This is a genomic window from Allobosea caraganae (assembly GCF_003351345.1).
GTDB lineage: Bacteria > Pseudomonadota > Alphaproteobacteria > Rhizobiales > Beijerinckiaceae > Allobosea > Allobosea caraganae.
Genome location: NZ_QQTO01000019.1, coordinates 114,544 through 170,406 on the forward strand (window position 1 = coordinate 114,544; position 55,863 = coordinate 170,406).

Annotated in this window: 53 protein-coding genes and 1 other RNA gene (1 of these 54 only partly in view); 34 read left to right on the forward strand and 20 right to left on the reverse strand. The window is 67.6% G+C overall.

Going from position 1 to position 55,863, the window contains the following annotated elements; translation table 11 throughout:
- The 3 genes from DWF00_RS08660 to DWF00_RS08670 all read right to left on the reverse strand — a co-directional run.
- On the reverse strand, positions 1-281 hold the beginning of the coding sequence (locus DWF00_RS08660) for an HlyD family secretion protein (protein ID WP_114827204.1). Its footprint begins 1,384 nt before the window's first position; the window shows 281 of its 1,665 coding nt (coding positions 1-281); it begins with the start codon at positions 279-281; its stop codon lies beyond the left edge, outside the window.
- Positions 282-393: 112 nt separating this feature from the next.
- Positions 394-1,182: a peptidoglycan recognition protein family protein gene (locus tag DWF00_RS08665; protein WP_114827205.1), complete on the reverse strand. Its 789-nt coding sequence runs from the start codon at positions 1,180-1,182 to the stop codon at positions 394-396.
- Positions 1,179-1,928 carry a J domain-containing protein gene (locus tag DWF00_RS08670; RefSeq protein WP_114827206.1) on the reverse strand — a complete coding sequence of 250 codons (750 nt, stop codon included), beginning with the start codon at positions 1,926-1,928 and terminating at the stop codon, positions 1,179-1,181. Before DWF00_RS08670 ends, DWF00_RS08665 begins: the two co-directional genes overlap by 4 nt.
- 619 nt (positions 1,929-2,547) lie before the next feature.
- On the opposite strand from DWF00_RS08670, the gene DWF00_RS29375 reads away from it, so the two are divergent.
- Both DWF00_RS29375 and rnpB read left to right on the forward strand, forming a co-directional pair.
- Positions 2,548-2,967 (forward strand): lytic transglycosylase domain-containing protein, encoded by a 420-nt coding sequence (locus DWF00_RS29375; RefSeq protein WP_181832455.1) that lies wholly within the window; start codon positions 2,548-2,550, stop codon positions 2,965-2,967.
- 53 nt (positions 2,968-3,020) lie between these two features.
- Positions 3,021-3,412: RNase P RNA component class A (gene rnpB, locus DWF00_RS08680), an RNA gene on the forward strand.
- A 212-nt stretch (positions 3,413-3,624) separates the two neighbouring features.
- Here the strand turns inward: rnpB and DWF00_RS08685 are convergent.
- Positions 3,625-4,047, reverse strand: coding sequence for an organic hydroperoxide resistance protein (locus DWF00_RS08685; RefSeq protein WP_114827208.1), 423 nt, complete (start codon positions 4,045-4,047; stop codon positions 3,625-3,627).
- Between the two features lie 189 nt (positions 4,048-4,236).
- Between DWF00_RS08685 and DWF00_RS08690 the strand changes: the two genes are divergently transcribed.
- The 14 genes from DWF00_RS08690 (at position 4,237) to murB (ending at position 19,747) form a co-directional block, all read left to right on the forward strand.
- Entirely contained in the window at positions 4,237-4,704 is a 468-nt protein-coding gene (locus tag DWF00_RS08690; RefSeq protein WP_114827209.1) for a MarR family winged helix-turn-helix transcriptional regulator, read from the forward strand.
- A 690-nt stretch (positions 4,705-5,394) separates the two neighbouring features.
- The gene (locus DWF00_RS08695) at positions 5,395-5,874 is read left to right on the forward strand and encodes a division/cell wall cluster transcriptional repressor MraZ (RefSeq protein ID WP_114827210.1); all 480 of its coding nucleotides are present in this window, start codon (positions 5,395-5,397) and stop codon (positions 5,872-5,874) included.
- Positions 5,871-6,914, forward strand: a complete 1,044-nt coding sequence (rsmH, locus tag DWF00_RS08700; RefSeq protein ID WP_114827211.1) for a 16S rRNA (cytosine(1402)-N(4))-methyltransferase RsmH — start codon at positions 5,871-5,873, stop codon at positions 6,912-6,914. Before DWF00_RS08695 ends, rsmH begins: the two co-directional genes overlap by 4 nt.
- A 6-nt stretch (positions 6,915-6,920) precedes the next feature.
- A complete protein-coding gene (gene ftsL, locus DWF00_RS08705) occupies positions 6,921-7,310 on the forward strand; it encodes a cell division protein FtsL (protein ID WP_114827212.1) in 390 nt (129 codons plus the stop codon).
- The gene (locus tag DWF00_RS08710) at positions 7,307-9,070 is read left to right on the forward strand and encodes a peptidoglycan D,D-transpeptidase FtsI family protein (protein ID WP_114827213.1); all 1,764 of its coding nucleotides are present in this window, start codon (positions 7,307-7,309) and stop codon (positions 9,068-9,070) included. Before ftsL ends, DWF00_RS08710 begins: the two co-directional genes overlap by 4 nt.
- A 24-nt stretch (positions 9,071-9,094) precedes the next feature.
- Positions 9,095-10,549, forward strand: a complete 1,455-nt coding sequence (locus DWF00_RS08715; protein ID WP_114827214.1) for a UDP-N-acetylmuramoyl-L-alanyl-D-glutamate--2,6-diaminopimelate ligase — start codon at positions 9,095-9,097, stop codon at positions 10,547-10,549.
- On the forward strand, positions 10,546-11,973 hold the full coding sequence (locus DWF00_RS08720; RefSeq protein ID WP_114827215.1) for a UDP-N-acetylmuramoylalanyl-D-glutamyl-2,6-diaminopimelate--D-alanyl-D-alanine ligase: 1,428 nt from the start codon (positions 10,546-10,548) through the stop codon (positions 11,971-11,973). Before DWF00_RS08715 ends, DWF00_RS08720 begins: the two co-directional genes overlap by 4 nt.
- Before the next feature lie 18 nt (positions 11,974-11,991).
- Entirely contained in the window at positions 11,992-13,074 is a 1,083-nt protein-coding gene (gene mraY / locus DWF00_RS08725) for a phospho-N-acetylmuramoyl-pentapeptide-transferase (protein WP_114827216.1), read from the forward strand.
- A gap of 2 nt (positions 13,075-13,076) precedes the next feature.
- Entirely contained in the window at positions 13,077-14,507 is a 1,431-nt protein-coding gene (murD, locus tag DWF00_RS08730) for a UDP-N-acetylmuramoyl-L-alanine--D-glutamate ligase (RefSeq protein WP_114827217.1), read from the forward strand.
- A 163-nt stretch (positions 14,508-14,670) separates the two neighbouring features.
- The gene (locus tag DWF00_RS08735; RefSeq protein WP_114827218.1) at positions 14,671-15,789 is read left to right on the forward strand and encodes an FtsW/RodA/SpoVE family cell cycle protein; all 1,119 of its coding nucleotides are present in this window, start codon (positions 14,671-14,673) and stop codon (positions 15,787-15,789) included.
- Between the two features lie 16 nt (positions 15,790-15,805).
- Positions 15,806-16,924 (forward strand): undecaprenyldiphospho-muramoylpentapeptide beta-N-acetylglucosaminyltransferase, encoded by a 1,119-nt coding sequence (murG, locus tag DWF00_RS08740; RefSeq protein WP_114827219.1) that lies wholly within the window; start codon positions 15,806-15,808, stop codon positions 16,922-16,924.
- Positions 16,921-18,324, forward strand: a complete 1,404-nt coding sequence (gene murC / locus DWF00_RS08745; protein WP_114827220.1) for a UDP-N-acetylmuramate--L-alanine ligase — start codon at positions 16,921-16,923, stop codon at positions 18,322-18,324. Before murG ends, murC begins: the two co-directional genes overlap by 4 nt.
- Before the next feature lie 61 nt (positions 18,325-18,385).
- The gene (locus DWF00_RS08750) at positions 18,386-18,808 is read left to right on the forward strand and encodes an endonuclease domain-containing protein (RefSeq protein ID WP_245973803.1); all 423 of its coding nucleotides are present in this window, start codon (positions 18,386-18,388) and stop codon (positions 18,806-18,808) included.
- A gap of 12 nt (positions 18,809-18,820) precedes the next feature.
- Positions 18,821-19,747: a UDP-N-acetylmuramate dehydrogenase gene (gene murB / locus DWF00_RS08755; protein ID WP_114827221.1), complete on the forward strand. Its 927-nt coding sequence runs from the start codon at positions 18,821-18,823 to the stop codon at positions 19,745-19,747.
- Between the two features lie 28 nt (positions 19,748-19,775).
- Here the strand turns inward: murB and DWF00_RS08760 are convergent, their stop codons facing one another.
- On the reverse strand, positions 19,776-21,110 hold the full coding sequence (locus DWF00_RS08760; RefSeq protein ID WP_147283617.1) for a linear amide C-N hydrolase: 1,335 nt from the start codon (positions 21,108-21,110) through the stop codon (positions 19,776-19,778).
- Between the two features lie 119 nt (positions 21,111-21,229).
- Between DWF00_RS08760 and DWF00_RS08765 the strand changes: the two genes are divergently transcribed.
- The 7 genes from DWF00_RS08765 to recN all read left to right on the forward strand — a co-directional run bounded on the left by DWF00_RS08765 (position 21,230) and on the right by recN (position 30,577).
- Positions 21,230-22,144, forward strand: a complete 915-nt coding sequence (locus DWF00_RS08765; RefSeq protein WP_114827223.1) for a D-alanine--D-alanine ligase — start codon at positions 21,230-21,232, stop codon at positions 22,142-22,144.
- The gene (locus DWF00_RS08770; protein WP_425453073.1) at positions 22,111-23,076 is read left to right on the forward strand and encodes a cell division protein FtsQ/DivIB; all 966 of its coding nucleotides are present in this window, start codon (positions 22,111-22,113) and stop codon (positions 23,074-23,076) included. Before DWF00_RS08765 ends, DWF00_RS08770 begins: the two co-directional genes overlap by 34 nt.
- Positions 23,073-24,398: a cell division protein FtsA gene (gene ftsA, locus DWF00_RS08775; RefSeq protein WP_114827225.1), complete on the forward strand. Its 1,326-nt coding sequence runs from the start codon at positions 23,073-23,075 to the stop codon at positions 24,396-24,398. Before DWF00_RS08770 ends, ftsA begins: the two co-directional genes overlap by 4 nt.
- A 107-nt stretch (positions 24,399-24,505) precedes the next feature.
- On the forward strand, positions 24,506-26,218 hold the full coding sequence (gene ftsZ, locus DWF00_RS08780; protein WP_114827226.1) for a cell division protein FtsZ: 1,713 nt from the start codon (positions 24,506-24,508) through the stop codon (positions 26,216-26,218).
- 440 nt (positions 26,219-26,658) lie between these two features.
- On the forward strand, positions 26,659-27,603 hold the full coding sequence (gene lpxC, locus DWF00_RS08785; RefSeq protein ID WP_114827227.1) for a UDP-3-O-acyl-N-acetylglucosamine deacetylase: 945 nt from the start codon (positions 26,659-26,661) through the stop codon (positions 27,601-27,603).
- A gap of 309 nt (positions 27,604-27,912) precedes the next feature.
- Entirely contained in the window at positions 27,913-28,833 is a 921-nt protein-coding gene (locus tag DWF00_RS08790) for an outer membrane protein assembly factor BamD (protein ID WP_425453074.1), read from the forward strand.
- 58 nt (positions 28,834-28,891) lie between these two features.
- On the forward strand, positions 28,892-30,577 hold the full coding sequence (gene recN / locus DWF00_RS08795; RefSeq protein ID WP_114827228.1) for a DNA repair protein RecN: 1,686 nt from the start codon (positions 28,892-28,894) through the stop codon (positions 30,575-30,577).
- Here recN and aidB read toward each other — a convergent pair.
- Positions 30,574-31,395: an AidB family quorum-quenching N-acyl homoserine lactonase gene (gene aidB / locus DWF00_RS08800; protein ID WP_114827229.1), complete on the reverse strand. Its 822-nt coding sequence runs from the start codon at positions 31,393-31,395 to the stop codon at positions 30,574-30,576. The genes recN and aidB overlap by 4 nt on opposite strands.
- 229 nt (positions 31,396-31,624) lie before the next feature.
- Between aidB and DWF00_RS08805 the strand changes: the two genes are divergently transcribed.
- On the forward strand, positions 31,625-33,667 hold the full coding sequence (locus DWF00_RS08805) for a DEAD/DEAH box helicase (protein ID WP_114827230.1): 2,043 nt from the start codon (positions 31,625-31,627) through the stop codon (positions 33,665-33,667).
- A 400-nt stretch (positions 33,668-34,067) separates the two neighbouring features.
- On the opposite strand, the gene DWF00_RS08810 is transcribed toward DWF00_RS08805, so the two are convergent.
- From DWF00_RS08810 to DWF00_RS08825, 4 genes are all read right to left on the reverse strand, one after another.
- On the reverse strand, positions 34,068-34,490 hold the full coding sequence (locus DWF00_RS08810) for a type II toxin-antitoxin system VapC family toxin (protein ID WP_114827231.1): 423 nt from the start codon (positions 34,488-34,490) through the stop codon (positions 34,068-34,070).
- The gene (locus DWF00_RS08815; protein ID WP_114827232.1) at positions 34,490-34,762 is read right to left on the reverse strand and encodes a type II toxin-antitoxin system VapB family antitoxin; all 273 of its coding nucleotides are present in this window, start codon (positions 34,760-34,762) and stop codon (positions 34,490-34,492) included. The genes DWF00_RS08810 and DWF00_RS08815 overlap by 1 nt, the downstream gene beginning before the upstream one ends.
- A 132-nt stretch (positions 34,763-34,894) precedes the next feature.
- The gene (locus tag DWF00_RS08820; protein WP_181832456.1) at positions 34,895-35,206 is read right to left on the reverse strand and encodes a hypothetical protein; all 312 of its coding nucleotides are present in this window, start codon (positions 35,204-35,206) and stop codon (positions 34,895-34,897) included.
- A 156-nt stretch (positions 35,207-35,362) separates the two neighbouring features.
- On the reverse strand, positions 35,363-36,184 hold the full coding sequence (locus DWF00_RS08825; protein ID WP_425453076.1) for a DUF2189 domain-containing protein: 822 nt from the start codon (positions 36,182-36,184) through the stop codon (positions 35,363-35,365).
- 212 nt (positions 36,185-36,396) lie between these two features.
- Here DWF00_RS08825 and ligA point away from each other — a divergent pair, with 212 nt between their 5' ends.
- Positions 36,397-38,544 carry an NAD-dependent DNA ligase LigA gene (gene ligA, locus DWF00_RS08830; RefSeq protein ID WP_114827234.1) on the forward strand — a complete coding sequence of 716 codons (2,148 nt, stop codon included), beginning with the start codon at positions 36,397-36,399 and terminating at the stop codon, positions 38,542-38,544.
- Here the strand turns inward: ligA and pepT are convergent.
- Positions 38,541-39,776: a peptidase T gene (pepT, locus tag DWF00_RS08835; protein WP_114827235.1), complete on the reverse strand. Its 1,236-nt coding sequence runs from the start codon at positions 39,774-39,776 to the stop codon at positions 38,541-38,543. The two genes, ligA and pepT, sit on opposite strands and share 4 nt — an antisense overlap.
- A 177-nt stretch (positions 39,777-39,953) precedes the next feature.
- Between pepT and DWF00_RS08840 the strand changes: the two genes are divergently transcribed.
- Positions 39,954-41,114 (forward strand): GGDEF domain-containing protein, encoded by a 1,161-nt coding sequence (locus DWF00_RS08840; protein WP_181832457.1) that lies wholly within the window; start codon positions 39,954-39,956, stop codon positions 41,112-41,114.
- Positions 41,115-41,123: 9 nt separating this feature from the next.
- On the opposite strand, the gene DWF00_RS08845 is transcribed toward DWF00_RS08840, so the two are convergent.
- Positions 41,124-42,131, reverse strand: a complete 1,008-nt coding sequence (locus DWF00_RS08845) for an AraC family transcriptional regulator (protein ID WP_114827237.1) — start codon at positions 42,129-42,131, stop codon at positions 41,124-41,126.
- A 72-nt stretch (positions 42,132-42,203) separates the two neighbouring features.
- On the opposite strand from DWF00_RS08845, the gene DWF00_RS08850 reads away from it, so the two are divergent.
- The 4 genes from DWF00_RS08850 to DWF00_RS08865 all read left to right on the forward strand — a co-directional run bounded on the left by DWF00_RS08850 (position 42,204) and on the right by DWF00_RS08865 (position 45,517).
- Positions 42,204-43,421 (forward strand): MFS transporter, encoded by a 1,218-nt coding sequence (locus DWF00_RS08850; protein ID WP_114827238.1) that lies wholly within the window; start codon positions 42,204-42,206, stop codon positions 43,419-43,421.
- 211 nt (positions 43,422-43,632) lie between these two features.
- Entirely contained in the window at positions 43,633-44,496 is an 864-nt protein-coding gene (locus tag DWF00_RS08855; RefSeq protein WP_181832458.1) for an AraC family transcriptional regulator, read from the forward strand.
- A gap of 8 nt (positions 44,497-44,504) precedes the next feature.
- Positions 44,505-45,221 (forward strand): AzlC family ABC transporter permease, encoded by a 717-nt coding sequence (locus DWF00_RS08860; RefSeq protein WP_114827240.1) that lies wholly within the window; start codon positions 44,505-44,507, stop codon positions 45,219-45,221.
- The gene (locus tag DWF00_RS08865; protein ID WP_114827241.1) at positions 45,218-45,517 is read left to right on the forward strand and encodes an AzlD family protein; all 300 of its coding nucleotides are present in this window, start codon (positions 45,218-45,220) and stop codon (positions 45,515-45,517) included. Before DWF00_RS08860 ends, DWF00_RS08865 begins: the two co-directional genes overlap by 4 nt.
- 12 nt (positions 45,518-45,529) lie before the next feature.
- Here the strand turns inward: DWF00_RS08865 and DWF00_RS08870 are convergent, their stop codons facing one another.
- From DWF00_RS08870 to DWF00_RS08880, 3 genes are all read right to left on the reverse strand, one after another.
- On the reverse strand, positions 45,530-45,937 hold the full coding sequence (locus DWF00_RS08870; RefSeq protein WP_114827242.1) for a type II toxin-antitoxin system VapC family toxin: 408 nt from the start codon (positions 45,935-45,937) through the stop codon (positions 45,530-45,532).
- Positions 45,938-45,945: 8 nt separating this feature from the next.
- A complete protein-coding gene (locus tag DWF00_RS08875; protein WP_114827243.1) occupies positions 45,946-46,218 on the reverse strand; it encodes an antitoxin in 273 nt (90 codons plus the stop codon).
- Positions 46,219-46,419: 201 nt separating this feature from the next.
- Entirely contained in the window at positions 46,420-48,264 is a 1,845-nt protein-coding gene (locus DWF00_RS08880) for an aminopeptidase P family protein (RefSeq protein ID WP_114827244.1), read from the reverse strand.
- Positions 48,265-48,563: 299 nt separating this feature from the next.
- Between DWF00_RS08880 and DWF00_RS08885 the strand changes: the two genes are divergently transcribed.
- A complete protein-coding gene (locus DWF00_RS08885; protein ID WP_114827245.1) occupies positions 48,564-48,779 on the forward strand; it encodes a hypothetical protein in 216 nt (71 codons plus the stop codon).
- A gap of 47 nt (positions 48,780-48,826) precedes the next feature.
- On the forward strand, positions 48,827-48,955 hold the full coding sequence (locus tag DWF00_RS29975; protein WP_281270135.1) for a hypothetical protein: 129 nt from the start codon (positions 48,827-48,829) through the stop codon (positions 48,953-48,955).
- 67 nt (positions 48,956-49,022) lie between these two features.
- Here the strand turns inward: DWF00_RS29975 and DWF00_RS08890 are convergent, their stop codons facing one another.
- The gene (locus tag DWF00_RS08890) at positions 49,023-49,970 is read right to left on the reverse strand and encodes a 50S ribosomal protein L11 methyltransferase (RefSeq protein ID WP_114827246.1); all 948 of its coding nucleotides are present in this window, start codon (positions 49,968-49,970) and stop codon (positions 49,023-49,025) included.
- A gap of 110 nt (positions 49,971-50,080) precedes the next feature.
- On the opposite strand from DWF00_RS08890, the gene DWF00_RS08895 reads away from it, so the two are divergent.
- Entirely contained in the window at positions 50,081-50,476 is a 396-nt protein-coding gene (locus tag DWF00_RS08895; protein ID WP_114827247.1) for a VOC family protein, read from the forward strand.
- An 11-nt stretch (positions 50,477-50,487) separates the two neighbouring features.
- On the opposite strand, the gene DWF00_RS08900 is transcribed toward DWF00_RS08895, so the two are convergent.
- The 4 genes from DWF00_RS08900 to DWF00_RS08915 form a co-directional block, all read right to left on the reverse strand.
- A complete protein-coding gene (locus DWF00_RS08900) occupies positions 50,488-50,922 on the reverse strand; it encodes a GNAT family N-acetyltransferase (protein ID WP_114827248.1) in 435 nt (144 codons plus the stop codon).
- Positions 50,923-51,050: 128 nt separating this feature from the next.
- On the reverse strand, positions 51,051-51,347 hold the full coding sequence (locus tag DWF00_RS08905; RefSeq protein ID WP_114827249.1) for a type II toxin-antitoxin system HicB family antitoxin: 297 nt from the start codon (positions 51,345-51,347) through the stop codon (positions 51,051-51,053).
- 1 nt (position 51,348) lies between these two features.
- Positions 51,349-51,543 (reverse strand): type II toxin-antitoxin system HicA family toxin, encoded by a 195-nt coding sequence (locus DWF00_RS08910; protein ID WP_114827250.1) that lies wholly within the window; start codon positions 51,541-51,543, stop codon positions 51,349-51,351.
- Between the two features lie 99 nt (positions 51,544-51,642).
- Complete coding sequence (locus tag DWF00_RS08915; protein ID WP_425453078.1) at positions 51,643-54,006, reverse strand: ATP-dependent helicase; 2,364 nt, start codon at positions 54,004-54,006, stop codon at positions 51,643-51,645.
- Positions 54,007-54,120: 114 nt separating this feature from the next.
- Here DWF00_RS08915 and DWF00_RS08920 point away from each other — a divergent pair, with 114 nt between their 5' ends.
- A complete protein-coding gene (locus tag DWF00_RS08920; protein WP_114827252.1) occupies positions 54,121-55,776 on the forward strand; it encodes an acyl-CoA dehydrogenase family protein in 1,656 nt (551 codons plus the stop codon).
- Positions 55,777-55,863 lie beyond the last annotated feature (87 nt).

Consider the following 55,863-nt stretch of genomic DNA (forward strand, 5'->3'; position numbering starts at 1 on the left):
TGGTCGCTGTTCAGGCGCGCCACGATCTGGCCGGCCTTCACCTGCGAGTTGTAGTCGGCGAGGATCTCGACGATCTGGCCCGAGAGCATCGAGCCGACCACGACGGTGGTGGTTGGGGTCAGGGTGCCGGTGGCGCGCACGGCGGCGGTGATCTGGCCGCGGTCGATCGGCGCGGTGCGATAGGCGACGTCGCTGGCCGCCCCGCCCGTCGGCCGCAAGGTCCAGTAGCCGGCTGCCACGGCGGCGATACCGAGCCCGGCTGCTATCACCCATTTGCGCAAGTTGAGCGTCCTCCCGCGACCTGATCCGGCACGCTGCGAAACATGCCAGAATCCGAGGGTATAGGCGAGTTAACTTACTGCAATGTGCCGGTTAGACGACACTTGGCCCGGCTTACGCCGTACGCGAGGCCTGGGTCAGCGCCAGCAGGTCGCGCAGCGTGGTGATCGTCGAGGCGTCGGCGACGCCGTCGACCTTGTCCTGCCGCCAATGGCGCTGGAAGGCGGCGACGACCGCCTCCAGCTTCTCGTCGAAGACGCCATCGACCGCGACGCCATAGCCGAGCATGGCGAACATCGCCTGCAGCGCCTCGACCGGCTGGCCGCTCTCGCCGCGGGCGAAGAAGCGGCCGCCGCGGATCGGCGCGGGCTCGCTCCAGATGCCGACGCCGCCCTCGGCAAAGTGCCGCCAGGGGAATTTCTCGCCGGGGTCGATCTTGCGGCCGGGCGCGATGTCGGAATGGGCCAGCACGCGCTCGGGCGGGATGCTCCAGCGCTCGCAGATGTCGCGGCAGAGGTTGAGCGTCGCCCCGATCTGCTCCGGCGGGAAGTCGGGCAGGCCGCCGGGATGGCCGGGATTGGCGATCTCGATGCCGATCGAGCAGGAGTTGATGTCGGTCTCGCCGGCCCAGTGCGAGGCGCCGGCATGCCAGGCGCGGCGCTCCTCCGGCACGAGCTGGAGCGTGTGGCCGTTCTCGAAGACGAAGTAGTGCGAGGAGACCTGCGCCACCGGGTTGCAGAGCCATTGCAGCGCCTCGCCGGCCTCGGACATGCCGGTATAGTGCAGGATCAGCATGTCCGGGCGCCGGCCGAGGCTGCCGTCGGCGAACTTGCGCTCGCCATGGTTGGGCGAGGGGAAGATCTTGGCGGCGAAGCGGCTGTCGGGCGCGAGTGTCAGGCTCATACGGGCTCCGGCAAGGCGCGCACGCCAAGGCCGCGCTCCTTCTCGATCAGGTCCCAGGCGGCGTTGATCGCGGCCAGGCGGCGGGTGGCGATCGCCACCGCCTCCTGGGGCAGGCCGCGGGCGATCTGCCGGTCGGGATGGGTCTCGATGACGAGGCGGCGGTAGAGCTGGCGCAGCTCGGCATCGCTCATCTCGCGGCTGGCGCCGAGGACGAGATAGGGATCGTCGGGACGGCGCATGTGGCGCGCCTCGATCCGGGCGAAATCGGCTTCTCCCGTGCCGAAGATCCGCGCGACGTCACGCAGATAGGCATGCTCGGCCTCATGGATCGCGCCATCGGCGGCGGCAATCAGGAAGAGGCCGTCGAGCACGTTCTCGAGCAGGGCGGGCTCGTCCTTGAAGGCGTCGGCGATCTGGGCGGCGTAGGCCTCGAAGCCGGCGCTGGTCTGTTTGGCGAGGTCGAAGAGCTGCTCGATCCGGCCCTGCTGCTCGGGCGGGACCTTGACGATGCGGTGGAAGGCCGCGACCTCGTCGCGGGTCACGACGCCGTCCGAGCGCGCCATCTTGGCGGAGAGCGCGACGAGGCCGGTGGTGAAGATCAGCTCGCGCGGCGCCGGGCCGAAGGGCGCGCCCTCGCGGTCGACGAGCATGTGGCCGGCGAGAGCGCCGATGAGGGCACCGAGCGGGCCGCCCAGCGCAAAGCCGATGCCGCCGCCGCCAAGCGCCCCCCAGAAAGACGAAACCATCGTTCAGGCGCCTCCCGGCCCGGCCTGTGAGAAAAATCCCGGCATTGGACGCAGCCGGAGCTGGCGCGGGTAGCCGTGAGGGCAATCATACTAGTCGGCTGGGGCTTGAGCGCCAATCATGCGGCGCCCCGGGCCATTCGCCGCAGTCCAACTGCCTCCCCGTGCCGAATCTCTGCGGCGGAGCTGTGGCGAACCTTGCCGAAGCGCCACCAGTGCGACGGGCAAATGCGTCGGCAATGCGGCGATGATTTGGCGTCGCTTCGGCGCGGCGCCAAGACTGGGGCGCCCAAATGGTTCTGGCGCTCAATACATGATAATTACATAGGTGTGAATCGAGGCTAAACAAAAATTTCAACGAAATAGAGCTTAGTTTTATTTGTGGGATGGTCAGATTATCAACACATTTTCCCATCAGTTCGGTTGCCCCATCCATTCGCATTCCGAAGATTGGGACCGGTCGATCATGATATATACACCCCGCGGTAGAGCCGCTGCGCTTGCGATTTGCCTAGCGTCGTTGCAGACGGCGTGCACTGCTGTGAATGGCGAAACGGGCGCTGCGACTCCGCTTTCGGGAGAGGACCAGAAGGTCGCCCAAGAGTCCGATACGGCCAAGGTCGTGGGCAAGTCCCACCGCCGTCAGGCCCTGGCCGCTCCGGCAGGTTCGGACGCCGTCCGCGCGATCATCGCGCGCTACGCTGCAAATGAGGGCGTGCCCTTCGCGCTCGCCGACGCGGTCGTCCGGGTCGAGAGCCGCTACAATCCCCGCGCCGCCCATGCCGGCAATTTCGGCCTGATGCAGATCCGCCATCAGACGGCGCGCGGCCTGGGCTATTCCGGCAGCCCCAGCGGCCTGCTCGATGCCGAGACCAATGCCCGCTTCGGCATGAAATATCTGGCGCAGGCCTACCGGCTCGCCGGCGGCGATACCTGCCGCGCCATCATGAAGTACCAGAGCGGCCATCTGGCCACGCGGATGAGCGGCGCAAATCGGACATATTGTGCCAAGGTGCGGACGATCTCCGCGCAGAACTCATAAGCCGGGAACCGTCGCTTGACGCGAGCAGTGCGCCGGGCCACTTAGCCGGGCTGCCAGTCGGCCGGACGGCCGCTCTCGTTCGCGGGGGAGGAAAGTCCGGGCTCCACGGAAACACGGTGCCGGATAACGTCCGGCGGGGGCGACCCCAGGGAAAGCGCCACAGAGATCGAACCGCCTCGTGCTTCGGCACGAGGTAAGGGTGAAAAGGTGCGGTAAGAGCGCACCGCGGACCCGGCAACGGGGACGGCATGGCAAGCCCCACCGGGAGCAAAACCGAATAGGGACGATGCTCCTCCCGCAAGGGAGGAGGGGCCGGTTTCCAGGCCCGGTCGTCCGGGTTGGTTGCTCGAGGCGCGCAGTAATGTGCGTCCCAGAGGAATGGCCGTCACGTCGGGGGAGCGATCTCCCGGCCATCCAGAACCCGGCTTACAGGCCGGCTGGCACTCCATCTCTAAAAGCGAAACGGGCCGGGAGCGATCTCCCGGCCCGTTTGCGTTCATGCGTATCGGCGAATTCGAACCCTCGCCGTCATCCCGGGCTTGTCCCGGGATCCATCGTAAGGCTCTGCGCTCTACGATGGATCCCGGAGTTCCGCTTCGCTGCGTCCGGGATGACGGCGAGGTTCCGCCGCTTACCAGGTCGCGCTGTCAGCATGCCTCAGGCGACGTTGAGGTCGACCTCGATGTTGCCGCGGGTCGCGTCCGAATACGGGCAGACGATATGGGCCTTCTGGACGAGGTCCTCGACCACGGCCTTGTCGACGCCGGGGACAGAGATGGTCAGCTTCACGGCGATGCCGAAGCCCTTGCCGTCATCGCGCGGGCCGATGCCGACATCGGCGCTGACGCGGGCGTCCTCCGGGATCTTCACCTTCTCCTTGCCGGCGACGACCTTGAGCGCGCCGAGGAAGCAGGCGGAATAGCCCATCGAGAAGAGCTGCTCGGGGTTGGTGCCCTCGCCGCCGCCACCGCCGAGCTCCTTCGGCGTGTTCAGCACGAGCTTGACGTTGCCGGTGTCGGTCGCGGCCTGGCCTTCGCGGCCGCCGGTGGCGGAACCATGCGCGGTGTAGAGGATCTTCATGATGCGCTCCTGGGGTTTTGCCGGCGGATCTTCATCGATCCGCCCGGCGTGGGGTGTTGTGAACTTGCGATCAGCATATAAGTAGTGCACAATCTAATTGTCAACGACATAATTTCTCGCAATGAACCGGTTGCGCCGCACGGGCGTTCGGGCGATGTGCGAAGGGTGGTCAGAATGCGAAACGAAGCGATGACAAGGCCGGATGGTTCCAAGGCGCCGTTGCCGAAGGCGGATGAGCAGCTCTGCTTCGCCATCTATTCGGCGGGGCACGCCTTCACGAAGCTCTACCGCTCGGTGCTGGCCGATCTCGGCCTGACCTATCCGCAATATCTGGTCATGATGGTGCTGTGGGAGTGTGACGGCATCACCGTGAAGGCGGTCGGCGAGCAGCTCATGCTCGATTCCGGCACGCTGACGCCGCTGCTGAAGCGCATGGAGGCGGCCGGGCTGATCCGCCGCGAGCGCGACCGCGAGGATGAGCGGCAGGTCCGGCTGTTCGTGACCGAGGCGGGGCAGACGCTCGGCGACAAGGCGCGGTTGGTGCCGGAGAAGATGGGCTGCGCGATCGGCGGCTCGCCGGAGGAGGCGAGGCGGATGGTCGGCGAGCTTCACGGGCTGCGCGACAAGCTGCTGAAGGCGGCCGACGGCCTGGCTTGAGGCCCTCAGCCCTCATCCTGAGAGGCTGGCTCGAACTGTAGCGTGCGGTTCCAGGGATGTCTCATCCGGCTCAAACGCGCCGTCATCCCGGACGCAGCGAAGCGGAGTCCCGGGATCCATCGTAGGGCTCCGGCGCTCTACGATGGATCCCGGGACTGCGCTGCGCTTGCCCGGGATGACGGCACCGTTGTGCTCGATTCTTAAACCCTTGGAAGCAGGTGTTCTTTATCGGGCAGCCTCTGAGGAGCCGCGAAGCGGCGTCTCGAAGGGCGATCCAGAGAGCAGTGGAGCATCCTTCGAGACGCGAGCTGAAGCTCGTTCCTCAGGATGAGGGCTGAGGGTTGTCCGAACGCTTTCTGGCTTCGAAATAAATTCTTTGCTCCGAGCCGCCTGACCGCACGCCCGCGGTCATCCGAAAAACGCGGCGGTTACGGATACTTAACCTTAACGGGATGTGATGCGGCTTGGCTCCGGCGTCACCGCGTCGGGGCACTCGATTTCGTTGACGCCCATAATAACCCATGCTATCCCAAATCATCCCGTCGAAGCCGGCAGGCGAAATGCAGGTCAGGGTCCGTGTGCCGCGCGGATCTTGGCCCGTGCCAGCGCTTTGCCTGCTTCGATGGGAGGCCCTGATCCCGCCCTTGCGGCCGTTGATCGGGGAGGGTGAGTGCAGGCCGGGAGGCGGCGTTGACGGACCGCTTCGTCTCGAACTTCACCAACCGGCTCGACGCCAAGGGCCGCGTCTCGATTCCCGCGAGCTTCCGCGCCGTCCTGCTCAAGGATGGCTACGAGGGGCTCTACGTTCACCCCGCGCTCGATCTGGAAACGCTGGATGCCGGCGGGCACGCGCTGCGGGCCACGATCGACGACATCCTGTCGCGCTTCTCGCCGTTCTCGGACGAGTGGGAATCCCTGTCGACGGCGCTGAACGGCACGTCCGAAGTGCTGAAGGTCGATCCGGAGGGCCGCATCATGCTGAGCGAGACGCTGAAGGCGCATGCCGGCATCGGCGACGCCGTGACCTTCGTCGGGCATGGCCACAAGTTTCAGATCTGGGAGCCCGCGCGCTTCCAGGCGCATCTGGAGGCGGCGCGCAGCCGGCTGCGCGACGTCAAGCGGGCCTTGGGCTCGCAAACCGTGATTTCGTCGGGAGCGGCGGGTACATGACGGGCCATGGCAGCCGGGAGACCGGCACCATTGGCGGACCGGCTCGTCATGTGCCGGTGCTCCTGACGGAAGCCCTCGACGCGCTCGCGCTGAAGCCGGGTGGCCGCTATCTCGACGGCACCTTCGGCGCCGGCGGCTATGCGCGCGCGCTGCTCGAACGCGAGCCCGAGGCGACCCTGCTCGCGCTGGACCGCGACCCGACGGCGGTTGCCGGCGGAGCCGACCTCGTCGCGGCGATGGACGGCCGCCTGACGATTTCGCAGGCCCGCTTCGGGGAGCTGGCCGAGGAGGCCGAGCGCTTCGAGATGGCGCCGCTCGACGGCGTCGTGCTCGATATCGGCGTGTCCTCGATGCAGATCGACGAGGCCGAGCGCGGCTTCTCCTTCCGCTTCGACGGGCCGCTCGACATGCGCATGGGACGGCATGGGCAAAGCGCCGCCGATCTCGTCAACGAGGCGGACGAGGGCGTGCTCGCCGACATCTTCTACCATTACGGCGAGGAGCGGCGCTCGCGCGCCGTGGCGCGGGCCGTGATCGAGGCCAGGCGCAAGGCGCCGCTTTCAACCACCAAGCAACTGGCCGAACTCGTCGCCAGCGTCGTCTGGGCCGAGCCCGGCGGCGCCCATCCGGCGACGCGGGTGTTCCAGGCGCTGCGCATCGCGGTCAATGACGAGCTCGGCGAGCTGGTCCAGGCGCTGCACGCTGCCGAGCGGGTGCTCAAGCCCGGCGGCCGGCTCGCGGTCGTGACCTTCCATTCGCTCGAGGACCGCATCGTCAAGCAGTTCCTGACGGCGCGCTCGGGCCGCGCCCCGGCCGGCTCGCGCCATGCCCCGGTGACGGCCGCCCCGGTCGCGACCTTCAAGCTGGTGACGAAGGGGCCGGTCGCGCCGTCCGAGGCGGAGATGCGGGAGAACCCGCGCGCCCGCTCAGCCAAGTTGCGTGCCGCCGAACGCACCGAAAGCCCGGCCCGCCCGCCGGAGCCCGATCTGGTCGCGCTCGCCGGCCTCCCGCAACCGCAGCCGCCGCGCCGGAGATCGTAGAGCCGCATGATCAAGCTCCTGCATGTCATCGCAATCGGCGCGCTGGTCTCCTCGGCGCTCTATGCCTACACGATCAAGTACGAGACGACGCTCGAGACCGAGCAGCTCCAGAAGCTGAAGGCCAAGGCGCAGCGCGAACGCGACGCCATCGCCGTGCTCAAGGCCGAGTGGCAGTTCCTCAACCGGCCCGACCGGCTGCAGACGCTGGCCGAGCGCCATCTCGACCTCCAGGCCTTCTCCGTGTCGCAGGTCGTGCGCGCCTCGGACCTGCCCAATCGCGGGCCGAAGGTCGACGAGATCGGCCGCAAGCTCGCCGATCTCGGGCTCGGCCTGCCGACCGAGACCCCGAAGGACCGCAAGGCGCAAGGCGTCACCACGCCGGGAGGCCGCCCATGAGCGCAACCACCGAGGCCACGACTGACGGCTACGGCGAGGCCAAGCCGAAGCGCGGCCGCCTGAGCTTCCTGCGCGACGTCTTCCGGATGAGCGGCGAGAAGAGCCAGCCGCGCGTCGGCCTGGTCATCCTCGGCTTCTCCGCGCTGTTCATCGCGATCACGACGCGGCTCGTCATGCTCGCAACCATGCCGGCCGAGCAGGTCGGCCTGCGCCGCGCGACCTCGGGCGAGATCTCGGCGGCACGGCCCGACATCGTCGACCGCAACGGCACCGTGCTGGCGACAGACGTGCGCACGGTCTCGGTCTTCGCCGAGCCGCGCAAGATCTTCGACAAGGACGAGGCGACGGAGCTGCTCACCGCCGTCCTGCCCGATCTCGACGCCAAGGATCTGCGCGACAAGCTCAATACCAAGAAGGGCTTCGTCTGGGTCAAGCGCGAGATCACGCCGCGCCAGCAGGCCGAGGTGCACCATCTCGGCATTCCCGGCGTCGGCTTCGTGCCCGAGAACAAGCGCGTCTATCCGAACGGGCCGGCGGCGGCGCATATCCTCGGCTTCGCCAATGTCGACAATGTCGGCATCGCCGGCATCGAGAAGTGGATCGACTCGCAAGGCTTGCAGGACCTCACCGGCGCCGGGCTCGCGACCGAGGCCTCGGACCTGAAGCCGGTCCAGCTCTCGATCGACCTGCGCGTGCAGCACCTGCTGCGCGACGAGCTGATGAAGGGCATGGAGCGCTTCCGCGCCATCGCGGCGGCCGGCGCGATCATGGACGTGACGACCGGCGAGATGATCGCCTCGGTCTCGCTGCCGGATTTCGACCCGAGCAACCCGGTCGACGCCCATGACAAGGACCGGATCAACCGGATCAATGTCGGCGTCTACGAGATGGGCTCGACCTTCAAGGCGCTGACCGTGGCGATGGCGCTCGACTCGGGCAAGGCGACCATCAACTCGTCGTACTCCACGGCCGGCGGCATGATGCGCTTCGGCCGCCAGGTCATCAAGGAATACCACGGCACCGGCCGGACCCTGACCGTGCCGGAGGTGTTCCTGCATTCGTCCAACATGGGCTCGATCAAGATGGCGCTGTCGGTCGGCGTCGAGGGCCACAAGGCCTTCCTGCGCAAGATGGGACAGCTCGACCGGATGCGCACCGAGCTGCCTGAGAGCGCCGAGCCGATCGTGCCCAAGCGCTGGGGCGAGATCAACACGGCGACCATCGCCTTCGGTCACGGCCTCGCGGTCGCGCCGATCCAGGCGATGGCGGCGGTCGGCGCGCTGGTCAATGGCGGCAACTTCATCACGCCGACCTTCATCAAGCGCTCGCAGGAAGAGGCGCAGCGCCTGGGCGTGCGGGTGATCAAGCCTGAGACCTCGGAGGCGCTGCGCTACATCATGCGCCTCAACGGCGAGAAGGGCTCGGCCCGCAAGGCCGACATCCCCGGCTATTTCGTCGGCGGCAAGACCGGCACGGCCGAGAAGGTCATCAACGGCCGCTACGCCAAGAACCGCAACTTCACGACCTTCACGGCGATCGCGCCCTCGGACAAGCCGAAATACCTCTTCCTCGCGATCTACGACGAGCCTAAAGGCTATGCCGAGAGCGGTGGCTACTCGACCGCCGCCTGGAATGCCGGCGTCACCACCGGCAAGCTGATCGAGCGCGCCGCGCCGATCCTCGGCCTGCCGCCGCGCTTCGAACCGCCGGTCGCGCCCTTCCCGCTGATGGCGAAGCTGGGTGCGTGGGGCACGCGCTGACTTTCACAAGGATCAGACGGGATCATGGACGGACGCGGTTTCAGCCTGGGCCAGCTCTTTCCCGGGGCGTTTCCGGACGACGCCTTGCGCCTGGTTGCCGGCGTCAGGGCCGATAGCCGCAAGGTCGTGGCGGGCGAGGTCTTCATCGCGCTAGCCGGCGCCAAGGCCAATGGCGCGCAGTTCATCGCGGACGCGGTGAGCCGCGGCGCCGCGGCCATCGTCTCCGGCGAGGCGCGGCCGGAGGGGCTGGATTCCTCGGTCGCCTTCGCCACGGTTCCCGAGCCGCGGCTGGCCCTGTCCCTGGCCGCATCGCGGATCTATCCGCGCCAGCCCGCGACCATCGTCGCGGTGACCGGGACCAGCGGCAAGTCCTCGGTTGCCGACTTCACCCGGCAGATCTTCGCAGGCCTCGGCCGCGAGGCGGCGAGCCTCGGCACGGTCGGCATCGTCACATCGAAGGGCGCCAAATACGGCTCGCTGACCACGCCGGATCCGCTGACGCTGCACGCCTCGCTCGACAGGCTGGCGGGAGACGGCATCACCCACCTGGCGATGGAGGCGTCCTCGCACGGGCTCGACCAGCACCGGCTCGACGGCGTCAGGCTGAGGGCGGGCGCCTTCCTCAATCTCGGGCGCGACCATCTCGACTATCATCCGACCATCGAGGACTACCTCGCCGCCAAGATGCGGCTCTGGGAGCTGCTGCCGGCCGGAATGCCGGTGGTGATCAACCGCGACGAGCCCTATGCGAAAGAGGCGGCCGAGGCGGCGGCGAAGAAGCACCCGCTGATCGGCATCGGCCGGGCCGGCGAGACGCTGACGCTGCTCTCGGTTACGCACGAAGGCTTCTCGCAGCGCCTGCGCGTCAGGGCCGAGGGCCGCGAGGTCGAGGTGCTGCTGCCGCTGGTCGGCGACTACATGGCCGGCAATGCGCTGGTCGCGGCCGGGCTGGCGATCGCGACGGGGGAGGATGCCACCGCTTCCCTCCAGGCGATCTCGGGTCTTCAGGGCGTGCCCGGGCGGCTCGAGCGGGTCGGCGAGGTCAATGGCGGGCTGATCGTCGTCGACTACGCGCATAAGCCGGACGCGCTTGCCGCGGTGCTCGGCGCGCTGCGGGCCTATGCGACGGGGAAGCTGATCTGCGTCTTCGGCTGCGGCGGCGACCGCGACAAGGGCAAGCGCCCGCTGATGGGCGCCATCGCCGCCGAGAAGGCCGACATCGCTATCGTCACCGACGACAATCCGCGCAGCGAGGACCCGGCCGCGATCCGGGCCGAGGTCATGGCGGCCTCGCCGAAGCTCACCGAGATCGGCGACAGGGCGGAGGCCATCCGCCATGCGGTCGCGATGATCCAGCCTGGGGATTTGCTGGTCGTGGCCGGAAAAGGCCATGAAACCGGCCAGATCATAGGCGACCGGACCTTGCCATTCTCCGATCATGAGGTGGTGCGGACGGCGATTGCGGAGATCGAAGGATGAGCGGCGCGCCCTTGTGGACCGGAGAGCAGCTTCTGCAGGCGATGGGCGCACGCCGCGTCGGCAGCCTGCCCGCCACGGTCTCCGGCATCTCGATCGACACGCGCACACTTGAGCCGGGCGATGCCTTCTTCGCGATCCAGGGCGAGGCGCGCGACGGGCATGAGTTCGTCGCCGGTGCCGTTGAGAAGGGCGCTGCGCTCGCCGTGGTCGACGAGGCGCATGCCTCGCGCTTCAATGGCGCAGGGTCCTATGCCGTGGTCGACGACGTGCTGCGCGCCATGGAGCGGGCCGGCGTCGCGCGCCGGGCCGAGCTGAAGGCGGGCGTCGTCGCCGTCACCGGCTCGGTCGGCAAGACCGGCACCAAGGAGGCGCTGCGCCTCGTGCTCTCGCGCCAGGGTGAGACCCATGCGCCGGTCGCTTCCTACAACAACCATTGGGGCGTGCCGCTGACGCTGTGCCGCACGCCGGCCTCGGTGCGCTACGGCGTCTACGAGATCGGCATGAACGCGCCCGGCGAGATTTTGCCCCTGGCGAAGCTGGTCACGCCGGACGTCGCGATCGTCACAACGGTGCAGCCGGTGCATCTGGCGGCGTTCGAGTCGGTCGACGGCATCGCCCGGGAGAAGGCGTCGATCTTCCAGGGCTTGAAGCCTGGCGGCGCCGCGATCGTCAATGCCGACGTCGCGCAGGCCGGCCTGTTGCGCAAGCTTGCCGAGGCGAGCCCGGCCGGGCGGGTCATCAGCTTCGGCGAGCATGCCGACGCCGATGTCAGGCTCGTCTCCTGCGCGCTCAAAGCCGACCTCTCGACGGTCGATGCGGTCGTGCTCGGTCAGCCGGTCGCCTATCGGCTCGGCAGCCCCGGCAAGCACATCGTGCTGAATTCGCTGGCGGTGCTGGCGGCGGTCGAGGCGCTCGGGGCCGATCTCGCGCTGGCGGCGCTGGCGCTCGGCGAGCTCAAGCCGCCAGTGGGACGCGGCGCGAGCCAGATGCTCAACGCGCCGGCCGGTACCTTCATCCTGATCGACGAGAGCTATAACGGCAATCCGGCCTCGATGCGCGCCGCGATCGAGAATCTCGGGCGCATGCCGGTCTCGGGCCGCGGTCGCCGCATCGCCGTGCTCGGCGACATGCTCGAGCTCGGCGAGACCGGGCCGGACCTGCACAAGGGGCTGGCCGGGGCGGTCGACGAGAACAATGTCGACCTCGTCTTTGCCTGTGGCCCGCTGATGCGCGGGCTCTACGACGCCTTGCCAGCACGGCACCGCGGCGCTTATGCCGCGCAGGCGAGCGGGCTGGAGCCGCTGGTGGTGGACGCGATCCGCGCCGGCGACGTGCTCACCGTCAAGGGCTCGCTCGGCTCCCGCATGGGGCCGATCGTCAAGGCCATCACGGCGCGCTTCCCCGCGGCCGCGACGGATGAATAAGGGAAGGAATCCCGTTCGATGCTAGTTTGGCTCGCCGATTTTGCCGGCGCCTTCCCGATCCTCAACGTCTTCCGCTACATCACCTTTCGGGCCGGCGGTGCCACCGCGACGGCCTTGCTGTTCGTGTTCTTCTTCGGGCCGGCGGCGATCTCCTGGCTGCGCCTGAAGCAGGGCAAGGGCCAGCCGATCCGCACGGACGGGCCGGAATCGCATCTCGCCAAGCGCGGCACGCCGACCATGGGCGGGCTGATGATCATGTCCGGCCTGTTCGCTGCGGTGCTGCTCTGGGGCAACCTGCGCAACCCCTATGTCTGGATCGTGCTGTTCGTGACCGCGAGCTTCGGCGCGATCGGCTTCTACGACGACTTCCTCAAGGTCACGAAGCAGTCGCATAAGGGCTTCTCGGGCAAGGCGAGGCTGTCGATCGAGGTCGTCGTCGCGGTGGTCGCCTGCTACTTCGTCATGCGCGTCGGCCCGACCGGCATCTCCTCGGGCTTCGCGCTGCCCTTCGTGAAGGAGTGGGTCATCCCGCTCGGCCTGCTGTTCCCGCTGGTCACGGCCTTCGTCGTGGTCGGCGCCGGCAATGCGGTCAACCTGACCGACGGGCTCGACGGGCTCGCGATCGTGCCGGTGATGATCGCTGCCGCGACCTTCGGCTTCATCTCCTATCTGGCCGGTAACCTGGTCTTCGCCAACTACCTCTACATCCACCACGTGCCCGGCGCCGGCGAACTCTCGGTGATCTGCGGCGCGGTGATCGGGGCGGGGCTCGGCTTCCTCTGGTTCAACGCGCCGCCGGCCCAGATCTTCATGGGCGACACCGGCTCGCTCGGCCTTGGCGGCCTGCTCGGCGTGATCGCGGTCGCGACCAAGAACGAGATCGTGCTCGCCATCGTCGGCGGCCTCTTCGTCATCGAGGCGCTCTCGGTGATCATCCAGGTCGCCGTCTACAAGCGCACCGGCAAGCGCGTCTTCCTGATGGCGCCGATCCACCACCATTTCGAGAAGCTGGGCTGGACCGAGCCGCAGGTCGTGATCCGGTTCTGGATCATCTCCGTCGTGCTGGCGCTGGTCGGCCTCGCCACGATGAAGCTGCGCTGATCATGACCCCCGTGACGGTTTTCGCTCGCCGCAAGGTCGCCCTGTTCGGCCTTGGCGGCTCGGGCCTGGCGACGGCGCGCGCGCTGATCGCTGGTGGAGCCGAGGTCGCGGCCTGGGACGACAAGCCCGAGAGCCGCGACAAGGCAGCGGCCGAGGGCATCGCCATCGTTGACCTGACGCAGGCCGATTGGGGTCAATTTGCCAGCTTCATCCTGGCGCCCGGCGTGCCGCTGACCCATCCGCAGCCGCACTGGACGGTCGGCAAGGCCAAGGCGGCTGGCGTCGAGATCATCGGCGACATCGAGCTGTTCTTCCGCGAGCGGACGAAGCTGGCGCCGAAGGCTCCGGTCGTCTGCATCACCGGCACCAACGGCAAGTCGACCACCACGGCGCTGATCGCGCATGTGCTGGGGAGTGCCGGCCGCGACGTGCAGATGGGCGGCAATATCGGCACCGCCGTACTGGCGCTGGAGCCGCCGTCGGAGGCCCGCGTCCACGTCATCGAGTGCTCGACCTTCCAGATCGACCTGACGCCGTCGCTCCAGCCCACCGTCGGCATCCAGATGAACCTGACGCCGGATCATCTCGACCGGCACGGCACCTTCGAGGCCTATGGCGCGATCAAGGAGCGCATGGTCTCATCGGCCGAGATCGCGGTCGTCGGTGTCGATGACGAGCCGTCGAAGCAGATGGCGCGGCGGCGCGCCGCCTCGGGCAGGCCGCTGGTCAAGATCAGCGGCGAGCAGCCGCTCGACGAGGGCGTCTTCGCCGGCATCACCGCCAACCAGGGCAAGCTCGATACCCGCATCGTCGAGGTCAGGGATAGCCGGCCGCGTGTCGTCGCCAACCTCGCCGGCATCGGCTCGCTGCGCGGCTCGCACAACGCCCAGAATGCGGCGGCGGCGTTTGCGGCCTGCGCGGCGCTCGGCCTTTCGGTCGAGGAGATCGCCGCCGGCTTCAAGAGCTATCCGGGCCTGGCGCATCGCATGGAGGAGCTCGGCCGCATCGGCCGCGTCGTCTTCATCAACGATTCCAAGGCGACCAATGCCGATTCGACCGAGAAGGCGCTGACCTCGTTCCGCGACATCTTCTGGATCCTCGGCGGCAAGGCCAAGGAGGGCGGGATCGAGAGCCTCAGGCGCTACTTCCGCAACATCGCCAAGGCCTATCTGATCGGCGCGGCGAGCGACGAATTCGCCGGGACCTTCGACGAGGACGGCAGCGTCGCCTACGAGCGCAGCGGCACGCTCGATGTCGCGGTAGCGGCGGCGGCCCGCGACGCCTTGGCGCAGCCGGGCGAGGGCGAGATCGCGGTGCTGCTCTCGCCGGCCTGCGCATCCTATGACCAGTTTCCGAATTTCGAGGTCCGGGGCGACAGGTTCCGCGCGCTGGTGAAGGCGTTGCCGGGCTTCGAACCCTCATCAAAGAGTTAGAGCATGATGTCGTCCGAAAACCGGTTCCCACTTTTCGGCATCATGCTCCAGGGACAATCGGCTTCCGGCTAAAATCGGAATCAATCGGTTAACCAATCGTTGCGAGAGTGATTCGCTGGAGCGGGAGCCCAATATCTGCCTGCCCAGCGATGGAGCCTGAAGCATGATCTCGCGCGCGGAACCCAGCCTGAGCGGCCGCTGGTGGTGGTCGATCGACCGCGTCATCCTCACCACGCTGGTGGCGTTGATGGTCTCCGGCGTCGTTCTGCTGATGGCGGGCGGGCCGCCGGTGGCCGAGCGGCTCGGGCTCTCGACCTTCCATTTCGTCAACCGGCAGGCGGTCTACCTGCTGTTCGCGATGGTGGTGTTCATAACCACCTCCTTCCTGACGCCGCGCCAGGTGCGGCGCGGCGCCCTGCTGCTCTTCGTCGTCTCGCTCGCGATGGTGGTCGCGACGCTCTATCTCGGCGTCGAGGTCAAAGGCGCGCGGCGCTGGCTGAGCATGGGGCCGCTCGGCTCGGTGCAGCCCTCCGAGTTCCTCAAGCCGGCCTTCGTCGTGCTCGCCGCCTGGGCCTTCGCCGAGGGCACGCGCCGGCCGGACCTGCCGGGAACGCTGATCGCCTTCTGCCTGCTGCCGCTGACCATCGTGCCGCTGGTGCTGCAGCCGGATTTCGGCCAGACCCTGCTGATCAGCATGGTCTGGTGCGGGCTGTTCTTCGTCGCAGGCCTGCACTGGTTCTGGGTCATGGGGCTGGGCGGCGTCGGCGCCTTCGGCATCCTGATCGCCTACCAGCTCGTGCCGCACGTGCGCGCCCGCATCGAGCGCTTCATGGACAAGGGCTCGGGCGACACCTTCCAGATCGACACCGCGCTCGAAAGCTTCGCCCAGGGCGGCTGGTTCGGCAAAGGTCCGGGCGAGGGCACGGTGAAGCGCATCCTGCCCGACGCCCATACCGACTTCATCTTCGCGGTGACGGCGGAGGAGTTCGGCATCGTCGTCTGCATCCTGCTCGTCGCGCTCTTCGCCACGATCGTGCTGCGGGCGCTGTTCGTGGCGCAGAAGGCCGAGGACCCGTTCATCCGCCTCGCCGTGACCGGGCTGGCTTTGCTCTTCGGCGTCCAGGCCGCGATCAACATGATGGTCAACCTGCACATGATGCCGGCCAAGGGCATGACCTTGCCGTTCATCTCCTATGGCGGCTCGTCGCTGATCTCGCTGGCGCTCGGCACCGGCTTCCTGCTGGCGCTGACGCGCAAGCGGCCGCGCTCCGAGAACTACTAGGTCGGGCACCGGAACGATGGCGACTTCCCCACTCGTCCTGCTCGCGGCCGGAGGCACAGGCGGCCACCTCTTCCCGGCGGAGGCGCTGAGCCACGCGCTGCATCGCCACGGCGTGCGCGTCGCGCTGATCACCGATACGCGCGCCGCCGAATATGCCGGCAGCTTCCCGGCCGAATCGCTGCACCCGATCCCCGCCGCGACGCCGTCCGGCCGCTCGCCGGTGAAGATGGGCCTGGCGCTGTTCGAGCTGGCCAAGGGCTTTGGCGCCGCGCGCCGCGTGATCAAGGCGCTGAAGCCGGCCGTGGTCGTCGGCTTCGGCGGCTACCCGACGGTGCCGCCGGTGCTCGCCGCCTCGATGCTCGGCGTGAAGACGCTGGTGCATGAGCAGAATGCCGTGGCCGGGCGCGCCAACCGCTTCCTGGCCTCGCGCGTGAACACGATCGCGACCGGCTTCGCCGAGGTCGGCGGACTCACGCCGGCCCAAGTGGCGAAATGCCGGCAGGTCGGCAATCCGGTGCGGCCGGCGGTGATCGAGGCGATCTCGCCCTATCCGGATCCGGCGGCCGGCAAGCTCAACCTGCTCGTCTTCGGTGGCAGCCAGGGCGCCCGCATCATGGCCGATATCGCGCCGCCTGCGATCCAGCTGTTGACGCCGGAGGAGCGGGCGCGTCTCATGATCGTTCAGCAGGCGCGCGCGGAGGACGACGACCGGGTCCGCAAGATCTATGGCGATCTCGGCATCTCCGCGGAGATCGCGCCCTTCTTCAAGGATCTGCCGGCGCGGATGGCGGCGGCGCATTTCATCGTGGGCCGGGCAGGGGCCTCCACAGTCGCGGAGCTGACGGTGATCGGCCGGCCCTCGCTGCTGGTGCCGCTGCCGGGCTCGCTCGACCAGGACCAGGCGGCTAATGCCGCGGTGCTCGAAAAGGCCGGCGGCACGATCCGCATCCTGCAATCCGACTTCACGCCGCGCCGCCTGGCCGGCGAGCTTTCCGCCCTGATCGCCGAGCCGTCGCGCTTGACTGCCATGGCTGCGAACGCCAAGAGCGCCGGCATTCCCGACGCGGCCGATCGACTCGCCCGCCTCGTCATCGAAATCGCGGGGATTGCCCCGCAGGAGAAGTCCGCATCATGAAGTTGCCGGCGGAACTCGGCTCGATCCACTTCGTCGGCATCGGCGGCATCGGCATGTCCGGCATCGCCGAGGTGCTACATAATCTCGGCTACAAGGTGCAGGGCTCGGACGCCTCCGACAACGCCAATGTCCGGCGCCTGGCCGAGAAGGGCATCAAGACCTTCATCGGCCATTCCGCTGAGAATCTCGGCGACGCCGAGGTGGTCGTGGTCTCGACCGCGATCAAGCGCGACAATCCCGAGCTTGCCATGGCGCGCGAGACGCGCCTGCCGGTGGTGCGCCGCGCCGAGATGCTGGCCGAGCTGATGCGGCTTAAGACCTGCGTCGCCATCGCCGGCACCCATGGCAAGACGACCACGACCTCGCTCGTCGCGACGCTGCTGGAGAAGGGCGGGCTCGACCCGACCGTGATCAATGGCGGCATCATCAACGCCTACGGCACCAATGCCCGCATGGGCGAGAGCGACTGGATGGTGGTCGAGGCCGACGAATCCGACGGCACCTTCCTGAAGCTGCCGGCCGATGTCGCGATCGTCACCAATATCGACCCCGAGCATCTCGACCACTTCAAGACCTTCGACGCGATCAAGGAAGCCTTCCGCTCCTTCGTCGAGAACCTGCCCTTCTACGGCTTCGCGGTGATGTGCATCGACCATCCGACCGTGCAGGGGCTGGTCGGGCAGATCGAGGACCGCCGCGTCATCACCTATGGCGAGAACCCGCAGGCCGATTTCCGGCTGATCGACATCGATCTCACTGGGGGCCAGGCCAGGTTCACGCTGCTGATCCGCGACCGCAAGCGCGGCCGCGACGAGGTGGTGCGCGACCTGATCATGCCGATGCCGGGCCATCACAACGCGCTCAATGCGACGGCGGCGATCGCGGTGGCCTATGACCTTGGCATCCCCGTGCCGCGCATCCGCGAGGCGCTGGCCGGCTTCGGCGGGGTGAAGCGCCGCTTCACCAAGACCGGCGAATGGAACGGCGCGCTGATCTTCGACGATTACGGCCACCACCCGGTCGAGATCGCCGCTGTGCTCAAGGCGGCGCGCGCCTCGACCAAGGGCAAGGTCATCGCGATCGTGCAGCCGCACCGCTACACCCGCCTCGCCAGCCTGTTCGACGATTTCGCCGCCTGCTTCAACGATGCCGACACGGTGATCGTCGCCGACACTTATGCGGCCGGCGAGGCGCCGATCCCGGGCGCGGACCGCGATTCGCTGGTTTCCGGCATCAAGGCCCGCGGCCATCGCCATACGCTGGCGCTGGAAGGACCGGACAAGCTCGCGGGCATGGTCAAGGAGCTGGCCGGGCCGGGCGACTACGTCGTCTTCCTCGGGGCGGGCAACATCACGCAATGGGCCTACGCGCTGCCGGGGGAGCTGGCGAACCTCTCTTGACCCCTTCTCCCCTCGGGGGAGAAGGTGGCCCGGCGAAGCCGGGTCGGATGAGGGAAGTGCCGTGCTGGAGCGAAAGAATGCGCCGGAGACGCTTGATTTCGCCCGCGGCCAGCGCCGGGAACCAACCCGCGCGGAGGCAGCTTTCTGGCAAGCTGTCCGCGGTCGGCGCTTCAATGGCCTGAAGTTCAAGCGCCAGATGGCGATTGGGCCTTTCATCGCCGATTTCTGCTGCTTCAAACATCGTCTTGTCGTGGAGCTGGATGGTGAGCCGCATTTGACCGAGGGGGCCAGGGTCAAGGACGCTCGCCGCGATGCATTCCTGCGGCGCGAGGGCTATCGGGTCTTGCGCTTTCCAAATGAGCGGGTTCTAGGAAACCTCGAATTCGTTCTGCGCGAGATTGCCGACGTCATCGGTCTCGCCGGACTTCCCTCATCCGTCTCCGCTTCGCGGAGCCACCTTCTCCCCCGAGGGGAGAAGGAGTAAGCGGCTAGCGACATGAGTTTCCCCGACATCACCCCCGACCTTCGCGCTGCCGCGCCCGAGCTGCGCGGCCGGCTTCTTGCTAACCAGGAGATGGCGGGCCTGACCTGGTTCCGCGTCGGCGGGCCGGCTCAGGTTCTGTTCACCCCGGCCGACGAGCAGGACCTCGCCTATCTGCTCGCCAACCTGCCGGCCGAGATTCCAGTGACGGTCGTCGGCCTCGGCTCGAACCTGATCGTGCGCGATGGCGGCATCCCCGGGCTGGTTGTTCGTCTCGGCGGCAAGGCCTTCGGCGAGATCAAGCTGGAGGAGGGCGACCGGCTGCGCTCGGGCACCTCCGTGCCGGACGTCAAGGTGGCGCGCGCGGCGGCCGATGCCTCGCTCGACGGGCTCGCCTTCTACCGCGGCATTCCCGGCTGCATCGGTGGTGCCTTGCGGATGAACGCCGGCGCGCATGGCGGCGAGACCACGGACGTTCTCATCGAGGCGCGCGGCGTCACCCGCAAGGGCGAGCTCGTCACGCTCTCCCATGCCGAGATGGGCTTCACCTACCGCAATAGCGCGGTCTCGACGGCCGAGATCGTCTTCACCTCGGCGCTGTTCCAGGGAAGGCCCGGCGACCAGCAGGCGATCCTGGCCGAGATGGACCGGGTGACCTCGGCGCGCGAAGCGGCGCAGCCGATCAAGGAGCGCACCGGCGGCTCGACCTTCAAGAACCCGGACGGCGGCAAGGCCTGGCAGCTCATCGACGCGGCCGGCTGCCGCGGCCTGCGCATCGGTGGCGCCCAGGTCTCGGAGATGCACTGCAACTTCCTGATCAACACCGGCGGCGCGACGGCGGCCGATATCGAATCACTCGGCGAGGAGGTCCGCCGCCGGGTGAAGGACCAGTCCGGCTACGAGCTGCACTGGGAGATCAAGCGCCTCGGCGTGGCCGCCTGATCTCGGTCTGGCGTCCGCTGCGCGCGGCTTATTTGCCGAAATCGGCTGAACGGTTCTCGATATCCTGAACCCGGATACGATCGAGCGGGAAGCCCGAGGGCTTGGCAGCGTCGAAGTTGAGCTTGGTGAGGTCGATGCTGCGCATCCGGCGGTCGTACATGGTCCAGTAGTAGTAGACCTTGTTGCGGGTGTCGCCGATGACGGACCATTGCGTGAAGCCGAGATGGTAGTCCTCGGCACTCGCCCCCTCGCGGACCAGACCCTGCGGGATGTCGAAATTGTTCAGCATCGACGATGCGGCGGCAACGCCGGCGGCGGCGTCCTTGACCGGCTCCATCGTGGCCACGAACGCGACCGCCCGGAGGAAGCGGGACGGGGGCGTGAAGTCGCCGGGCAGCCCGTGCATACCGCTTCCCGCGCCGAACGGTGCCAGCGAGACACCGTTGATATTGCGGTTCGCCGGAGCACCCAGCGGCTTCAGATTGGCATAGTTGCGCAGATTGAGCAGATGCCAGTCGTAGCTCGGCGAATTCGTCATGGCGCCGACCTTGTTGTCGAAGATGGTCAGCACGCCCTTGGTGTATTCGACCACGATCGAGGCGCCGGTCGAATCGGTCACGATGTGATGCAGCGGCAGCTCGCTGCCGAAGGCCTTTTCGAGATCGGCGTTCTTGACGACGCGCAGCTTCGGCAGCGCCTGCCGGACCTCCTCGACGGTTTTGAAGTTGCCGAGCAGGTAATTGACTACATCCATGCTGCTGAGCGTCTTCGACTGCTCTGCCGCTTCGGGCTGCTGATACTCGGCGAAGCCGGGATAGAACAGGGCCCCCACCGTCAGCCCGGTCTCGTTCATTCCGTCCGTGGCGTAGGGGTAGCCGGCCGGGTTGATGCCGACATAGCCGTAGACGTTGCTCCAGCTGATGCCGGTCTTGTCCGTGCCGAGGACCGAACTCTGCGTCGTCTTGCGCGGGATCAGTACCATTTCCGATTTCAGATCGGAGGCGCCCCATTCCATCGTCCGCGCATAGATGCCGGTCCCGTCGGCAGCCTTGAAGACGAGCGAGGTGCAGCTCAGCGATGGCTGGACGCTGGCCGTCAGCATCGTGCCGGCCAGGATGGACGCGATGATTCGCGCAGCAGTAGAACGACGTTTCATTGATGAAGCCCCCGGAAGCGGCGGCATGTCGGCTTCGACACGCGCGGCAGCGGAGAAGAGACGTAACGTCATCGCCATAAAGAATTCCAAAAAAGACACGGTTATCATCTCGACAACGAATTGTTTGCCGGGAGGATCGAGCAGGCGATTGATGGGTCGACTTGAATTTTTCTGCCGAGGCCGAGCCGGACAAATCGAGCGCAGCACGGCTGCGAGGCTCCGGCGAAAGGCAGGCCCGAAGCGCCGGCAGCCGATGCGCGAGCGTCTCGGTTAACCACCCGTTAACCATGACTGGTCAGGTTCGGCGCTATCGAGCGGGGACCTTTATGACCAGACATGTCGCGGTGCTGATGGGCGGGTGGTCCGTCGAGCGGGAGGTCAGCCTCAATTCCGGGGAGGGCTGCGCCCGGGCGCTGGAAAGCGTCGGCTACCGCGTCACCCGCATCGACGTGAAGCCGGATATCGGCCAGGTCCTGACTGGGCTCAAGCCGGATGTCGCCTTCAACGCGCTGCACGGCCGCTTCGGCGAGGATGGCGCGATCCAGGGCCTGCTCGAGATCCTGCGCATTCCCTATACCCATTCCGGCGTGCTCGCCTCGGCGCTCGCGATGCGCAAGGACCGGGCGAAGATCGTCGCTGCCGCCGCCGGCGTCCCGGTCGCGCGCGGCGTGACGCTGTCGCGCTTCGAGGCTGCGAAAAGGCACGCCTTGCAGCCTCCCTACGTGCTCAAGCCGGTGGACGAGGGCTCTTCGGTGGGCGTCGTCATCGTCAAGAAGGATCGCGAGCATCCGCCGCAGGAAGTGGCACGCGAGGACTGGCCCTGCGGCGAGATGCTGCTGGCCGAGAGCTTTATCGCCGGGCGGGAGCTGACCTGCGCCGTCATGGGCGGCAAGTCGCTGGGCGTGACCGAGATTCAGGCCGCGACCGGCGTCTTCTACGACTATGACGCGAAGTACGCAAAAGGTGGCTCGATCCACATCTGCCCGGCTCAAATTTTACCGAAAATTTACCAGCAGATCGAAGAGTGTGCGTTAACGGCGCATCAAGCAATCGGGTGCCGGGGCGTCAGCCGTTCTGACTTCCGCTACGACGACGAGACCGACACGCTCGTCTGGCTGGAAGTCAATACGCAGCCCGGCATGACCGAGACCAGCCTTGTGCCAGAATTGGCTGCCCACGCGGGCCTGAACTTCGGTGAGCTCGTCAAATGGATGGTGGAGGACGCCTCCTTGGATCGGTGAGAACGATGGCAAACACGGCCTCGCGCCTCCCCGTGCCCGTTCCCGGCCCGCAATTGCTGGTCGGCGAGCGCTCGCGCCGCTGGTTCCGCGGATCGCGCCGCAGCGCGATCGCGGTGCCGCTGGCGCAGCGCTTGCCGCGTCGCATCGGCACGTTCCTGGCCCTGAGCTTCCTGGCGCTGAGCATCGGCTCCGGCGCCGTCCTCGGCGGGCAGATCGAGACGCTGCGCGCGACCTATGGCGAGCCGAAGCATGTCCTGGCGCGGCTGGTCGGGCTCGGCATCGACCGGGTGACGATCTCCGGCATCGCCGAGCTCTCCGAGATCGAGGTGCTGGTCGCGGCCGGCATCGATTCGAAGACCTCACTCGCCTTCTTCGACGCGGACGAGGCGCGCCGCCGGCTGGAGGCGACGCCGCTGATCCGCGAGGCCACCGTGCGCAAGCTCTATCCGGGCGAGGTCTCGATCACCATCGTCGAGCGCGAGCCCTATGCGCTCTGGCAGGTCAAGGGCGACCTCTTCCTCATCGCAGCCGACGGGACCGTGATCGACAAGATGGATGACGGCCGTTTCGCGCGCCTGCCGCTGGTCGTCGGCGACGACGCCAACAAGCGCGCCAAGGACTATATCGCGCTGCTGGCCCAGGCCGGCCCGCTCGCCTCCCGCGTCCGCGCCGGCAGCCTGGTCGCCGGCCGGCGCTGGAACCTCAAGCTCGATAACGGCATGGACGTCCGGCTGCCCGAAATCGACCCCGCTGTGGCGGTGAAGCGCCTCGCCGGCCTCGAAAGCGATATGCACCTGCTCGACAAGGACCTGCTCGCCATCGACCTGCGCCAGCCCGACCGGGTGGTGATGCGGCTGACCGAAGAGGCCGCCGCTGCCCGCGCCGAGCAGCTCAAGAGCAAAAACAAGCCGAAGAAGGGAGGCGAGGTATGAACTTCAACTCCCAGGGTTTGACGCCGCGGATGCGGCCGCTCTCGTCGCGCAAGAGCGCGACCTTGTCGATTCTGGACATCGGCACGAGCAAGGTCGTCTGCCTGATCGCCGAGCTGAACCCGGCCGAGGCCAATGAGCGCCTGCGCGGCCGCACCCATGTCGCGCGCATCATCGGCATCGGCCACCAGCGCTCGCTCGGCGTGAAGGGCGGCGCGATCATCGATCTGGAGAACGCCGAGCGCGCCATCCGCGCCGCGGTCGACGCAGCCGAGCGCATGGCCAAGGTCGAGGTCCAGTCGGTCATCGTCAACCTGACCGGCGGAAGGCTCGGCTCGCAGCATTATGCCGCGAGCGTCGACCTGCGCGGCGGTTCGGTCGGCGATGGCGACGTCAAGCGCGTGCTGGCCGCTGCGGCGACCCATGCGATCCGGCCGGGCAAGGCCGTGCTCCACGCGCTGCCGACCGGCTATGCCCTCGACGGCGTGCCGGGCGTGCTGGATCCGCGCGGGCTGACCGGCGGCAAGCTCTCGGTCGACATGCACGTCGTCGCCTGCGAGGCGGCGGCGGCCCGCAACCTGATGCTCGCAGTCGAGCGCTGCCATCTCGAGGTCGAGGCCGTGGTCTCGACGCCCTATGCGTCGGGCCTGTCGGTGCTGGTCGACGACGAGGCCGAGATGGGCGTGGTCGTCGTCGACATGGGCGGCGGCACCACCAGCCTCGGCGTCTTCTCCGGCGGCCATCTCGTGCATGTCGACGCGGTCGCGGTCGGCGGCAACCACATCACCATGGACGTCGCGCGCGGTCTCTCGACCCGCGTCTCGGCGGCCGAGCGCCTCAAGACCCTGCACGGCTCGGCCATGTCGAGCGCCTCGGACGAGCGCGACATGATCGCGGTGCCGCAGGTCGACGACGACGAGCGCGACATGCCGAACCACCTGGCGAAGTCGCATCTCGTGCGCATCATCAAGCCGCGCGTCGAGGAGATCGTCGAGCTGGTCCGCGACCGGCTCCATGCCGCCGGCTTCCAGGCCCAGGCCGGGCGCCGCGTCGTGCTGACCGGCGGCGCCTGCCAGCTCACCGGCCTGCCGGAAGTGACGCGGCGGATTCTTGGCGGCCAGGTCCGCACCGGCCGGCCGCTCGGCATCAAGGGTTTGCCGGAGGCGGGCAAGGGGCCGGCCTTCGCATCAGCGGTCGGCCTGCTGGTCTACCCGCAGGTGGCGCATGTCGAGCACTTCGAACCGCGCGCCAGCGGCACCTATTTCGCGACCGGAACCGACGGCTATTTCTCGCGCGTCGGCCGGTGGCTGAAGGACAGTTTCTAAAGGGTAACGGTCTTTCGTCGGCGCGGCGGCCGGCAAGGACCAAGAGTAACAACGCAACAACGGGACGGCTCCCGCCAGGCGCCGGACAGGTTTCAGAAGAGGCAACCATGGCGATGAATCTGCAAGCCCCAGACATCCGGGAACTCAAGCCCCGAATCACTGTGTTCGGCGTCGGCGGTGCCGGCGGCAACGCCGTCAACAACATGATCGAGGCCGGTCTCGACGGCGTCGATTTCGTCGTCGCCAATACCGACGCGCAGGCTCTGGCGCTCTCTCGCGCCCCGCGCATCATCCAGATGGGCCTCCAGGTCACCGAAGGCCTCGGCGCCGGCTCGCAGCCGGAAGTTGGGCGCGCGGCGGCCGAGGAGGTGATCGACGAGATTCGCGATCATCTCGCCGGCGCGCACATGGTCTTCATCACCGCCGGCATGGGCGGCGGCACCGGCACGGGCGCTGCGCCCGCGATCGCCCGCGTCGCCCGCGACATGGGCATCCTGACCGTCGGCGTCGTCACCAAGCCGTTCCAGTTCGAGGGCCATCGCCGCATGCGCATGGCCGAGGCCGGCATCGGCGAGCTGAACGAGGCGGTCGATACCCTGATCGTCATCCCCAACCAGAACCTGTTCCGCGTCGCCAACGAGACCACCGGCTTCGCCGATGCGTTCGGCATGGCCGACCAGGTGCTCTACTCCGGCGTCGCCTGCATCACCGACCTGATGGTTCGCCCCGGCCTGATCAACCTCGACTTCGCCGACGTGCGCGCCGTGATGCGCGGCATGGGCAAGGCGATGATGGGCACGGGCGAGGCCCAGGGCGAGAAGCGCGCGCTGACCGCGGCCCAGGCCGCGATCAACAACCCGCTGCTCGACGACGTCTCGATGAAGGGCGCGCGCGGCCTGCTGATCTCGATCACCGGCGGGCGCGACATGAAGCTCTACGAGGTCGACGAGGCCGCCACCCGCATCCGCGAGGAGGTCGATTCCGAGGCCAACATCATCGTCGGCGCCACCTTCGACGAATCGCTCGAGGGCACGGTGCGCGTCTCCGTGGTCGCGACCGGCATCGACAAGCCGATTTCGACCCAGGCCGAGGTCGACGAGACCGAAGCCCGCATCGCCCAGGTCGCCGAGCGGCTGAAGGCCGAGGCCCGCCTGCGCAACGCCACCACAGCGCTGCGCCCGGCTTCCGCCCCGGTCCAGCCCGAGCCGGTCATGGAGCTGCGTCAGCCGCTGATCGTCGAGACCCTGCGCCAGCCCGCGCCAATGCCGCAGGCCATCGCGGAGGACATCCGCATCGAGCCGATGCAGCCGCGCCCGGTGATGGCGGCCCAGCCGATGGTCGAGCCGGTCATGGTCCAGGAGCCGGTCCACCACCACCACCCGGAAGAGAGCTTCATTCCGCCGGCCCCCGAGCGCGCCGTGGTGCGCCCGACCCGGATGCCGCGGATCGAGGACCTGCCGATGCCGGCCCAGAACCAGATCGCCGCGAGCCGCGGCGTCCAGGCCGTGCCGCAGCCGCCGGTCTCGGCCGACCAGAAGCGCATGTCGCTGATGCAGCGCCTGGCCTCGGTCGGCTTCGGCCGCAAGGACGACGAGGCCGAGGCTCCGGCCCCGGCTCCCGCGCCGCGCCAGGCTCCGCCGGTCCAGGCCGCACCGCAGGCTCCGAGCCCGGCCCATGCCGAGTACATGCGCCGCCCGGTGCAGCAGCCGGCTGCCCGGCCGGCCCAGGGCCAGCTCGATCCGCATGGCCGCGCCGCCCCGGCCCGCAGCGAAGAGGACCAGCTGGAGATCCCGGCTTTCCTGCGCCGCCAGGCCACCTGACGTTACGAAAGATGAGTCGGTCCGGACGGTGGCGATTTCGCTTCCGCCCGGACCTCTCGCATGTTACTAACTGATTGATATAAAATGGTTTATTCTGCGATTCGCTGAGGCGGGGCGCCGTTGCTCCGCGGCCTCCACTGTGAGCGTCACAAACTTGTAACAAGGCCCGGATCGCGCCAGCGCCCGGGCCTTGTTCATATTTGAAAAACCATATTTCTCAATGGGATGGTTAAGTTTCTCTGGCCAGATCCGCTTGTTACAGAGCGAAAGAAAGCGTGATTTTGTGACCTTGGGCGCAGCGGGTATGTTGCGGCTGCACAAAAGGGGACAAACGGCGCCGGGCTCACGCCCACGCCGGATCGCTGAGGACCGTAGACGCATCAGAGTGCCTGTGCCTTGCGCGGAGCTGGATTCGTTTGCGTTCGAGATTGGATACCGGAATGATTCTTGATCGGCAGACCACCCTTCGCGCTCCCGTTACGCTGCAAGGCATCGGCGTCCACTCGGGAGCCGCTGCCGGTATCTGTCTGCGTCCCTCCAGCGCCAATTCGGGCATCGTCTTCCTGCGCAAGGAGACGGAGAGCTCCCCGGCCCAGCTCATCCACGCCAAATACACCAAAGTCAGCGCCACCGAGCTCTGCACCGTGATCGGCGACCGCGCCTCGGCCTCGGTCGCCACCATCGAGCATCTGATGTCGGCCTGCTCCGGCCTTGGCCTCGACAACGTGCTGGTCGAGATCGACGGTCCGGAAATGCCGATCATGGACGGCAGCGCGGCGGAGTTCGTCGCGGCGATCGAATCGACCGGCCTGGTCGCGCTCGGCGCCAACCGCCGCTACCTCAAGATCCTGCAGCCGGTGCGCGTCGAGCATGGCCGCGCCTTCGCCGAGCTGGTGCCGTTCGACGGTGGCTTCCGCCTCGATGTGGAGATCGATTTCGACACGGCGGTGATCGGCCGCCAGCGCAAGGTCCTCGACCTCGAGCCGAGCGCCTATGCCAGCGAGATCTCGCGGGCCCGCACCTTCGGCTTCATGCGCGATGTCGAGCAGCTCTGGAAGGCCGGCTTCGCGCTCGGCGCCTCGCTCGACAACACCGTCGCCATCGGCGACGACAAGGTGATCAATCCCGAAGGCCTGCGCTATGCCGACGAGTTCGTGCGCCACAAGGTGCTCGATGCGGTCGGCGACCTTGCCCTGGCCGGTTATCCGATCCTCGGCGAGTTCCGTTCCTATTGCGGCGGCCACCGGATGAACGTGAAGATCCTGGAAGCCCTGTTCGCGGATCGTGCGAACTACACCATCGTCGAGGCCGCGCCGGTCTATGCCCATCACGGCGCGCAGATGGCTGCGGCCGCCCCGGCCGCTTTCGCGCCCGACCTGAACTGAGCTCCGCTTCGCGCCAGAGCCGGATGATTTCAGGTGAAATCGCTTTGCGATTCCACCTGAAATCTGAATCCGTCTCTCATCAAAGAGTGAGAGCATGATGTCGTCCGAAAACCGGTACCCACTTTTCGGCATCATGCTCTAGAGTTCGGCCGAACCGGCCTCGTGCCTTGCATTCGCCCGGTTTGTGTCGAATGCCCGGCAGGCTTCGCTTGTTCGCAACCCGGCTTTGAACGGTAGCGCAGGCGGGGCGTCTGAGGTAAAGGGCATCCTTCGCCATCCTGCGGTGACGAACGAAAGAGGACGGACGACGTGAGCGTCAAGCGGCTGAACACCCCAATCACCGGAAACGTGCGGTCGCTGCGGCCGGGCGCGGCCCTGGCGCTTGGCGTCGCCCTGATGCTGGGTGGCTGCGACACGCTGTCCTCGCTCAACCCGTTCGACCGGCCCGAGGTCTACAAGCCGGAGATCACCCCGGAAGTCCCGGCCGACAAGCTCTACAACGAGGGCCTCGCCCGCCTGCAGAGCGGCGACAGCGAAGGCGCGGTCAAGCGCTTCGAGGACATCGACAAATCGGCGCCGTTCTCGCCCTATGCCAAGCGCGGCCTGATCATGACCGCCTATACGAATTTCCAGGCGCAGAAATGGGATGAGGCGATCACCGCCTCGAAGCGCTTCATCGCGCAGAACCCGGCGAGCCCCGACGCGGCCTACGCGCAGTACATCCTGGCGATGTCCTACTTCAACCAGATCCCGGACTCGACCCGCGACCAGGAGCGCACCGCGCTCGCCCTGCAGACGATGCAGGAGCTGCTCGATAAGTATCCGCGCTCCGAATACGTCCTGGACGTCAAGGAAAAGATGCTGAAGGCGCGCGACCAGCTCGCCGCCAAGGAGATGAACGCCGGCCGCTTCTATCTCGAGAAGCGCAACTATACCGGCGCGGTGAACCGCTTCCGGGCGGTCATCACCCAGTACCAGACGACGCGCCATGTCGAGGAGGCGCTGATGCGCCTGACCGAGGCCTATATGGCGCTGGGCATCACCAACGAGGCGCAGACCGCCGCGGCCGTGCTCGGGCACAACTTCCCGGACAGCCCGTGGTACAAGGACGCCTACAGCCTGCTGCAGAGCGGCGGCCTAGAGCCGCGCGAGGATCGCTACTCCTACATCAGCAAGGCGTTCAACGGCTTCACCCGCACGCTGATCGGCGTCGTCGGAATCGGAGGCTGACCGCCCGGTCGGCGGATGACGACCCCATGTTTCGCCACCTGACCTCCGGCTGACCCCAATGCTGGCCCAGCTCTCGATCCGCGACATCGTTCTGATTGACCGGCTCGACCTGGCCTTTGGCGCGGGGCTGAGCGTGCTCACCGGCGAGACCGGCGCTGGTAAATCGATCCTGCTCGACGGTTTCGCGCTGGCGCTCGGCGGGCGCGGCGATGGCGGCCTCGTGCGCCATGGCGAGGCGCAGGGGCAGGTCAGCGCCGTCTTCGACCTGCCGCTCGACCATCCCGCCCGCAAGCTGGCGCAGGCGCAGGAGATCGATACCGATGGCGACCTGATCCTGCGCCGGGTGCAATATGCCGATGGCCGCACGCGCGCCTTCGTCAACGACCAGCCGGTCAGCGTCCAGATACTGCGGATGATCGGGGCGGCGGTCGTCGAGATCCATGGCCAGCATGACGACCGGGCGCTGACCGACGCGGCCCAGCACCGCACGATCCTGGACGGATTCGGCGGGCTGGAGGCTTTGGCCGAGACGACTGCCTCCGCGAGCGAGAGCTTGAAGCGGGCGCGCCAGGCCCTGCAGGCGCAGCGCATCCGGGTCGAGGCGGCGCGCAAGGAGGCCGATTTCCTGCGCCATGCCGTGACCGAACTCGGCAAGCTCGCGCCGAAGCCCGGCGAGGAGGAGGCGCTCGCCAGCGAGCGCCAGGTGATGATGCAGGCGGAGAAGGTCTCGCGCGACCTGATCGACAGCTATGAGGCGGTCGGCGGCCAAGCCTCGCCGATCCCGGCGCTCTCGGCCGTGCTGCGCCGGCTGGAGCGGCGCGGCGCGCAGGCGCCGGCCCTGGTCGACCCTTCGCTGGCCGCGCTCAACACCGCGATCGTCGCGCTGGAGGAGGCCGGCGAGACATTGGCTGCGGCCATGCGCGCGGCGGAATACGACCCGCGCGTGCAGGAGCGCGTCGAGGAGCGGCTGTTCGCGCTGCGCGCGGCCGGCCGCAAGTTCGACGTGCCCGTCGATGCGCTGGCCGACCTCGCCGCGCGGATGAGCGCCGACCTTGCCGATCTCGACGAGAGCGAAGGCTCGCTCTCGCGGCTGGAGGCCGGGCTGGCAGCGGCGGAGGCGCATTACCTCAAGCAGGCGCAGGCGCTCTCGACGGCGCGCCACAAGGCGGCCGCCAGGCTCGATACCGCCGTGAAGGCGGAGTTGCCGCCGCTCAAGCTGGAGCGGGCGCGCTTCATCACCCAGATCGACAGCGACGAGACTGCGCGCGGCACGGAAGGGTTCGACCGGGTCGAATTCTGGGTCGAGACCAACCCCGGCACGCGGCCGGGGCCGATGATGAAGGTCGCCTCGGGCGGCGAGCTCTCGCGCTTCACGCTGGCGCTCAAGGTCGTGCTGGCCGAGCGCGGCTCGGCGCCGACGCTGGTCTTCGACGAGATCGACACCGGGGTCGGCGGCGCCGTCGCCGATGCGATCGGCGAGCGGCTGTCGCGGCTGGCCGGGCGTGTGCAGGTGATTTCGGTGACGCATGCACCGCAGGTCGCGGCGAAGGCTGGCCAGCATTTCTTGATCGCGAAATCGGCGAGCGGGGCTGATGCGGCCGCCCGCACGGTGACGCGCGTGACCCCGCTGAAGGACCAGACGCGCCGCGAGGAGATCGCGCGCATGCTCGCCGGCGCCTCGATCACCGAAGAGGCGAGGGCGGCGGCCGGCCGGCTGCTCAGCGCGGCCGGCGTGCGGGGTTAGGCCGCGACGACTTCGAAGCCGTCGGCGAGGGCCCGCACGCGGTAGAAGCCGCGAATGTGCCCGCCCGAGACGACCCAGCCCTCCCGGGCCGCCTGTGCAAGGACGCTGCGGCGCGTTCTTGCGGCCATCGCGCCATCGAGATCGTATTCGAGCCCGATCTCGGGATCCGCGGCCTGCAGCTCCGGCAAGTGCAGTGCGTCGCCCCAGAGCATCAGGCTCTCCTGCGCGCCGTGGATCAGATAGCCGGAATGGCCATGCGTATGCCCGGGCAGCGCCTGAAGCTCGATCCCCGGCAGGATTTCGCCCGGGCCGATCAAACGAACCCGCTCGCCGTAGAGCCGCTGCAGCCGCTCGGCGATGTCGAAGCCGCCCTGGCGCGCCTTCGGCAAGGTGGCGCGGGCGGCCTGATCGGTGAAGAAGGCGAGATCGGTTGCCGGAACCCAGATCTCGGCCTGCGGAAAATGGGGCTCCTCTCCGTCGAACAGGCCGAGCGCATGATCGCCGTGGAGATGGGTGATCAGGACGCGCCCGACCTCGCCGGCCGACAGGCCGGCCGCAACGAGGGCGGTGCGGGCGTGGCCGTAGGCTTCTCCCCATGCCGTCCCGGTCCCGGCATCGACCAGCATGAGCCCGTCCGGCCCGCGCAGGGCGAAGCAGTTCACGTCGATGCCGAAGGAGGGCTTGCCCCAGGCCGCGAGGGCCGCATGGCGCGCCTCGGCTCCGGCGGTGTGGGTGAGAACCTCGGAAAACGCCTCGAAGACGCCGTCCTTGAGGAGGAGCACCTCGAACGAACCGAAGCGGCGTGATGTCTTGTCCATGCGAACTGGCCTCTGGTCGTCCGCCACGCTTAGACCACGCGCCTGCGACAGCCGGCAATCGGGCGGGGGGCTGGTAGGCTCCCGCTCCATGCATGCCCCGGCCTTTTGGCATGCTCCATTCCCTTTTGCGCCATTCTGCTCTATGAGCGGCTGAAATGTCGCGGCGTCGCGCTTCGCTGCGCCCTTCGGCACGCATGCTGGCGTGCCGCAACCCAAGGCCTGACAAGAGATGTCCTTCCTCCCCACGAGCCCGCCGCTCGCGCGTGCGCTCGCCGAACGCAATTACGACGAACCCACCCCGGTCCAGAACGCGGTGCTGGAGGAGGCGGCTGTCGGCCGCGACCTGCTGGTCTCCTCGCAGACCGGTTCGGGCAAGACGGTGGCCTACGGGCTCGCCATCGGCGAGACGCTGCTCGGTGGTGCCGAGACGCTCGGGCGCGCCGGCCAGCCGCTGGCGCTGATCATCGCGCCGACGCGCGAACTCGCGCTCCAGGTCCAGCGCGAGCTCGGCTGGCTCTACAAGCAGACCGGCGCCCGCGTGATCTCCTGCGTCGGCGGCATGGACCCGCGCCGCGAGGCGGCCCTGCTCGACGAGGGCGCGCATATCGTCGTCGGCACGCCCGGCCGCCTGCGCGACCATATCGAGCGGCGCCGGCTCGACGTCTCCGCCCTCAAGGCCGTGGTGCTGGACGAGGCCGACGAGATGCTCGACCTCGGCTTCCGCGATGACCTCGAATTCATCCTGAAGACCGCGCCGGCAGAGCGCCGCAGCTTGCTGTTCTCGGCGACCCTGCCGAAGGCGATCATCGCGCTCGCCAAGAGCTACCAGCGCGATGCGCTGCGCATCGAGGTCGCCGGCGGTTCGGGCGGCCATGCCGATATCGACTACCGCGCCATCCGGGTCTTCCCGAAGGAGACCGAGCTTGCGGTCGTCAACCTGCTGCGCTTCCACGATTCGCCCTGTTCGCTGGTGTTCTGCAACACCCGCAACGCCGTGCGCCATCTTGAGGCGATCCTGCTCGAGCGCGGCTTCTCGGCCGTGGCGCTCTCGGGCGAACTGAGCCAGAGCGAGCGCAACTCGGCGCTCCAGGCGCTGCGCGACGGGCGGGCGCGGGTCTGCGTCGCCACAGACGTCGCGGCGCGCGGCATCGACCTGCCCGGCCTGACGCTGGTGATCCATGCCGAGCTGCCGAACGATCCCGAGGTGATGCAGCACCGCAGCGGCCGCACCGGGCGCGCCGGCAATCGCGGCACGAGCGTGCTGCTGGTGCCGGTCTCGCGCCGGCGCAAGGCCGAGATGCTGCTGGGCGAAGCCAAGGTCGAGGCGACATGGGCCGGCCCGCCGACGCAGGAGGAGATCCGCGCGCTCGACCAGGAGCGGCTGCTGCAGGACCCGCTGCTGAGCGGCGAGGCGAATGCGGATGATGCCGCCATGGTCGAGGCGCTGCTCGCCGGCCGCTCGGTCGAGGAGATCGCGGCGGCGCTGGTGCGGGTCTACCGCTCGCGGCTGCCGGCAGCCGAAGAGGTCGGCGATCCGAATTTCGGCCGCGACGAGCGCAAGCCGCGCGCCGAATACGGCGAGGGCCGCGGCTTCGACCGCGACAGGTCCGACAGCCCGAAATCCGATGGCCCGCGCAAGGCCGGGCCGCGCGGCGATACCGTGTGGTTCCGCTTGAATATCGGCCGCAAGGACGGCGCCGATCCGCGCCAGCTCCTGCCGATGTTGTGCCGCCGCGGCAAGATCACGCGCGACGAGGTCGGCGCCATCCGCATCTTCGACCGCGAGACCAAGGTCGAGATCGACGCCGATGTCGCCGAGCGCTTCGCCGCGCTGGCGAGCGCGGACGATCGCGACAAGATCGTGATCGAGCGCGTCGATGGCGAGGGCGAGCGGCGGCCGGCGAAGCCGTTTGGCGAGAAGCCGCATCACAGCGCCGCGACCCGCTCGCAGCATGAGCACCGCGAGGGCGAGCGCGCTCATTCCGGCCCGCCGCCCAAGCGCAAGTCCTATGAGGGCAAGGGCAAGCCGTTCGGCGCTCCCAAGCCCTATGATCCGGTGCGAACCGACCGCGAGCCGCACGGGGATGCCCCCGCGCCGTTCAATCCGGGCTCAAAGCCGCATCCGGGCAAGGCGGGCGGCGGCAAGCCCTTCGCCAAGCCGTTTGCCGGAGGCAAGCCGCGCTTCGAACCGCGCGACGGCGGCCCGGGCGGCAATGCGCCGGGCGGCAAGCCATTCAAGCGCAAGAAGCCGCGCCCGGACGAGCGCCGCTAGAGCATCGGACCGAAAAGTGGAATCCGGTTTTCGGGAAAACCCGATGCAATAACAAAAGCCTAGATCGCTACTTTGCGTCCGAAAGGACGCACGGCGATCTAGACGAGTCGTCGGGATGTCTCCTTGCCGGCGGCGTCCTCACGTCTCGCCTGCGCTGGCTCAGCGCAGGCCGAGGAACGACAGGATCGCAAGAACGACGACGATCAGCCCGACGATGTAAATGATGTTGTTCATGAAAAGCCCCCGGCTTGAAATGGACGACCGCACCCCCTCGAAACGCAACGCCGTGGGGGGCGGTGCTGATTGAACCGGATTTGGCGGCAAAGGTTCCGGACTGCGGCGGGACGGTAGCGGCGGCTTGCTGCGCGCTATCGGTGGGGAGCAGCGAGGAAGTCTTACATCAGGCGAGGTCGGTCTCGCTGAAATCCTTGCCCTTGTAGAGTAGCGGCACGCTTTTCGCCTTGGCGCAGGCATAGGCGAAGCAATCGCCGAAATTGAGTTGGGCGGGGTGGCCGACCGATTTGCCGTAGAGCTTGGCGGCGCCGAGAGCAGCGCGGCCGATCTCGGGAGAGACCTGGATTTCTTCGGCGCCGATCGATGCGACAAGCTCGGATACTGCTTGTTGCGCCCTGCCAATCAGAGCTGCGTCGTTTCGCATGCCGGTCTCGCGCGCCAGTTTGGCAGCGAGCGACATCGTGGCCTCGTAAAGGGTCAGTGGCGAAACGTAGAGTGCTCTCTCATAGCCGTTGATCTGGCGAGAGAGTTCGAGACCGTCAGGTTCACTCGCCAGGATCGCCACGATGGCGGAGGCGTCGAGATACATTAGTCGTTCTCGCCCCACATTTCGTCCGTAAACGCCTTCATATCGAAGTCGTTCGTACCGCTCAGGCCTTGTGCCGCCACTTCGGCACGGATCGCATCGACCATGGCGATGGCCTTGTCGAAGCGTGTGCTCGGCGGCAAAGCTGCATTCAGATGCTGCAACTCATGTTCGAGCGCGAGCCGCACGGCCGCGGTCTTGGTGCGGGACTTGGTGAGTTCCTGCACCTTGACTGCCAGGGCATCGACCTCGTCGTCGCGGATGTAGAGCGGCATGTGAATATTCCTTTGCGCATATTCAGGATATTCGTCTCCGAATATTCACGCAAGGCTTTGGCGCTGCGGTCCCCGATTGCGAGCGAGGGAGCCGGATCACTCCGGCTCCCTCGCTGCGGGATCAGTGCAGTCTCAGCGGCAGATCGTGACCGGGCGGACGACCGGGCCGATGCCGGGCACGAAGCCGCGGCGCATCACCTTGTAGCAGCCGCCGCCGTAATAGCCGCGGGCATAGACCGGGCGGTGGCCCCAGCCGCGATGGCCGTAGCCGTAGCGCCCGTGACCGTAGCCGCCGCGGCCGTAATGGCCGTGATGGCTTCCCCCACCGTGCCAGCCGGGAGCCGCTTCGGCCGAGGTCGAGGTGGCGAGCGAGCCGGCGATGAGGGCGCCGGTGCCGAGGACGAAGGCCGTGGCGATGGCGGTGAAGGTCGTGCGGACGGACATGATGATCTCCCTTGCTTGCGCTTGCGAGGCCCGCATCATGCGGCCTCATGCCAGTTCGTCGCGGCGGCGGCGAAACAGGTTCAAAACGGCGCAAAGTTTTTTTGAAGGGAGGTCATCGCGGCCGGACGGAGCTGCGCCCGGCCGCTTGGGGCAGGCCTATTTCTCGATGACCTTACGATAGAGGTGCCAGGTCGCGTGGCCGAGGACGGGCATGACGATGATCAGGCCGACCAGCACCGGCAGGCAGCCGAGCACGAGCAGGGCGGTGACCATCAGGCCCCAGACCAGCATGACGCGCGGATTGGCCTCCACTGCCGAGATCGAGGTGCGCACCGCGGTGGCGAGGTCGACATGCCTGTCGATGATCAGCGGGAAGGAGATCACCGAGATCGAGAAGGCGGTGAGCGCGAACAGGGCTCCGAGCGCGTTGCCGGCGACGACCAGCGTCCAGCCGTTCGCTGTGGTCAGCACGTCGGTCATGAAGGCCTCGACGGAGGTCAGCGGCGCATCGCCGAGCAGCCAGCGATAGAGCACCCAGGCGACGATCAGCCAGGTCAGGAAGAGCCCGGTCAGGATGGCGCCAAGCGCGGTGATCGTGCCGATCGAACGCGATCTCCAGATCGCCAGCGCATGGCCCCAGGACGAATCCATGCCGCGCTCGCGGCGCCGGCTGATCTCGTAGAGCCCGATCGCGGCGAAGGGGCCGAGCAGCGCGAAGCCCGCGACCAGCGGGAAGAGCAGCGGGAAGATGTTGTAGCTCACCGTGAGCTGGGCCAGCAGCACGCCCGCGACCGGATAGATCAGCGCGATGAAGAGGAGATGGCTCGGCTGCGCCTTGAAATCCTCGTAGCCGCGCCAGAGCGCGTCGCGCAGGTCGGCCGTGGTGATGGTCCGCACGCGCGGATCGGCTGCGTGCTGCGTATGCCCGGTTACCTGGTTGCGTTCAGCGTTGGAGATCATACCGTCGAGATTTGCCATGGCGTTCCTCCGGTTTCGGCCCGGTTCGCCAGCAGCCCTCTTGACGCGATCCTTGGGTCAAGCCGCCGCAGGCGTCGAGCTTCCAATTCCCATGATCACTATACGCCTGATGACGCGTTTTGTCGCAGGCCGATGCGAACACGAAAGCGGGAATGATGGGCGGCCATGGCCACGGTCTTTCTCACGCGACGCAACTCGCCTAAGAAATTGCCATGAGCGAAGCAGAATCCGCCCCCGTCGCCACTCTGACGCCGCGCCAGGCCAAGGCCGAGCACAAGCTGCTCGCGGCCGAGGTGGCCGCCGCCAACAACGCCTATTTCCAGGACGATGCGCCGATCCTCGACGATGCCGGCTATGACGCCAAGCGCCGGCGGCTGAACGAGCTCGAGGAAGTCTTTCCCGAGCTCAAGGGCAAGGCGGCCCTCAGCGACGCCGTCGGCGCCAAGCCCTCGGGCAAGTTCGCCAAGATCCGGCATCGCGTGCCGATGCTCTCGCTCAACAACGCCTTCGCCGACGAGGACATCGTCGATTTCGTCACCCGCGTGCGCAGCTTCCTCGGCCGCAAGGACGAGAGCGCGATCGCCTTCACGGCCGAGCCCAAGATCGACGGGCTCTCGCTCTCGCTGCGCTACGAGAAGGGCGAGCTGGTCCATGCCGCGACGCGCGGCGACGGCGAGGAGGGCGAGGACGTTACCATCAACGCCCGCACCATGGCGGAGATCCCGAAGACGCTGACGGGCAGCGACGTGCCCGAGGTCGCCGAAGTCCGCGGCGAGGTCTATCTCGGCCATGCCGATTTCGCTGCGATCAACGCGGCCCAGCGCGAGAAGGAGGAGCGCGAGTTCGCCAATCCGCGCAATGCGGCAGCCGGTTCGCTGCGCCAGCTCGACGCGTCGATCACGGCGGCGCGGCCGCTGCGCTACTTCGCCTATGCCTGGGGCGAGATGTCGGCGCTTCCCGCCGATACGCAGCTCGGCGTGGTCGAGGCCTTCAAGCGCTGGGGCTTCCGCACCAACCCGCTGATGCGGCGCTGCGCGAGCACCGAGGAACTGCTGGCGCATTACCGCGCCATCGAACAGCAGCGCGCCACGCTCGGCTACGATATCGACGGCGTCGTCTACAAGGTCGACGAACTCGCGCTGCAGGCCCGCCTGGGTTTCGTCTCGCGGGCGCCGCGCTGGGCGATCGCCCACAAGTTCCCGGCCGAGCTCGCCACCACGATCCTGGAGGCGATCGACATCCAGGTTGGCCGCACCGGTGCGCTCTCGCCCGTGGCGCGGCTGAAGCCGGTCACCGTCGGCGGCGTTGTCGTCACCAATGCGACGCTGCACAACGAGGATTATATCCGCGGCTTCGACTCGAAGGGCCTGCCGATCCGCGACGGCACGGACATCCGCATCGGCGACACCGTCACCGTGAAGCGGGCCGGCGACGTGATCCCGCGCGTCGAGGCGGTCGATCTCGACAAGCGACCGGCGGATTCGCAGCCCTATGTCTTCCCGGCGCTCTGCCCCGTCTGCGGCAGCCATGCGACGCGCGAGATCAATCCGCGCACCGGCAAGGAGGACGCCGTCAGGCGCTGCACCGGCGGCCTGATCTGCGAGGCGCAGACGGTGGAGCGCCTCAAGCACTTCGTCTCGCGCGATGCGCTCGACATCGATGGGCTCGGCGACAAGCAGATCGAGTTCTTCCACGCCGACCCCGACCTGCCGGTGCGCGAGCCGGCCGAGATCTACACGTTGGCCGCCCGCGATGCCGCTAACCTGAAGAAGCTCAAGGACAAGGAGGGTTTCGGCGCGACCAGCGTGAAGAAGCTCTTCGAGGCGATCGAGGACAGGCGCGCGCCGCCGCTCAACCGCTTCATCTTCGGGCTCGGCATCCGCCATATCGGCGAGACCACGGCGCGGCTGCTGGCGCGGCACTTCGGCTCGTTCGAGGCGCTGCGCGCGGTCGGCAGCGCCACCGACCCGGAAGCGCCGGAGCGGCAGGCGCTCGACGCCATCGACGGCATCGGCCCGACCGTGGTCGAGGCGCTGGCGCAGTTCTTCGGCGAGCCGCACAACCAGGACCTGCTCGACCGGCTGCTGGCGCAGGTGGTGCCGCAGCCGCTGGAGGCGGTCGCCTCGGTCAGCCCCGTCGCCGGCAAAACGGTGGTCTTCACCGGCGCGCTGGAGCGCATGACCCGCGACGAGGCCAAGGCGATGGCCGAGCGGCTTGGCGCGAAGGTCGCCGGCTCGGTCTCGTCGAAGACGGATATCCTGATCGCAGGGCCCGGCGCCGGCTCCAAGCTCAAGGACGCCGCCAAGCATGGCGTGCAGGTGATCGACGAGGCGGGCTGGTTCGAGCTGGTGGGTGGCTAGGCGTAGGGCGGCCGCGCTGCCAGTGTGCAGATCATCCGCGCCGCCTCGAACGACTTCTCGAAGGCCGGGACGGGCAGGAACTCGAAGCGTGAGTGGAAATTATAGGCGCCGGTGAAGAAGTTCGGCGTCGGCAGCCCCCTGGCCGAGAGCGCCGCGCCGTCCGTGCCGCCGCGCATCGGGATCTGCTTCGGCTTGATCTGGAGCGCTTCCAGCGCGGCGAAGAGCAGGTCGACCGAGCGGCGGTCCTCGCCTAGGCTGTCATGGATGTTGCCATAGGTATCGGTCACCCGGCACTCGACGTGCCCCGCCGGATATTGCCGGGCGATCAGCTCGGCGACTTCACTGAGGCGGCGCTTGCGCTGTTCGAAGCTGTCGCGGTCGAAGTCGCGGACCAGCGCGCCGAGCCTTGCTTCGCTGGCGTTGGCGGCGATGCTGTTGAACCAGACATAGCCCTCGCGCCCTTCCGTGTTCTCCGGCGTTTCGGCGCGGTCGAACTGGCTGATGAAATCATGCGCCATCAGCAGCGGGTTCACCAGGACGCCCTTGGCCGACATCGGATGGGTGCTGACCCCGGTGAAGGTGATCTCTCCCGCTGCGGCGTTGAAGTTCTCGATCACGACCTCGCCGAGCTCGCAGCAGTCGATCGTGTAGGCGAAATCGACGTCGAACCTTGCGAGGTCGAGCGCCTTGGCGCCGCGCAGGCCGATCTCCTCGTCCGGCACGAAGGCGACGACGATGTCGCCATGCGCGTCGTCCGGGCCGAGATTGGCAAGCAGCGTCATGATCACGGCGATCGCGGCCTTGTTGTCGGCCCCGAGCACGCTGGTGCCGTCGCTGAAGACGATGTCCTCGCCCTTCCAGGGGGGGATCTCGGGGTGCTCGGCCACCCGCAGCCAGATGTCCTGCTCAGCGTTCAGGCAAAGGTCCTCGCCGGCGAAGCGCAGGATCTGCGGGCGGATCACCGGCGAGAGGCCGGAATCGACCGTGTCGAGATGGGCGATGAAGCCGATCTTCGGCGCGCCCGGCGCGGTGCCGTGCTTCAGCGCGGTGACGGTGGCGTGATCGTCGATGACGACCTTGTCCAGTCCGAGCGCGCGAAGCTCCCGCGCCAGCAATTCGGCGAGCCGCTGCTGGCCAGGTGTGCTCGGCAGCGTCGCCGATTTGGCGTCGCTCTGGCTCTCGACCGCGGCATAGCGGAAGAAGCGCTCGATCAGCTGCTCGCGAATGCTCATGTCGGCTCCACCACTCGTCGGGACGCCGAGTTCTGACCAACGCCCGCCGGCCTGTAAATTGCCGCGGTGGACATGCCGCCCAATGGCTGCCGCATACCCGGCCACGGTAGCCGTCCGTTAATCAAAACTTTGCGGGAGATGCCCCATGTTGCGGCGCGCGCAAAGGGGTTGCCCTCAATGAACACGATGGTGAGCCTGGGCTTCGTGCAAGCCTGCATTTTCGCATTCCTGGCTTGCCTGTGCGTCGCGATCTATTTCGGCCTGCGCCGGCAATCGTCGCTGGCCTGGCTCGCGGCAGCTCTGCTCATCGGCAGCATCGCAGTCCTGGTCCTCGGCCAGTTTAGCGGCACGTTCCTCGAACAGCTCGCCGTGACCTTGCTCGTGCCGTCCGGTTATCTCTGTCTCGGACAGTCCGTCGGCCTCGCGGTCGGCGAGCGGCGACGCTCTCCCGGGCTGCTCGCGGCGGTGGCCGGCCTGGCGGGTGTCTCCTTCGTGTTGCTGCTTGCGGGCATTCCGTTCATCTACCAGACGCTGCCGTTCCAGCTGGCATGCGGGCTGGCGGTTTCCGATGGTTTCATCAGGCTGTTCCGAGCTCCCGGCAGGAGCGCGCTGGACATTTGCCTGATGTTCGTCGTGGCCGGTATCGCCAGCGCCTTCTTCCTGCGTCTGCCGTTCTTTCCTGTGCTGTTCGACAGCGCCGCATCCTATCTGTCCATCAGGGATTCGTCGTTCGAGCAGACGCTGTTGCGCTTCAACGCGATCGTGACGCCGACGGCCGTCTTCCTGCTGCTGGCCAAGATCGTCGGAGGGGTGATCACGACCTACCGCACCCGCTCGGAGCGGGACGGACTCACCGGATTGTTCAACCGTCTCGCCTTCGACGAGATGATCCGCGCTGACCCTTCGAGCGGTGGCGCCCTGATCCTCTGCGATATCGACTACTTCAAGCAGGTCAATGATCGCTACGGCCATCACGCCGGCGACGAGATCCTGTGCAGCTTTGCCAAGCTGCTGGCGCGGGCCGGTCAGCCGGCCGCCCGCGTCGGTGGCGAGGAATTCGCGCTGCTGCTGCCGCGCCGGGGCGTGGCGGAGGCGGCCGAGCTGGCGGAGATGGTGCGCGCTCGCTTTCATGCCGCCGGGCATCCGCTCATCGCTGCTGATCACAGGCTCAGCGCGAGTTTTGGCGTCGCGAGCTACGAGCCCGGCGATCTGCTTCGGGATGTTCTCACCCGCGCCGATTCCGCGCTCTACCGTGCGAAGCACAATGGCCGCAACCGCGTCGAGACCTATGAGGATGGCCTTGTGCCGATACTCGGCGGCAGGCAACAGGCGGCCTGAGCCGCTCCGCTACGAGCCGGTGAATTGCTGCGGCGGCGCCGCAGCCGGCCTCGCCTCGCCATCGAGCCCCTCCGGCTCCGCCGCGCGAAAATGGCTCGGGGCCTTGCCGATGACGCGCTTGAAGGCGCGGCTGAAGGAGGCTTCCGATTCATAGCCGAGCCGGCGCGCCACCACCGTGATCTTCAGCTTGTCGCGCACCAGCCATTGCCGGGCCTGGCGCATCCTGACCTGCAGCACATAGCGGGCCGGCGTCTCGCCGACGACGCTGGCGAAGCGCTCGGCAAAGGCGGAGCGGGAGGCGTGCATGACCTTGGCCAGCGCCTCGACCGTCCAGTCCTCCTGCGGGTTCAGGTGGATCGCAGCGAGCACCCGGCCGATATCGGGGTCGCGCGCAGCCGCCACCCAGCCGCTGGCATCGCCGCAGCCGTGCTCGACCCAGGTGCGGATGATGCTGGCGGCCACGACGTCGGCAAGCCGAGTGAGGATGCTGCCGGCCCCGACGCGGTCCAAGGCGAGTTCACAAGCCATGGTCTTCAGCAGGGGCGAGATGCCGGGCTCGTGCACGGCGAATTCATGCACCCACATCAGCTCCGGCATCATCCGCAGAAACGGATGCTGGCCGTCGACGTTGAAGCTCATGCTGCCGCTGAAGAACAGGGTCTCCTCGCCGCCGCCGCCGCCGCGCGCCTCGGCGATGTCGCCGCAGACATTCTGGAACTGGCAGCAGGCGAGGGGGGCGGTGCAGGCATTGGGGGCGCTCGCCAGCGCGTGCTCGACGCCGCGCGGCAGGAGAACCGCGTCGCCCGGCTCGAGCCGGACCCATTCATCCTCCGGCGTGCGCAGAAAGCAGCCGCCCTCGGCGACGAAGTGGAAGCGCGCGGCCTGCTGCGCCGGAAAGAGCAGGCCCCAGGGTGCGGCCATCTGATAGCGCGCGTAGTCGACGCCATCGAGCCGCAAGCCCCGCAGCATTTCCGTCAGCGGGTCGGCTCCGCCAGTTTTGGACGAATGGTCAAGCATTACGGGTTTTCTAGCATGGAATGTCCAGGCGGTCACTGCCACTTCTTCGGCCTGACCTTTCCGGAGATTTCCATGTCCGAAACCCTTTCCGCCGCGACCGTCGACGATCTCGATGTGCTGCCGGGTGTCGAAGAACGCGCCGATCCGGCCTGGGCCGCGGTGCTCTCGCTGGCGCTCGGCGTGTTCGGTCTCGTCACCGCGGAATTCCTGCCCGCCAGCCTGCTGACGCCGATCGCCGCCGATCTCGGCATCAGCGACGGCGCGGCCGGGCAGACCGTGACGGCGACCGCCGTCATCGGCGCCTTCGCCGGCCTGTTCACGCCGATCGTCACCGGACGCCTCGACCGGCGGCTGGTGATGTGGTCGCTGACCGGGCTGCTGATCGTCTCGAGCGCGCTCGCAGCGATGGCGAACGGCCTGACCATGCTGCTGATCGCGCGCCTGCTGCTCGGCATCGGCATTGGCGGCTTCTGGTCGATGGCCGGCGCCCTGGCGATGCGGCTGGTGCCGACGCGGCTGATCCCGCGCGCCATGTCGCTGATCTTCACCGGCGTCTCGATCGCGACCGTCAGCGCCGCGCCCATCGGCGCCTATCTCGGCGGGCTGATCGGCTGGCGCGCCGTCTTCGCCATCTCGGCGGTGATCGGCGTCGTCACGCTGATCGCGCAGCTCGCGACGATCCCGCGCATGCCGTCGCAGGGCGCCCCTAACATCCGCACGTTGGTCGATCTGCTGGGCCGGTCGAGCGTCAGGCTGGTGCTGCTGACGATCCTGCTCTGCATCTCCGGCCATTTCGCCGGCTTTACCTATGTCCGCCCCTTCCTCGAGCAGGTGCCGGCGCTCTCCATCGAGATGATCTCGGTCGTCCTGCTCGCCTATGGCATCGGCGGCTTCTTCGGCAACTTTGCCGGGGCGGCCGTGGTGGAGCGCAGCGCCAAGGCCTCGGTCGTCATCGGCGCGCTGATGATCGCGGCGACGGCGCTGGCGCTGACCAGTTTTGGCGCGTCGCTGCCGATCTCGGCCGTCGGCGTCGCCTTCTGGGGCTTCGCCTTCGGCATGATCCCGGTCGGCGTCCAGACCTGGATCATCCGCGCGGCGCCGGATCAGGCGGAGGCGGCGAGCGGCCTCCTCGTCGCGGCCTTCCAGGTCGCCATTGCCAGTGGCGCGGTCTTCGGCGGCCTGCTCGTCGACCATCTCGGCTCGCTCGGCGCCATCGGGTATTGCGGCGTCGGTGCGCTGCTCGGCGCGCTGCTGGCGCTGACCGCACGGCGGGGCGAGGCGCGCGTCTGAGCCGTCATTGCGAGGAGGCGCCGCCGACGAAGCAATCCAGGGGGACCGGGTGAGCGAGACTCCCTGGGTTGCTTCGCGGAGCCTGTACTCGGGCTTGCCGAAGGCAAGACCCGGGTGCTCGCAATGACGGCGAGAATGGCGACGGCCGCGTGATCGTCGCCATCACTTTTCTTCAAGACACGTTTCGCCGATGGCGGCATATGATCGCGCCATGAACGCGGTCTCCCAGATCGAAGCCTTCGGCATCGAGGGCCTTGTCGCCAATGAGCGGGCGGTGCTGTTTCCGGCGCGCCGCTTCGAGGGGCTCGACTGCCTGTCGGCGACCTTCCAGCGCCATATCTACGCGCCGCACCAGCACGACACCTATGTGCTGGGGACGATCGAGAGCGGCTGCGAAAGCTTTACCGTGCGCGGGATCAAGCATTATGCCCGCCCCGACCACATCACCTTCGTCAATCCGCTCGAGACCCATGACGGTGCGCCGCATGAGGGCGGCTACAGCTACCGCATGACCTATCCGAGCGTGACGCTGATGCGCGAGGTCGCTGCTTCGCTGGCCGGTGGCGAGGTCGTGGGCACGCCCTTCTTCCGCGAGCCGCTGGTGTTCGATCCCCACGGCGCAGAGCTGTTCCGCACCGCCCATCGCGCCATCGAGGCCGGTATCGACCTGCTGCAGGGCGAGGAGATGCTGCTGCGCTTCTATGCGCATTGCCTCGCCCATCATGCCGATTGGCCGGTGGCGCCGCTCGGCCGCGAGGCCATCCATGTCGGGCGGGCGCGCGAGCTGATCGAGGCGCGCTATGACGAGGACCTGTCGCTCGCCGAGATCGCACGGCTGAGCGGGCTTGCCCGGCATCACCTCATCCGTGCCTTCCGGCGCGAGACCGGCCTGACGCCCCACGCCTATCTCATCGATGCCCGCATCAGGCGCGCCCGCGACCTGCTCTGCCGGGGCGAGCGTCCCGGTGATGTCGCAGCCGCGACCGGCTTCTGCGACCAGGCGCATCTGACCCGCGCCTTCAAGGCGCGCTACGCGCTCACACCCGGCGCCTTCCGCGCCGCCCACCTGATCTGAGATTTCCAATGTCTGCTCTGGACGATGCCCGCCTGGGCTTCAGCGATATCTGGCCTGCCATGGTCGCCGCGATTCCGGTCGGCCTGTTGCTCGGAGCGCTTGCCGCCGGCAAGGGGCTGTCGCCGCTCGAAGTCTTCCTGATGGGGGCCTTCGTCTTCGCCGGCGGGGCGCAGTTCGCCGCGGTCGAGCTCTGGACGAGCCCGGCGCCGGTCTGGGCGCTGGTCTTTTCGACGCTGCTGATCAATGCCCGCCACATCCTGATGAGCGCCTCGGTGGTGCCGAAGCTGAATGGCTTCAGCACGTTCCAGAAGCTGCTCGGCCTCTACTACATGGCCGATGAGAACTGGGCGCTGGCCGAGAAGCGGGCCCGCTCGCGCGCGCTCAGCCCGGCCTATTGGTTCGGCATGGCCGTGCCCTTCGTCTGCTGCTGGCTGACGACGACGACGCTGGGCGCGATCATCGGCGCCGCCTTCGGCGATCCGAAGCGGCTCGGCGCCGATTTCGCCTTCACGGCGCTGTTCATCGCGCTCACCGCCTCGTTCTGGAAGGGCAGGGTGACGTTCTGGACCGTCGCCGCGGCCGGCATCGCCTCGGCGCTGACCTACAAGCTCGTCGGCGCGCCCTGGCACGTTGCGGCCGGCGCCATCTGCGGATTGTTGGCGGCCTGGCTGGCGGCGGGCGATCAAGACGAGGCGCAGCCCGCTACCGAAGGGGCGCAATCGTGACGCTCGACCCGCTCAACCTGATCGCCATCCTCGGTATGGCGGTGGTGACCTATTTCACCCGCCTTGCGGGCCTGGCTCTAGCCGGCCGGCTCGACCTCTCGCCCCGCGCGCAAGCGGCCTTCGACGCGATCCCGCCGGCCGTGTTGATCGCGGTTATCGCGCCGAGCGCGCTGGCGACCGGTTGGGCCGAGACGGGTGCGGCGGTGATCGCGGCGCTGGCCGCGACGCGGCTGCCGCTGCTGGGCGTGGTTGGGGTGGGCGTGGTCGCGGTGGTAGCACTGCGGGCGGTGATCTGAGGCGGCGCTGCGCTAGGTAGCCCAGTCCGTCACCATCAGGCCCGGGACGCGTTCGAATTCGCTCCGGTTGCCGCTGACGAGGATGGCGCCGCGCCGGCGCGCCTGTGCCGCGATCAATGTGTCATAGGCGCCGATCGGGGTTCCTTTCGCCTCGAGGAATGCCCGGACATCGCCAGCCTCGGCCGCGTCTTCCGCGTCGAACTGGATGATCTCGAAGCCCTCGCTCAGAAACGCGTCGAGCACGCGGGTGGACGCCTCGCGCCGCGTGCTCTTGGCGATGCCGTAGCGCAGTTCGAAGACGACGCCGGACGGGATCAGCAACCGCGTGCCGGCGGCCAATTCCTGTTGCAGTCTTGCGTCGATCGCGGGGACGCGGCCGTTCAGTCCGAAAATAATGACATTCGTATCGAGGCAGAACATCGGGGAGCTCACCCGAAATCCACAGCGTCCTCGGCCTCTGCCGGCGGGTCGTCGGGCAGGCCATCGACCAGGAAGTCGCGGGCGCCGAGCGCGTCCAGCTTCGCCCGCCAGGCCTTGGCATCAAAAGCCGGCTTTGCGATCGGCTCGAGAATGACCTTGTTCCCGACCTTGCTCACCTGCACCTCACTGCCTTCGAAACGGAACTCCTTGGGCAAGCGCACGGCTTGGCTGCGGCCATGCATGAACAGTTTAGCGGTTCCAGATGTCGCATTGGCGGCCATAGGCACCTCCATTGATATCTACCGCGGATAGATATCAATGGAGGCGGTCACCGTCAACGATATCGAGCAGCGCGCCATCCTGGTAAAACCGTCATGCTCGGGCTTGTCCCGAGCATCCACGTCTTGAACACCGCCCGCGATAGGCGAAGACGTGGATGGTCGCCACAAGGGCGACCATGACGGCGGAGCGCAGACCAGGCATCACAGCGGCAGGCATGCCTTCTCCAGCCAGCTCTTCGCCTCGCCCTCGACCAGCGGCGCGAGCTTGCTCCAGACCTGCGCGTGATAGGCGTTGATCCAGGCGATCTCGCCCGCGTCGAGCAGCGAGAGCTCGATCAGCGCGCGCTCATAGGGCGCCCAGGTGATCGTCTCGAAGCCGTAGATCGTGCGGTCGCCACCGGGAATCTGGCGCTCCTCGACCACGATCAGGTTCTCGATGCGGATGCCGTATTCGCCTTCCTTATAGTAGCCCGGCTCGTTGGAGAGGATCATGCCCGGCTCCAGCGGCGTGGTGCCGAGCTTGGAGAGACGCTGCGGCCCCTCATGCACCGAGAGGTAGCTGCCGACGCCGTGGCCGGTGCCGTGGTCGAAGTCGAGCCCGGCCTGCCAGAGCGGCAGCCGCGCCAGCGCATCGAGCTGCGCGCCAGAGGTGCCCTTGACGAAGACGGCGCGCGAGATCGCGACATGGCCCTTGAGCACGCGGGTATAGCGGTCGCGCATCTCCGCGCTCGGCTCGCCGATGGCCATGGTGCGGGTGATGTCGGTGGTACCGTCCTCATATTGCCCGCCGGAATCGACCAGGAAGATGCCGGGCTCGATCCTGCGGTTGCTGGCCTCGGTGACACGGTAATGCGGCAGGGCGGCGTTGGGGCCGGCTCCGGCGATAGTGGTGAAGGAGACGTCCTTGAGCAGGCCGGTCTTGAGCCGCTCGTTCTCAAGCGCGGCGACGGCATCGATCTCGGTCAGGTTGCCCTTCGGCGCCTCGCGCGCGAGCCATGACAGGTAGCGCGTGATCGCGGCGCCATCGCGCAGATGGGCGGCGCGCGTTCCGTTGAGCTCGGCCGCGTTCTTGCGCGCCTTCATCAAGGCGATCGGGTCAGTTCCGGCATCAGGCGTGCCGCCGGCATCGCGGATCAGCGTTGCGAGCGCCGCAGCGGCCGTGCCTGCGTCGAGCCTGACCTTGGCCTTGGCCGCGCCGAGCGCCTCGATCTGCTTTTGCAGTGCTGCCGGCGGGGCGATCTCGCCGACGGCGCCGATCGCGTCGCCGGCCTCGTTGGTGACCTTCTCCGGCGCGAGGAAAACGGTCGGCCGGCCCTCGCGCGGCACGATGCCGTAGCCTAGCGGCAGCGGCGTGTGCTCGACATCGCCGCCGCGGATGTTGAAGGTCCAGGCCAGCGCGTGCGGGTCGGAGATCACCAGCGCATCGACCTTGGCCTTGGCCAGCGCCTCCTGGATGCGGGCGAGCTTGCTGGCCGTGCTCTCGCCGGCGAACTCGGCGCGGTGCGCCTTGACCGGGGCGGTCGGTGGCGCCGGGCGGTCGCTCCAGAGCGCGTCGATCGGGTTCTGCTTCACCGCGACGAGTACGCCGCCGGCTGCGGCTGCCGCCTTCTCCAGCCGGGCGACGCCATCGACCGTATGCAGCCAGGGATCGTAGCCGAGCCTGGCTCCGGGCGGCAGGTTGAGCTCGATCCAGCGGTCGAGCACCGTCTCCTCCATCCTGGTCGGCGTGATCACGGCAGGGTCGGTCTGCTCGGCCGATTGCAAGGTGTAGCGGCCGTCGACGATCAGGGCCGCCTTGTCCTTGAGGATCACTGCGTTGCCGGCCGAGCCGGTGAAGCCGGTCAGCCAGGCGAGGCGGGCCATATGGGCCGGCACGTACTCGCCCTGATGTTCGTCAGCGCGGGGCACGATGAAGCCGTCGAGCCCCTGCGCCGTCAGCGCCGCGCGCAAGGCCGCGACCCGCGGCGCAACCTGCGCCGGGTTGCTCGGTTCGGTGAAGGTCTGGAAGCGGCAGGCGGGATGAGCAGGCGCAGGCGATTCGGTCATGGCAGGTCCGGAGGCAGGGTTCGCCGCATCGTTGCGCCTTGCCGTTGGGAAGGCCAGCGCAAAAGCGACGACAGCGCTGGTCAGTTGGTCAGGCCAATTGGCCTTGAATTTAGGCGAACTGCCTCCTAGCTATGCGATACGTGCAATCGTTAACGGCTTTTAACGGGTCGCATGCGCAGGGCGCATATCTCGCATCTGCGAAGTGGTCTTCTCGCAAGTGCGAAGACGTATCACTTAAGTCTCATAAGAGAACGAGGAAGCGACCGGGACTGTCCTTCGTTTCAAGAGGAGATGGACCTGTGACCTATGTGCTGAATGCCCCTGCCGGGCTTGCTGCCAAGCCGGCCAATCTCAAGGGCCTGACCTTCTGGCAGCGCGTCTATGCGGCGATGATCGAGAGTCGCCGTCGTGCCGCCATCCGCGAGCTGCGCGCTTATTCCTACCTCATCAAGGAGGCGGAACTGGTGCTCGGCGACGCGCAAGACAAAACCGCCTCGCTTCCGTTCAACCGCTGAATTCCGGCTGGCCTTCGGGCTCGCCACCTAACCCAGGGACAAAGACAATGATCGCCATCATCAAGCACATCTTCGAGTGGGTCGTCGAGACCGCCGAGTTCACCTCGATCGTCTGGCACGAGGCCCGCGCCTTGCAGACCGAGGCGGAGCAGAAGTACGGCCATCTCGGCTTCTGAGCGGGACAGCGCGCTGCCCTAGGGAGCGCGCCACCTGCGGGCGCTTCGGCGCCCAGGAAAGCCTGGCCTATCGAAGGCGGCGCGCTCTCGGAGCTGCGCCGCCTTTTTTCATGACCAAGGTCGCCCAGCCTTCGCGCAGCGACTGGCGGGCCAGGAACAGGCCTTGGTGCCGGTAGACCGAAAGCACGCCGGCGACGTCCATGGCGAGCAAGCCGGACAGGATCAGCGTGCCGTCATCCGCGAGAACCCGCGCGATCGACGGTGCCAGGCGCTTTAGCGGCCAGGCCAGGATATTGGCGAAGACGAGGTCGAAATGGCCAGGACGGTTCGCCTTGGCGTGGCGCAGGCCCGGCGCGACGTAGAGGTCGAGCGCATGCGGCGCGTGGTTGACGCGGGCGTTATGGGCCGCGACCTCGACCGCGATGGCGTCGATATCTCCGGCGACGACGCGCTGCTTGGTCTGCTTTGCCAGGGCGAGAGCCAGGATGCCGGTGCCGGTGCCGACATCGAGCCCATGGCGCGGCCGGCGCTTCTTCAGTTCGGCGTCGAGCGCCAGCAGGCAGCCGGCCGTGGTGCCGTGATGGCCGGTGCCGAAGGCGAGCGCGGCCTCGATCTCGATGCCGACATCGTTGACGCGGACGGTGTCGCGGTCATGCGCGCCATGGACGAGCACGCGCCCGGCGCGCACCGGCTTCAGGCCATCAAGGCTGGCGGCGACCCAATCCTGCTGGTTGACCGTGGTGAAGGGCGTCGTGTCGATGACCTCGCCGACGATCGGCCTGAGCATGTCGCGCACGGCCTCCTCATCGGGATGCGTCGCGAAATAGATCTCGACCTTCCAGGGCGCATTTAGGGAGAGCGTGGTGACGCCGTCCTCGATCTCGAAGGCGGAGATCGCCGTTTCCGTGGGGTCGAAGACCTCGCCTAAAAGTTCAGTCAGCGCGCGCGCCTTGTCGCCGCTGGTCGAGAGTTCGAGCACGGTCGCAACCGTGGCGGGGAGAAGGCCTTCGCGCATGGGCGGGGATTAGCAGGGGAGAGCGCGAATGTCATTCGTTGTCAGCGGGTGGCTTGGCAAGACAGCCGCATCGCTTAGGCTGCCTGCATCCTTTGCTGGAGACGCCCGTCATGCTCTCGCATGTGAATATCGGCACGAATGATTTCGCGAAGTCCCTGCCGTTCTACTCGGCCGTGCTGACCGAGCTCGGGCATCGGCTGCGCTTTCACGAGGAAGGGGTATGGGCCGGTTGGCAGCAGCAGACCGGCGGGCGGCCACTCTTCATCGTGGCCAGGCCCTTCGACGGCAAGGCGGCGAGCGTTGGCAACGGCCAGATGATCGCGCTGCTGGCAGGCGACCGGGCGACGGTCGATCGCTGCCATGCGACGGCGCTGGCGAATGGCGGGAGTTGCGAGGGCCCGCCGGGCCTGCGGCCGCACTATCACGACAACTATTACGGCGCGTATGTCCGCGATCCCGAGGGCAACAAGCTCTGCGTCTGCTGCCATGAGGCGGAAGACGGCTGAGCTTCGCAGCGTCAAGCAGTCGGGGCCGCCAGGTCCTTCGTCATGAAGAAGCGCGTCGCGCCCGGGTTCGGCGTGATCTCGCCAAAAACCTGCCAACCGTGGCGCTTGTAGAAATCCGGCGCCTGGAAGCTGATCGTATAGAGCACGGCCTTGTTGCAGCCGCGGTTGCGCGCTTCATCCTCGGCCATCTTGAGGATGCGCGTCCCGAGGCCAGAGCCGCGCAGGCTCTTCGGCAGGTAGAACAAGTTGATGAAGAGCAGGCCCATCGAGCTGCGGCCGAGCAGGCCGCCGACGAACCTGCCGTCCTGATCCTTGATCGCAATGGTCAGAGGTTTGCCATCGCCGGCGCCGCCCATTTCCTTGTTGTAGCCGGTCAGGCCGTCAGTGATCACCGTCTGGAACTCGGGATCGACGGTATCGGTCAGGTCGACGGTGTAGTCGGGCATCGGCTGATATCCTCGGCTCGCCGGCCGGTCCCGCATGGACCGGCTCGAGCGATGGGAGGCTCATAGTCGATTGGAAAGTGGGTGTATCGGCGCCGCGGACATACCGGGCGTGCCGGCCGGCTCGTCGGCTATTCGGCTGCCGGTTGGAAGGCGAGATCAGGCGCTGGAATCAGGGCGATCACATGCTTTGCCATGTCGGCGGCGACTTCCGGGTCGGCTCTCAATTCACTCGGCGTGCGCGGGCGTGGAATCGGCTTGCCATCCTCGGACATCGTGTCCATCCAAAGCGCGATGGCTTCGGGTGCATTCGCGAGAGCTTCATCAAGCGTGTCGCCCGCCGAGAAGCAGCCGGGCAAATCCGGGAACCAGACGCCCACGGCGTGGTCTGGCCCTGCATCTTCGATGATGGCGACGTAATGGGTCATGTCAGTCGCGCGGCCAGCCTGCCTGCTTGTAGATCTTCAACACGAGGCCGGGGCCGAAGCTCTTCTTCGGATGCGGCACGACGATAGTGTCACGGACGCCCGGCTTTTTGAAGACGTGGTGCGAACCTGCGACACGCATGCACTGCCAGCCCTCGCGTTCGAGGCGGCGAATGATGTCGCTGCTGTTGTTGAGCATTTGTGCCTCGGACGAATCGAACGGCACATAATTAATCGCAGATGGTTGTTTCCCCCTCCGGGAAAATGAACCTCATTATCCCGTATCGAAGGCTCGAACCTACCCCGCCTTCTGCACAAAGCTATCCAGCACCATCTTCCGCCCGGCCTTGTCGAAATCGACTGTCAGCTTGTTGCCGTCGACGCTCGCCACCGAGCCGGGGCCGAACTTGATGTGGAAGACGCGGGCTCCGGTGTCGAAGGCCGAGGTTCCCGTCGATTTCGCGGTGAGCTCGCCCTCGATCAGCAGCGGGCCGCGCTGGCGGTTGCCGCCGCCCTGGCCGAAGCCTCGGCCGCTCTCCGAGAAGCCCGAGCCGGATTTGGCCTTGTTCTCCTGCGCGCGCTGCCAGCCCGGCGTGTTGTAGCTGGAGCCAAAACTCTCCATGCGGTCGAAGCGCGAGGCGCCGTAGCCGCCCTGGCTATAGACCGAGGGCGCCTGCACCACCTCGACATGCTCCTCTGGCAACTCGTCGACGAAGCGGCTCGGCAGGCTCGATTGCCAGAGGCCGTGGATGCGGCGGTTCGAGGCGAAAAGCAGCTTCAGCCGCTTGCGGGCGCGGGTCAGGCCGACATGGGCGAGGCGGCGCTCCTCCTCCAGCCCGGCGCGGCCGTTTTCGTCCAAGGCGCGCTGGCTTGGGAACAGGCCTTCCTCCCAGCCGGGCAGGAAGACCGTGTCGAATTCCAGACCCTTGGCGGCGTGCAGCGTCATGATCGAGACGCGGGCCTCGGCCTCGCCGCCATCGGCGTCCATCACCAGCGAGACGTGCTCGAGGAAGGCCGGCAGGTCGGCGAACTCGTCGAGCGAGCGGACCAGCTCCTTGAGGTTCTCCAGACGGCCGGCAGCGTCGGCCGAGCGGTCCTTCTGCCACATCTCGGTATAGCCGGATTCCTCCAGCACCAGTTCGGCCAGCTCGCCCTGCTTCATGTGCTCGACACGGGCCGTCCAGCGGGCGAAGGCCTCAACCAGCTCGCGCAGGGAGGTGCGGGCCTTGGGCTTCAGCTCCTCGGTTTCGACCACGGCGCGCGCCGCCTGCAGCAGCGAAAGCTGCGTGGCGCGGGCGTGGTTGTGCAGGAGCTGGATGGTGGCATCGCCCAGCCCGCGCTTGGGCACGTTGACGATGCGCTCGAAGGCGAGGTCGTCGGTCTGGCTGACGACGCAGCGCAGATAGGCGAGCGCATCGCGGATTTCGGCGCGCTCGTAGAAGCGCGGGCCGCCAATCACCTTGTAGGGCACGCCGACATGGACGAAGCGCTCCTCGATCTCGCGCATCTGGGCGGAGATGCGCACGAGGATGGCGACCTCGGCAAGGTTCTCGCCCTTGCTCTGCATCGACTCGATCTCGTCGCTGATCAGGCGGGCCTCTTCCTGGCTGTCCCAGGCGCCGGTGATGGTGACCTTCTCGCCCAGTTCGTCCTCGGTGCGCAGGGTCTTGCCGAGCCGGCCCTCGTTGCGGGCGATCAGTTTCGAGGCGGTGGCGAGGATATGGCCGGTCGAGCGATAGTTGCGCTCGAGCCTGACGACGACAGCGCCTGGAAAATCGTGCTCGAAGCGCAGGATGTTGTCCACTTCCGCGCCCCGCCAGCCATAGATCGACTGGTCGTCGTCGCCGACGCAGGCGATGTTGCGCCGGCCCTGCGCCAGCAGCCGCAGCCAGAGATACTGGGCGGTGTTGGTGTCCTGGTATTCGTCGACCAGGATGTAGCGGAAGCGCTCGTGATAGGTCGCGAGCACGTCGGCATGGTCGCGAAACAGCGTCAGGCAGTGCAGCAGCAGGTCGCCGAAATCGACGGCGTTCAGCGTCTTCAGCCGGTCCTGATAGGCAGCGTAGAGCACGCCGCCCTTGCCGTTGGCGAAGACGGCGGCCTCGCCCGGCGGCACGTCCTTGGGGCTAAGGCCGCGATTCTTCCAGCTGTCGATGAAGCCCGCCAGCATGCGGCCGGGCCAGCGCTTCTCGTCGATATCGGCGGCTGTGATCACCTGCTTCATCAGGCGGATCTGGTCGTCGGTGTCGAGGATGGTGAAGTCCGAGCGCAGGTCGAGCAGCTCGGCATGGCGGCGCAGGATCTTCGCCGAGATCGAGTGGAAGGTGCCGAGCCAGGGCATGCCCTCGGCTACGGGGCCGACGAGATGGGCGACACGCTCCTTCATCTCGCGCGCGGCCTTGTTGGTGAAGGTCACCGAGAGGATCTGCGAGGGATAGGCGCGGTTGGTCGCGATCAGATGGGCGATGCGGGTGGTCAGCACGCGGGTCTTGCCGGTGCCAGCGCCGGCCAGCACGAGGACCGGACCGTCCGTCGCCTCGACCGCCTGCCGCTGCTCTGGGTTCAGGCCCGCGAGATAGCCGGCCGCCGGCTGCGCGGCAGCGCGCGCGGCGAGGCCACCGGGACGGGGCAGGGGGGCAGAGGTGAAGGTCTCGTCGCTCAAAGCTTCAGTCGCTGATCGTGATTCGTTCCGGGTCAATATAGGGTGTTGCGCTGCAGATTGCTGGATAAGCCGGTTGGGCGTTGAATGCTCGGCGAATCGTCAGGATGCGCAGCGATGAATGTGGATATCGCCACCCGCTATTCGAGCCATGAGGCGACCAACCAGGTTCCCATACTGGCCGATTACGACGCCTTCGGGGCCGACCCGGTGCTGACCGCGGCCATCGCGGCCTTCGATGCCGATTGGGCCGGCGACCGGCTGCACGAGGCGGGGCGCGCCGTCGGCTCGGCCAGGGTGCAGGAACTGGCCCGACTGGCCAATCGTTTCACGCCGGAACTCAGGGCTTTCGATCGCTTCGGCAACCGCATCGACCAGGTCGAGTTCCATCCGGCCTGGCACGAGCTGATGGAGCTTGCGATCGGCCATGAGACGCATGCGCTGGCCTGGAACCAGCCGGGGCCGGGGGCGCAGGTGGCGCGTGCGGCGCTGTCCTATCTCTGGAGCCAGGGCGAGAGCGGCATCTGCTGCCCGCTCAGCATGACCTATGCGGCGATCCCCATCCTGAAGCAGGAGCCGGACCTCTGGGCGCATTGGGGGCCGCTCGTCTCCTCCAACCGCTACGACCGGCGCCAGATGGCATCGGGAGCCAAGACCGGCGCGACTGTCGGCACGGCGATGACGGAGAAGCAGGGCGGCTCGGACTTGCGCCAGACCCAGACCGTGGCGGAAGACAATGGCGACGGCACCTGGTCGCTGACCGGGCATAAATGGTTCTTCTCGGTGCCGCACTCGGATGTGTTCCTGACGCTGGCGCGGACAGCGGAGGGCATCTCCTGCTTCGTCGTGCCGGGCTGGCTGCCGGATGGCACGCGCAACGGGATTGCGATCCAGCGGCTGAAGGACAAGTGCGGCAACCGCTCGAATGCCTCCTCCGAGGTCGAGTTCCGCGGCGCGATCGGCCAGATGATCGGCGAGCCGGGCCGGGGCTTGCGCACCGGACTCTCGATGAACCAGGGCTCGCGGCTCGACATCGCCGCAGCTTCGGCCGGGCAGATGCGGCTGGCGGTCTCACTGGCGGCGCATCACGCACAGCATCGGCGCGCCTTCCAACGGGCACTGATCGACCAGCCGATCATGCAGAACGTCATCGCCGATCTTGCGATCGAGGCGGAGGCCGCCGCCTGGCTCGCCTTCCGGCTCTTCGCCGCGGTGGACCGGCAGGAGGGCAGCGAGAGCGAGCGGCTGCTGGCCCGGATCGGCGCGCCGATCGCGAAATACTGGGTGGCGAAGCGCACGCCGGCCGTGGTGGTCGAGGCGCTGGAATGCCATGGCGGCAACGGCTTCATCGAGGAGAACCCGATGGCGCGACTCTACCGCGAGGCGCCACTGAACAGCGTTTGGGAAGGCTCGGGCAACGTGATCTGCCTGGACGTGCTGCGCTCGCTGGAGCGCGAGCCGGGTTCGCTGCCGGCGCTGCTCGACGAGATGCGCGAGGCGGAGGGCGAAGACCGGCGCTACGATGCGCGGCTTGCGGCGCTGGAGGCGGAGATTGGCGAGATGGCGCGCAACGAGGGGCAGGCGCGGCGGCTGGTCGAGCGGCTGGCACTGATGCTGCAAGGCTCGCTGCTGTTGCGCCACGCGCCGGCCGCTGTGGCGGACGGGTTCATCGCGACGCGGCTGGAGGGGCGATGGGCCGGGCATTTCGGCGACTTGCCAGCCTCGGTCGATGCGGGTGCGCTGGCGAGAAGGGCTGTGCCGATGACGAGCTAGCGCGGGTGCCCTCTCCCGGAGGGAGAGGGTTGGGTGAGGGGTCGGCCCTTTGACCTGCAAGGCGAAAAGCTCACCGCAGCCGCGCTT

Coding starts and splice junctions, on each gene's coding strand:
- DWF00_RS08665 (WP_114827205.1), bottom strand. CDS start 1,182: ATGAGCCTGACACTCGCGCCCGACAGCCGCTTCGCCGCCAAGATCTTC.
- DWF00_RS08670 (WP_114827206.1), bottom strand. CDS start 1,928: ATGGTTTCGTCTTTCTGGGGGGCGCTTGGCGGCGGCGGCATCGGCTTT.
- DWF00_RS08685 (WP_114827208.1), bottom strand. CDS start 4,047: ATGAAGATCCTCTACACCGCGCATGGTTCCGCCACCGGCGGCCGCGAA.
- DWF00_RS08690 (WP_114827209.1), top strand. CDS start 4,237: ATGACAAGGCCGGATGGTTCCAAGGCGCCGTTGCCGAAGGCGGATGAG.
- rsmH (WP_114827211.1), top strand. CDS start 5,871: ATGACGGGCCATGGCAGCCGGGAGACCGGCACCATTGGCGGACCGGCT.
- ftsL (WP_114827212.1), top strand. CDS start 6,921: ATGATCAAGCTCCTGCATGTCATCGCAATCGGCGCGCTGGTCTCCTCG.
- DWF00_RS08710 (WP_114827213.1), top strand. CDS start 7,307: ATGAGCGCAACCACCGAGGCCACGACTGACGGCTACGGCGAGGCCAAG.
- DWF00_RS08715 (WP_114827214.1), top strand. CDS start 9,095: ATGGACGGACGCGGTTTCAGCCTGGGCCAGCTCTTTCCCGGGGCGTTT.
- DWF00_RS08720 (WP_114827215.1), top strand. CDS start 10,546: ATGAGCGGCGCGCCCTTGTGGACCGGAGAGCAGCTTCTGCAGGCGATG.
- mraY (WP_114827216.1), top strand. CDS start 11,992: ATGCTAGTTTGGCTCGCCGATTTTGCCGGCGCCTTCCCGATCCTCAAC.
- murD (WP_114827217.1), top strand. CDS start 13,077: ATGACCCCCGTGACGGTTTTCGCTCGCCGCAAGGTCGCCCTGTTCGGC.
- DWF00_RS08735 (WP_114827218.1), top strand. CDS start 14,671: ATGATCTCGCGCGCGGAACCCAGCCTGAGCGGCCGCTGGTGGTGGTCG.
- murG (WP_114827219.1), top strand. CDS start 15,806: ATGGCGACTTCCCCACTCGTCCTGCTCGCGGCCGGAGGCACAGGCGGC.
- murC (WP_114827220.1), top strand. CDS start 16,921: ATGAAGTTGCCGGCGGAACTCGGCTCGATCCACTTCGTCGGCATCGGC.
- murB (WP_114827221.1), top strand. CDS start 18,821: ATGAGTTTCCCCGACATCACCCCCGACCTTCGCGCTGCCGCGCCCGAG.
- DWF00_RS08765 (WP_114827223.1), top strand. CDS start 21,230: ATGACCAGACATGTCGCGGTGCTGATGGGCGGGTGGTCCGTCGAGCGG.
- DWF00_RS08770 (WP_425453073.1), top strand. CDS start 22,111: ATGGATGGTGGAGGACGCCTCCTTGGATCGGTGAGAACGATGGCAAAC.
- ftsA (WP_114827225.1), top strand. CDS start 23,073: ATGAACTTCAACTCCCAGGGTTTGACGCCGCGGATGCGGCCGCTCTCG.
- ftsZ (WP_114827226.1), top strand. CDS start 24,506: ATGGCGATGAATCTGCAAGCCCCAGACATCCGGGAACTCAAGCCCCGA.
- lpxC (WP_114827227.1), top strand. CDS start 26,659: ATGATTCTTGATCGGCAGACCACCCTTCGCGCTCCCGTTACGCTGCAA.
- recN (WP_114827228.1), top strand. CDS start 28,892: ATGCTGGCCCAGCTCTCGATCCGCGACATCGTTCTGATTGACCGGCTC.
- aidB (WP_114827229.1), bottom strand. CDS start 31,395: ATGGACAAGACATCACGCCGCTTCGGTTCGTTCGAGGTGCTCCTCCTC.
- DWF00_RS08805 (WP_114827230.1), top strand. CDS start 31,625: ATGTCCTTCCTCCCCACGAGCCCGCCGCTCGCGCGTGCGCTCGCCGAA.
- DWF00_RS08810 (WP_114827231.1), bottom strand. CDS start 34,490: ATGTATCTCGACGCCTCCGCCATCGTGGCGATCCTGGCGAGTGAACCT.
- DWF00_RS08815 (WP_114827232.1), bottom strand. CDS start 34,762: ATGCCGCTCTACATCCGCGACGACGAGGTCGATGCCCTGGCAGTCAAG.
- DWF00_RS08820 (WP_181832456.1), bottom strand. CDS start 35,206: ATGTCCGTCCGCACGACCTTCACCGCCATCGCCACGGCCTTCGTCCTC.
- DWF00_RS08825 (WP_425453076.1), bottom strand. CDS start 36,184: ATGGCAAATCTCGACGGTATGATCTCCAACGCTGAACGCAACCAGGTA.
- ligA (WP_114827234.1), top strand. CDS start 36,397: ATGAGCGAAGCAGAATCCGCCCCCGTCGCCACTCTGACGCCGCGCCAG.
- pepT (WP_114827235.1), bottom strand. CDS start 39,776: ATGAGCATTCGCGAGCAGCTGATCGAGCGCTTCTTCCGCTATGCCGCG.
- DWF00_RS08840 (WP_181832457.1), top strand. CDS start 39,954: ATGAACACGATGGTGAGCCTGGGCTTCGTGCAAGCCTGCATTTTCGCA.
- DWF00_RS08845 (WP_114827237.1), bottom strand. CDS start 42,131: ATGCTTGACCATTCGTCCAAAACTGGCGGAGCCGACCCGCTGACGGAA.
- DWF00_RS08850 (WP_114827238.1), top strand. CDS start 42,204: ATGTCCGAAACCCTTTCCGCCGCGACCGTCGACGATCTCGATGTGCTG.
- DWF00_RS08855 (WP_181832458.1), top strand. CDS start 43,633: ATGAACGCGGTCTCCCAGATCGAAGCCTTCGGCATCGAGGGCCTTGTC.
- DWF00_RS08860 (WP_114827240.1), top strand. CDS start 44,505: ATGTCTGCTCTGGACGATGCCCGCCTGGGCTTCAGCGATATCTGGCCT.
- DWF00_RS08870 (WP_114827242.1), bottom strand. CDS start 45,937: ATGTTCTGCCTCGATACGAATGTCATTATTTTCGGACTGAACGGCCGC.
- DWF00_RS08875 (WP_114827243.1), bottom strand. CDS start 46,218: ATGGCCGCCAATGCGACATCTGGAACCGCTAAACTGTTCATGCATGGC.
- DWF00_RS08880 (WP_114827244.1), bottom strand. CDS start 48,264: ATGACCGAATCGCCTGCGCCTGCTCATCCCGCCTGCCGCTTCCAGACC.
- DWF00_RS29975 (WP_281270135.1), top strand. CDS start 48,827: ATGATCGCCATCATCAAGCACATCTTCGAGTGGGTCGTCGAGACCGCC.
- DWF00_RS08890 (WP_114827246.1), bottom strand. CDS start 49,970: ATGCGCGAAGGCCTTCTCCCCGCCACGGTTGCGACCGTGCTCGAACTC.
- DWF00_RS08895 (WP_114827247.1), top strand. CDS start 50,081: ATGCTCTCGCATGTGAATATCGGCACGAATGATTTCGCGAAGTCCCTG.
- DWF00_RS08900 (WP_114827248.1), bottom strand. CDS start 50,922: ATGCCCGACTACACCGTCGACCTGACCGATACCGTCGATCCCGAGTTC.
- DWF00_RS08905 (WP_114827249.1), bottom strand. CDS start 51,347: ATGACCCATTACGTCGCCATCATCGAAGATGCAGGGCCAGACCACGCC.
- DWF00_RS08910 (WP_114827250.1), bottom strand. CDS start 51,543: ATGCTCAACAACAGCAGCGACATCATTCGCCGCCTCGAACGCGAGGGC.
- DWF00_RS08920 (WP_114827252.1), top strand. CDS start 54,121: ATGAATGTGGATATCGCCACCCGCTATTCGAGCCATGAGGCGACCAAC.